The organism is Pseudomonas sp. NBRC 111130 (assembly GCF_001320485.1).
GTDB classification, from domain to species: Bacteria; Pseudomonadota; Gammaproteobacteria; order Pseudomonadales; family Pseudomonadaceae; genus Aquipseudomonas; species Aquipseudomonas vlassakiae.
The window spans coordinates 1-41474 of record NZ_BCBG01000048.1 but is presented as its reverse complement, the minus strand read 5'-3'; the positions used below and the strand labels follow the sequence as shown (position 1 = coordinate 41474).

Below are 41474 nucleotides of genomic sequence, written 5' to 3'. Positions count from 1 at the left end.
GCGACTAGGCGCGGAGGGGGGGCTTATGATAATCCGATTATTCTTCCTTCGGACGCTGAAGAATACCTCCGATCGCGCTGGCCAAAGTCCAAGCGACAAGCGTTGAAGCAGAAGTGGTCATTCAGCGAAATGATCAAGCAGCTTGATCAATGGGTAAAGCCGCATTTCAAAATTGACATCTTTTCCAATTTTATTCACTCCTACGGGATCAGCAGCCACCTTATCCACGCTGACGAATCGGGCATGGGTGTGGTTTCCAACCGCAAAGCCAAACCTGAAAACGAGCAGAGTATGATGGAGACCGCACACCTCAATAAGCTTCTAGACCTAGCCCTCACCTCCTCAATGCTGACCACGATTGGCTTGGCTGTCGTCACGAATAACCGCGTCGAAGAGGCAGTCGAATTGGTCAATAAATATGTAAGTTTACAGTCTCGTGAAGATCCTGCCGTGGTCGCATTGATGGAAAAATGGGCACTCAAGCGAGAGGAGCTGAACAGCCTGGATCGGGTCAATCTAGGAGTGCCGGAGCAGACATGAAATCTGCTGAACATTCAATTCCCATCATGCTGTGTCAGTTCAGGCTAGAAGCTACTGACCGGTGCGCACTCGAATCTAGTGTGGCAGCAACCCGCCTAATGACGGCTGCGTAGTGACATACTGGGTGGCGGGGGAGCCGATCAATTGTCCCATGCACTTTCCGCAAGTAGCGAACGCAATTTTTGCTGCTATTCATTATTGCCATTCAATGCTTATAGGACACCAGCGATGTCAGGAATGAAAGAATATCTCATGGACCTCTGCGAAGAGCGCGACAAAGTCCTATCCACAATCGGGGACGGCGAGTGTGACAGCTACTCTGAACTTTTTTTCGGATACGGCAGTTTGACTCCGCCGTCCGCCGAATTTGCCAAATATTTTCCCCACTGCGGCGACTATATCCTGCTAATAATCCAGCTTGACAATGTCATGACGGTCGCGAGACACAACGGCGACCACAACTTCAAGCGTATCGTTTGGAGTATGGCCTATTCGCACGCAGTCACGCTGCTAGAAGCTTTTATCAGCCAGTCGCTCGTTGCCTTGGCGAAGCAATACAACATATTTGTGACCCGGATTACCCAGCACTATGACCCCATCACCACCATCAAAAAAGAAGGCTGGAGGAAGGTCTTGGAATCACCGGGCGGGATACCTGGCCTCGTGATCGACGGACTGGCCAACGATGTATTTCACAATCTGAAAACAGTCAAGAACCTATTTTGGCTTATGTTTGACGACGCCGGCAAAGGTATTGATATCAGCCCATTGGAACCGGTGATTAACCGACGCCATGACATTGTCCATCGCAATGGAGCCTCCATGACAGGGGAAATCGTCAATATCGAATTTTCTCAACTTGACCAAGATGTTGCACTGATCAAGGCATTTGCAAACGACCTAAAAGAAAGGATGACCGCCGGCGTCGTGGCAGCTACTTTCCGAGGGTGAAGCGATGAGCTTCGGCGGATTGCATCAGAGGTCACCCCGTAAATCAGCCATCCAGTTGAAATAAGGTTTCGATTAGAGCATCACCGAAATCGGCTGTATGGCCCAACCTCATGTCAGTAGCCCGCGCCCGCCGAACATGTCTTTCAGCGGCTGCGGACCTGCGTAGCTCAATTGCCTGCCGTAGCCGAAATTACGGCCATCGCGTCTACCCACCAATGCCATGTCGATCACCTCATCTGCCGTTCTCCGATCCTCGCCCCACGTCATCCCGCCAAGAATGCTGAGTGTTATCAGGGATCAAGGCCCCTGCGACCTGTGGGGAATGTCCTCTACGCGGGACTAGCGGCTCCTTACAACCGGGAGCAAGGGCATCTCATGATCTGGCCTCCTTAACACCGTTACCGGTGGGCGGGTGGAGGCAGTGCTGGCTGACGAAACCAGCGCCTGAAGATCCTGAGCCGGGTGAACGCAGCAATGCGATGATCGGGGCATGCCTGACTGTCAGTCAGGTGCAGTCCATTCCTTGGTCTGCGGCACCATCATCTGCATGGCTGTTGCTGGTGACATCGGCGTTTGTCACGCCGATTGTCACGAGGGGGAATGCCGCAAAGCCTTGTGCGATCAGGGCTGCAGCAGTGGTAGAAGTGCCCGTCTCTTTCCAGAAGAAAGAGACGGGCACAGGTTGGCGCAATATTTCGGCCAAGCGGATAGGTTGCTGCAGGGCAGCGAGGTACGGTGTATCTGGCGCACGAGCGCTATGTGTGTAAGAGCATCCATCACATGGGTAGTGACCGGGCGAGCTGCCGGATGCGAATCGCCCTTGGGGAGAACCTCCGCCAGAGCGGCGTGACCTTTAAGGTTCGGGTCACCTGGGGTGCTGTCATCGACAGCGCTTGCAACTCCCGGTCTACGCCTGTGGACAATGTTCGTCAAGTAGAGCAATTTCAGGGATTTGGCGCTTGTGGATAAAACTATCCCCCGGTGGACATCAGTGGTTTTCCACAGACGTACGCTGTGCCAGCAGTTTTTTCTTAGGTATGGTCCTTTCAAACGGGGCGGCTTTGCAGCCCCGTTTGAAAGGACCCGCGCGGAGGAGCTTCATGCGGTGCTGTGGGTAACTTCCACAGCGAGTTGAGGTGGTGGTGCGGCGGGTTACTCGGTCCTCTTGGCACTGCGAAGGCGCGTGACGTTCTCGCCCGTCTGCTTGGCAAACTCATGCGGCGTTACATGGTCCTCGCGGTTAGCCTCCAGAAACCGGCTCCACCAGGTCATGATCATCCGGCGTTCTTCGAGGAACTCGGCCTTGTGGGTATAAGCGGCCCGTACGTTGTTGCGTTCCTTGTGACTCATCTGCCGCTCGATAGCCGTCTCCGACCACAACCCGGACTCGACCAGCGCACTGCACGCCATGGCCCGGAACCCGTGGCCGCAGATATCCACCTTGGTGTCGTAGCCCATCGTCCTGAGCGCGGCATTCACCGTGTTCTCGGACATCGGTTTCCACGGCTTGGCATCCCCCGCGAACACCAGCTCGAACTTGCCGGTGATCGCGTGGATCTGCTCAAGCAAGGCCACTGCCTGCGGCGATAAGGGTACAACGTGAATATCCCCGGCCATCTTCGTACCTCTTGTGGAAAACGGCACTCCGTCCAGCGCCGAGCGGGTGTCGGGGATCTCCCAGATTCCGCGCTTGAGGTCGAACTCATTCCAACGGGCGAAGCGCAGTTCACTGGAGCGTACGAATACATGCAACGACAGCATCACCGTGAGGCGCGTGAGCGGGCGACCTCTGTAATCCTCAATGCATGCCAGTAACTCTGGCAGCCGCGATAAGGGTAGTGCGGGTCTGTGAGTTACCCGTGGTGTCTTGATCGAGCCATCGAGGTCGTGAGCCGGGTTCGCTGTGATCAGCCGCAGCCGTTTGGCTTCACGCATGATGCTTTGCAGGTAGTTCTTGATCCTGAGCGCCACGTCGATGGTGCCGCGCTTCGTCACGGCTTCCAGTGGCTGCATGAGGTCGTGGGTGTCCAACTCAACGATTGCTCTGGCACCGATCAAAGGGAATACGTGAGTTTTCAATCGGCTGAGCACTGTCTTGGCGTGGCCGGGCGCCCACTTGGGCACCATGCTGGCGTGCCAGTCGAGCGCAACGCTTTCGAAGGTCCGGCCGTTGATCACGGCCTGAGTCTTGGTTTGTTGTTTGTACTGGATGGGATCTATGCCGTTAGCGAGCTGCTGCTTGATCTCGAAGCGCTTGCGGCGTGCATCGCCTAGCCCGACCACCGGATAGCTGCCGAGGGCGGTCAGGCCTTCGCGGCCATCCGGTTTCACGTACCTGAGCCGCCAGCCTTTGCGGCCGTTGGGTTGCACAAGCAGGTAAAGACCGTCGCCGTCGAAGAGCTTGTACTCGCGCTCTCTGGGCTTTGCCGTGCGACAGGTGGTGTCTGTAAGCGGGGCAGTGGTGCGGGCCATAAGGGTAGTCTCCGATATCGAAACGGACCTCTATCCTTAAAACTACCCTTATTAGCGCTGGCTACCCCCGGAATCCGACGGAACGCCAAAACGAAAAAACCCGCCAGAAGGCGGGTTTTTCGGGGGTTCCAGAGATTTTGAAAGCTTTCTGTGGAACCTTGAATGGTGCCGGCACCAGGAATCGAACCCGGGACCTACTGATTACAAGTCAGTTGCTCTACCATCTGAGCTATACCGGCAATGGGGCGTCATTATAACGATCGGTTGGCGCCTGTAAACCACTTCCTTGCGAAAGCGTAAAAATAGCCTAAGTCACCGGCCGTGAAGGATATTTTCTTACCAGCCGCGGTGGAGGGTGGTGACGCTTGGCTCGGTCTTGCCCGGATTGAAGAACAGCTTGTCGTTGTCGCAACCACGCTTGCGGCAGGGGCTCTCGGCGCGCAAGGGCAGGCCGTTATCACCGCCTAGCTGCATGCCGGGGGTGTTCCAGTCCAGGCCATTGTGCTCCGCAGGCTGGTGGCCACTCATGCAGCCGGTAAGCGTCACCGTCAAACTCACAAGGGCGAAGAGGGAGGTGGTGATGTGGGACACGTTTGAGGAATCCATTCTTGATTTCATAAAGCAGTTTTAAAAGGGATGAGCGCCACGCAACGACGCGCTCATCCGTGTCAGGTATCGTTGTGTTCCAACAAATCGCCCGGTTGGCAGGCGAGCGCTCGACAGAGCCTGTCCAAGGTTTCCAGCTTGATGCCTTTGACCTTGCCGTTCTTCAGCAGCGACAGGTTAGCCTCGGTAATGCCAATGATTTCCGCCAGATCTTTGGAACGGATCTTGTTCCTGGCCATGACAACATCCAGGCGGATAACTATCGGCATATGCAGTGATTCATGTGGGGCGTCCAGTGCTCACTATCCGGTACAGGGCACTTGTAAGGGTGCTCTGGTTTGGGGGTCAGATTTTTCGCAGGCGGATGCGGATGATACACCTATCCACGGGCGATGGACGCGTCGGTCGTCAAGCTTGCTTTGCTTACCAGTCACGATGCATGGCACGGCCATCGGGTTCGGGCCGGCCAGGGTCGAAGATCAGCCGATGGTTGTCACATCCCCTTCGTTTGCACGGCTTCCGATGCGCTGCCGGTTTTTGCCTGACCACTTCCACCCAGGGTTCCTCCCTTTCGGGATAGGACGGTGGCGTCGAGCAGGCACTGAGGGTAACGAGAAAAACGCAGCCGGCGAATTCCTTGCATTTCATGGTGGTTCCCCCGGATCAATAGGCGTTCGTTACGCGTTCGACTTGACCGCCACAGCCAACGTAGCAGTCGTTGAAACCCTGTCTGCAGCTGGAGCCTTCGCTCATGAATGCGTCGCCCCCCCAAAACTGTGTGGGGGCCGGGCAGTAAAAGCGCGCGTCTTTCTTGGTTCTGCCTGCCCGGCAGTATTGATAGGCGCGATGCTCCGACTCATAGCGGGCTCGCTCGCTGCGCGCCTGCTCGGCAGACAGCTGTTTGCAGTGCTTGAGTTCGGTCGAGCATGCCCGCACGCAGGCCAGCCCGGCTTCGCTGGCGGGTGCAACGTAGCGGTACGAGTACCCAGGGCCACAGCCTGCGATCAAGACAAAAAAAAGCATGACCGTGCTGAGCCGGCCGGCAAGACGTGTCGGCTTTGCCCAGACTTGGCGCAGGGTTTCAGACATAACACTTGTTCTCGTCCTGGATGGACTTGGCATTGCGCATTACCGATGCGAAGGCGCACAACAGCAGCCCCATGGCGATCTGCGACAAAGCTGCGGAAGAGAGGTCCAGGCCCAGGTTGGCCCCGCCGTTACCGGATGGCAGGTCCCAGCTCAAGGCCAGACTCTGCAGCAAACCAGCCAGCGATTTGATCAGCGGCATGCACAGGCAGAGGATGCCGATGCTCCGCAGCCAGCGGATGTTCAGGTCGGTCCAGGCGTGGGAGGGCTGCAGGTTTTTGAACAGCAGGCCGGTGAAGAACAGTGGCGCTGCAGCAGTCAGGGCGATCAGACAATCGAGCCCGATTACTGTAACCATGACCAGTTTTGATGGCATGTAGTGGGTGACGCCAAGCATTGGCATGCTTGCAGCGTTATCGGCGAGAAGGGCGTCCAGCATGGCAGGGTACTCAAGGCCCCAAAGCAGCCCTGGGGTGGCAAGTTCGATAGCAGCTACCACCCAGGCAAGGGATATAGCGCAGATTGCTATCAAGGGGCGGGGAGTTTCGGATGGTTGAATGGTCGAAGTCATGTGGCGCGCGTCCGTGATTAGGTAGAGCGCGCATTTAACATCATTATCGTAATTAGATAATAAATTTCTGTGTTTCGGTTTTTTTCATGGGGCTCGTTTTTTGCTGTGCTTTATCCACTGCCGATGGGGCATCACGTCAGCCAGCAGGCTACACGCAGCCATCGGCGCGGCAGACCCAGGGGCCGCTCGTGCCTAGTCGAATTTTTGTTTATGCACAACAGGCATTTTTTCCTTGCGCGAAAGGCATGCCGCTTCCCCATACCGCCGGTCTTTGCGCAAACACCTGTTTTTGCTGGGCTTGAGGCAGATGCCGGAATAAGCCAGGCGCTTGAAATAGCGCCTGGCTGCATCCATTCATCACAAGCTTGTTCACAGACTTATCCACAGGTTGTGCTGCGGTTAAGGGGCGCGCTCGGCCAGCAGCAGCAGGTTGCGTGGGGTGAGCGGGTAATCGCAGAAAGTGCCCAAACGCACGTCGTAGCCCTGTTCTTCGAGGAACAGGGCGCGATCGAGCACCAGCCACAGTTCCAGCGGGCGGCGGAACAGGTTGCGCAGGCGTTCGAGGTTGCGCACCTCGGCCAGGCGCTGCCAGCCGGCGGCCTCCAGCGCGGCCCAGTCCGGCTTACCGCGTAACGCCACACCGCGCAGGTCGGCCAGCTCACGGCAATACTGCTCGAAAGGCTTGTCCAGCCAGGCGACTGGCAGGGAAGGGGTGGGCAGGTATTCATCGCACTGGCGCTGTTCGCGCTGCAGCAGGTCGAAGCCCAGGCGCCGGGCCATGGAGCAGTCGCGTTGATGGCGCACGCGGGCGCTGGCGGTTACGGCTTCGTTCAGCGGCAGGCCCAGGTCGATCATGCTCAGCTGTAGTGGGGATTTCTGCGCGGCTGTGGATAACGGCTGATAGTGCTCGCCGGGGATGCGGTTGTAGCAGCAAGGGGCAACGGCCAGGTGGCGGCAGCCGTACTGGCTGGCCTGGCGCAGCAGGTGCACGTGCAGTTCGCCACAGGCGTGCAGGGCGACCACGCTTTTCTCGTGGTTCAGGTGCTGGGTGCTGCTGGCAGCCATCACATCCTGGTGGACGTGGGTCGCGGGCAGGTGATGGTGGTCGCTCAGGGTCTGGCCGGCGGCCACCAGCTCGGGATTGTATTCCAGGCATGTCAGCTGCTGGCCGGGTTGCAGCAGGCGGCGGCCGAGGTGGCCTTTGCCGGAGCACCAGTCGAGCCAGTGACGGGTGTGTTCGCGAAAGCCCAAGCGGCGGCTGAAGGCTTCGATCTGCTGCCATTTACGGCCGGGGACGTTGACGTCCAGGCGGTGGCCGGCGGTGGGCAGGCCGGTGTCGGGGAGCTCGCCTAGGGCCGACAGTTGCTCGGCTTGCGCCGCCAGTTGCGGGAATGGGGCGGGCAGGCCTTGTGGGTTGGTGTCGGCTTCGGCGTCGGCCAGGGTGCACTGGCGCAGGTGGGCGGCGAGTTCGGGGTATTTGCTTTCCCAGTCCAGGTGCAGGGCGGTGAAGGGCCGGGGTTTCCACAGCGGTTGGTGCTCGGTCAGGAACTGGTCGAGGGCCTGGAAGCGGTCGTTCAGGTGGTGGCTGTGGAGGTAGGTGGACATGGGGCGGGGCTTGAGGTGTGTGGTGGTTTTGAGGGCCTCTTCGCGGGCACGCCCGCTCCCACAGGTATAGCGCCAACCTCAAGAATGGCGCAGTACCTGTGGGAGCGGGCGTGCCCGCGAAGACGGCAGTGAGAGTTTCAACGACCCTGGCAGGCGTCCACGCGCAACCAGCGCTCCAGCAGTTTGAAGCCTTGCACCAGCACGAACGAGATCACCAGGTAGAACACCCCGGCAGCGAAGAAGATCTCTACCGGCAGGTAGGTCCGGGCAATGATGGTACGGGCCATGCCGGTCAGTTCCAGCAGGGTCACGGTACTGGCCAGGGCACTGGCCTTGAGCATCAGGATCACTTCGTTGCTGTAGGCCGGCAGGCCGATGCGCGAGGCTCGTGGCAGCATGATGTAGAACAGCGTCTTGCCCCGCGACATGCCTAGTGCCCGTGCGGCTTCGATTTCACCCTTGGGGATCGACTGCAGCGCACCGCGCAGAATCTCGGCGATGTAGGCGGCGGTGTGCAGGGTCATGGTCAGCACCGTGCACCAGAACGGATCGCGCAGGTACGGCCACAGGCTGCTCGAGCGCACTGCGTCGAACTGCGCCAGGCCGTAGTACACCAGGAACAGCTGCACCAGCAGCGGCGTGCCGCGGAAGAAGAAGATGTAGCTGAACGGCACGGCGCGCACGTACCAGTGGCGCGAGGAGCGGGCGATGCCCAGCGGGATGGCCAGGATCAGCCCGGCAACCACGGCGATGGCCACCAGCTCCAGGGTCAGGGTCGCGCCCTGGGCCAGGCGCGGCAGCCACTTGATGATGACTTCCCAATTCATTATTCAGCCCTCGCAAAGCCGCGAGCGGCGCGTTTTTCCATGAAGTGCATGCCGGTCATGGCGATGATCGTGAGGCTCAGATAGATACAGGCGGCGACCATGTAGAAGGTGAACGGCTCCTTGGTCACGGTCACGCCGATCTGCGCGTGGCGCATGATTTCTTCCAGGCCGATCACCGACACCAGCGCGGTGTCCTTCATCAGGATCATGAACAGGTTGCCCAGGCCCGGCAGGGCGATGCGCCACATCTGTGGCAGGATGATCCGCGACAGGATACGGCCCTTGGACAGGCCCAGTGCCAGGCCGGCCTCACGGTGGCCCTTGGGAATCGCCAGGATCGCGCCGCGAAACACTTCGGTGGCATAGGCGCCGAAGCACAGGCCCAGGGCGATGACACCGGCGGCGAACGCGCTCAGCTCGAGGCCTGGCATGTTCAGGGCTTCGCCGAGGCTGTTCATCAGGCCGACGGTGCCGAAGTAGATGAGCAGAACCCAGAGCAACTCGGGCACGCCGCGCACCAGGGTCGAGTAGAAACCGCCAAGCCATTGGAGCGGCTTGATCGTGGAAGTCTTGGCCAGGGCGCCGAGCAGGCCCAGGACCAGCCCCAGCAACAGGGCGCAGAGCGCCAGTTTTACGGTCATCAGGGTGCCAGCCATCATGGCCGGACCGAATCCGTGCAGGTCGATATTCATGGGCAGGTCATTCTAGGGACCTGCGCGCCCCGGGGCGCGCAGGTCGGAGCGGATCATTCGATGCTGAATGGGAAGTACTTGTCGTTGATCTTCTTGTACGTACCGTCAGCCTTGATTTCTGCCAGGGCTTTGTTCAGATCGTCGCGCAGCTTGGTATCACCCTTGCGCACGGCAATGCCGATCTTGTCGCTGTCCATCACCGGTTCGCCCTTGAACTCGTAGTCCATGCCGTCCTTGCTTTGCAGCCACTCGTACTGCACGTACTTGTCGGCAAGGATGCCATCGATACGGCCGGAAACCAGGTCGAGGTAGGCGTTTTCCTGGGTGTCGTAGAGCTTGACGTTGACATCCGGGAAGTTGTCTTCAAGGTAGGTGCCTGCCAGCGTGGCGCGCTGGGTGCCGATGGTCTTGCCCTTGAGCGAAGCCTTGTCGGTCTTGAAGTCGGCTTTCTTCGGCGCGATGAACTGCAGCTTGTTGGAGTAGTACGGGTCGGTGAAGTCGACGGCCTGCTTGCGCTCGTCGGTGATCGACAGCGACGACACCAGGAAGTCGAACTTCTTGGCGTTCAGGGCCGGGATGATGCCGTCCCAGTCGGAGGTGACCACCGAGCACTCGACCTTCATCTTGGCGCACAGGGCGTCGCCGATTTCCTTGTCGAAGCCGACGACGTTACCGCTGGCATCCTTGTTGTTGAACGGTGGGTAGGCGGCTTCGATACCCATGCGCAGTTTTTCCGCGGCCATGGCGTTTGCCGACATCACCAGGGTGGCAGCGGCTGCCAGGAGGAACTTCTTGTAAATGTGCATGTATTGCTCCGTTAGCGGTGGCTGGACATGAATTGCTTGCAACGCGCCGAGGTCGGGTTCTCGAAGACCTGCTGCGGCGATCCTTGCTCTTCAACCAGGCCCTGGTGCAGGAAGACGACTTCACTGGACACCTGGCGGGCAAAGTTCATCTCGTGCGTCACCAGCAGCATGGTACGGCCTTCTTCGGCCAGTGCGCGGATAACGTTAAGCACTTCCTGGACCATTTCCGGATCGAGCGCCGAGGTCGGCTCGTCGAACAGGATGACCTTGGGCTTCATGGCCAGGGTGCGGGCGATGGCAGCGCGTTGTTGCTGGCCACCGGAAAGTTGGGCGGGGTAGCTGTGGCGCTTGTCGTGGATGCCGACCTTGTTCAACAGCGCTTCGGCGGCTTCGATGGCTTCGGCCTTGCTCTGGCCGAGCACGCGACGCGGCGCTTCGATGATGTTGTCGAGGATCGACATGTGCGGCCACAGGTTGAAGTTCTGGAAGACGAAGCCGATCTCGCTGCGCAGGCGGTTGATCTGGCGATTGTCGGCGGCGATCAGGTCACCGTTCTTTGCGGCCTTGAGCTTGAGGCTCTCGCCGGCGACGAGGATTTCACCCTGGTGGGGGTTTTCCAACAGGTTGATGCAGCGCAGCAGGGTGGACTTGCCGGAGCCGGACGACCCCAGGATGGAGATCACGTCACCGTCGCGCGCGGTCAGCGAAATGCCCTTGAGAATTTCCTGCTCGCCGTAGCGTTTGTGCAGATTGCGGATTTCCAGCGCGGGCGTGGCCTGGGCCATGTGCGGTCCTCATGTGATCGGGTGCGTTCCCAGCTGTTGGCGGCCTTCCTGGCGAGCGCCACGCTAGCATAGCGGCAATAGACGGCCAACAGGGTCGCAGGGGGCTCAAGGCGTTGCCGGGGCAGTTTGTCGCATCGTTGCAGTGCAACGTCGCGCAGATGTCCGCAAAGGGTCTCGCCCAGCGCCGTAGCCTTGATGAAAAAAGGCGCGATGGTGCCAGTTTTGGCCGGCACTGGGAAGCGCTTTTAGACCATTCGCGGGTCTGGCCCGTTGCTGCGGGTGCGACCGTAGCCTGTTGAAGTTGGTGGGGAGGGTTGTACCTTCTGGTTGCACTTTTGTGCATTGCACTGGTGCAAAGGTGTTACCGGGGAGCACCTTTGGTGCGATTGTAAGTGGGTATTTCCGTAATCCAGACTTGGCATGGAGATTTGGCGTCCTTTCGGTCAAAGATTGGCCGAATGCCCTGCAAGCCGCGTATTTGATAGGCTGGCACATCCACCTGACGAACGTTTTGCGCACATGGCGCGGTTATTGCCAGTAGGAAACCGCCGATTGCAGCGATGCCTAGGTCAACCCCAGGTACGCTCTGTTAACGCAATCGGAGTGGTCCACTCCTTACAAAGGTAGTTTCAATGAGCGGTAACAATTCCAATGACCTCGCTCAGGGGCTCAAACAACGGCATGTCACCATGCTGTCCATTGCTGGCGTTATCGGCGCCGGTCTGTTCGTGGGTTCCGGCCACGCTATCGCAGCGGCCGGCCCGGCCGTACTGCTGGCCTATGCCGCCGCGGGTACCTTGGTCGTACTGGTAATGCGCATGCTCGGTGAAATGGCGATTGCCTCGCCGGATACCGGTTCGTTCTCTACTTATGCCGACCGCGCCATTGGCCGCTGGGCCGGTTTCACCATCGGCTGGTTGTACTGGTGGTTCTGGGTGCTGGTGATTCCGCTGGAAGCCAACGCCGCTGCGGCCATTCTTCACGCCTGGTTCCCGTCGGTGGACCTGTGGGCCTTCTCGCTTCTTATTACCTTGGCGCTGACCCTGACCAACCTGTGCAGCGTGAAGAACTACGGTGAGTTCGAGTTCTGGTTCGCCCTGCTCAAGGTACTGGCGATCATCGGCTTCATCGTCGTTGGCTGCATCGCCATGTTTGGCTTCGTGCCAAGCAGCCAGGTGAGCGGCGCTTCGCACCTGTTCGATACCCAGGGCTTCATGCCTAACGGCCTGGGCGCGGTGCTGGCGGCCATGCTGACCACCATGTTCTCGTTCATGGGTACCGAAATCGTCACCATCGCTGCAGCCGAATCGAAAGACCCGGGCAAGCAGATCAGCCGCGCTACCAACTCGGTGATCTGGCGTATCTGCCTGTTCTACCTGGTGTCGATCTTCCTCGTTGTTGCGCTGGTACCGTGGAACGACCCGGCCCTGGCAGAAGTCGGTTCCTACCAGACCGTGCTGAGCCGCATCGGTGTGCCGAACGCCAAGCTGATCGTCGACATCGTCGTACTGGTCGCCGTGACCAGCTGCCTGAACTCGGCGCTGTACACCTCGTCGCGCATGCTGTTCTCGCTGAGCAAGCGTGGCGACGCCCCGGCCATCGCCCAGCGCACCACCAAGGCGGCTACCCCGCATGTGGCCGTGCTGCTGTCGACCGCTGCCGCGTTCCTCTGCGTGTTCGCCAACTACGTGGCCCCGGCCCAGGTGTTCGAGTTCCTGCTGGCCAGCTCTGGCGCCATCGCGCTGCTGGTGTACCTGGTGATTGCCGTGTCGCAACTGCGCATGCGCAGCCAGCGTGAGGCACGTGGCGAGAAGATTGCCTTCAAGATGTGGCTGTTCCCGGGCCTGACCTGGGCGACCATCGCCTTCATCGTTGCCGTGCTGGCGGTGATGGCGCTGCGTGAGGACCACCGTGCCGAGATCATCGCGACTGCGCTGTTGAGCATTGGCGTGGTGGCGGCGGGCTTGCTGGTGCACCGCAAGCGTGAAGCTGCCGGGCGGGTGGCGCTGGATAACTGATCCGCGCTGCTTGAAATGAAAAGGCCGCATCCTCTGCAGGGTGCGGCCTTTTTTATTGCCTGTACCGGCCCTTTCGCGGGCACGCCCGCTCACAGGTAATGCACCGCTTTCGAAACCTGTGGTGCTCCTGTGGGAGCGGGCGTGCCCGCGAAGAGGGGGAACAGGTTACCAAGCCCGATCAGCCAAACTGCTTCTGTTGTTGCTGCTGCTTGGCCACCAGTTCGGAAGCGGCGATATAGGCTTCCTGGAACTCGTCACTCTCCAGCCAGGCCATGGTGGTGTCTTCGTCGGCGCCGTCGAGCCAGGTGCGGTAGGCGTTGAACACCAGCACGATGTAGTCGGTGGCGTGCTCTTCCTTGTGGCCCTTGAGTACCAGGGCCAGCAGCGGGTCGACCAGGAACACCGAGATCATTGCTACCAGGCTGGTTTCCTGGGCGGCTTTCATCTTCGCGAACAGCTCTTTGTAGCTGTCGGTCTCCATGGCCTTGTTGAACACCTGCTCGATGCTCGCGCTGTCACCGGCACTGGCCTTGACCGCCTGGCCGCTGCGCACCATGCGGTTCTGCTTGGCTTTGCTGGCGGCGCGCTTGGCGCGTTTCTGTTGCTTGGTTGGGGTGGCCATGGGTGAATCCTTGGGTGTCCGGAAATTGCGCGTATTGAAGCGCAGCGGCCGGGGTGATTCAACTGGTGGGCGCTGTCGGCTCGTCTCCCTCGAAACCGCGCGATGCGCGGCCGACCAACAGCTCATCGGGCGCATGAGCCACGCGGTGATCCTTCCCCGGATAATCCAGCGAATGCAGGAAGTGCCGGATACAGTTGATCCGTGCGCGTTTCTTGTCGTCCGACTTGATCACCGTCCACGGTGCATCGGCGGTATCGGTATGGAAGAACATCGCCTCCTTGGCTGCGGTGTAGTCTTCCCACTTGTCCAGCGACTTGATGTCGATGGGCGACAGCTTCCAGTGCTTGAGCGGGTCGTCCCGGCGCGAGATGAAGCGACGCAGCTGCTCTTCGCGGTTCACCGAGAACCAGTACTTGAACAGCAGGATGCCGCTGTTGCACAGCATTCGCTCCAGGTCCGGCGCCTGGCGCATGAACTCCAGATACTGCACCGGCGAGCAGAAGCCCATTACCTTCTCGACCCCGGCGCGGTTGTACCAGGAGCGGTCGAAGAAGACCATTTCACCCGCCGTGGGCAGGTGCTGGATGTAACGCTGGAAGTACCACTGCCCCAGTTCCTGCTCGGAAGGCTTCTCCAGCGCGACGATCCGGGCGCCTCGCGGGTTGAGGTGCTCCATGAAGCGTTTGATCGTGCCACCTTTGCCCGCTGCGTCACGCCCCTCGAACAGAATGACCACGCGCTGGCCGGTTTCCTTGACCCAGCTCTGGACCTTCAGTAGTTCGATCTGCAGCGCATGCTTGGCCTTCTCGTATTCCTGGCGGCGCAGGCGCGTGCGGTACGGATAGCTGGCTGGCAGCCGCACCGAGGTGCTGTCTTCATCGCTGCCCTTCGGTGCGCTGGCCACTTCCAGCGCGGCCGGGGCCTGGCTGACCTTCGTTATGGAGGGTTCAGGTTTACGTTGGCGAGGGCGGCGCGTGCGAGGTGCGGCAGGGGCGGGGGAAGAGGATTCGCCGGGGGCGGGGAGCAGGTGGGTAGCTTCTTCGCTCATGGAGGTCCTTGCGAGGTCGGGTCGAATGTCCGCCTGACATGCTAAGGGGGAGCGATGGATTGTCTTTTGATACTGGTCAAATGAGGTGGTCAGAATGAGCTGTGGGGGAGTGAAGGCGGATGAGGGGGAGGATAAGGAGGAATTGCCAAAGACAGTTAAGGTGTGCGGCTGCCCAGATTTTGAAGTGGCCGCGTGGTTCAAGCACACCAGCGGCCAGGAGTGGGGATCTCACGCAGATTTGGAGGCAGCCTCGAGCATCACTGCTTTCTGGCGTTTTGTAGCCTCGACGAGCACGGTGTTATACACGCGTTTCTTCTCGTCGGACTTGGCATTGCGAATGAATTCCGCGAAGGGGCTTTTTACCTTCTCGGGTGTGGACTTCAAGAGGCTCATGCTTCACTCCTTTGGGGGTTTTCAAGCGTCGCCTTCAGTTGCTCGCGGGTGTAACGCTCGGGAATGTGATAGTCAATTTTGTCAACGCCTGCCTTGTAAAGGCGGTTTGAGTTATCGATATGCTTCAACAGTAAGTCAACGTGGACGTCTTTGCCATACTCTAGCTTAAGGGTATTCACTACGTCACGAGCAGCGAAATACTGTTCGACGAAATGGTCGACCAAAATCCGTCGCCCTTCGGCTTGCTCTCGCGCTCTCACGAACTCCCACGCAAGCTGGGGGTTCTGGTAGACATATAGGATCTGAACGTAGCGCCCTTTCTGAAGTGAGCGATCAATGTTGCGCCGCGCTACGTCGAGGTTGGCCAGCGTCCCATCAAGCAAGAACGACTGATGCTGTTTCAGGGCGAAATCAAGGATCTTGTCTACGACGATGGACACCGCACCCTGAAACAGATAGGCGTTTCCTCCTTGGTAGTCGGCAAACTCATTACGTAGCTCGTCAGGATCAATCCGCAGGATTGGCTGATCCGAGAAAAGGTTAAGAAGCTCAATGGATGCTTCCGTCTTGCCTGCGCCGGGGGAGCCAGACATGAAAACCGATACAGGCTCCTGCTCTGCTGGGTAGCGATCTTTGCAGGTCAGCCTTCTGGCTATCGCTTTCTTGTTGGCTTTGGCAAACCCTATCGCACTGTCCCTTATGGCCAGCTCTTCTGCTGTGAAAACCATTTGGCTCTCCATCCCGAGCAATCCGCTTGGGTGAGAAGTCTTGGCCTGAGCAGTGGTGGAGTCCAGCGCCATGTCATAACGACATGTTGCGGCTTGGTCGTGCTCGGGTGGATAGGTATGGTGGGGTGAAAAATTTCAGGCAACAAAAAACCCGCACTAGGCGGGTTTCTTGTGTCGCTTCGGGTAACTTTGCAACCACCAGAAGCTTGAAGGTGGTGCCCAGAGACGGAGTCGAACCGCCGACACGAGGATTTTCAATCCTCTGCTCTACCGACTGAGCTATCTGGGCGACGAGGTGAATTAAATAGATTTTCTGACGGCCCGTCAACGACTTTTTGAAAAAATTTTAAATTAATTCCGTCGCTTACGTTTCATGGGGTCATTCGGAGGGTGGAACGTAGCCTTCCGCCTGGGCGTATTCCTCGCCAGCGAAGAACTTGTCCATCTCGCCCTGGAGGAACTTGCGGTCCTCGCCGTTCATCATGTTCAGGCGCTTTTCGTTGATCAGCATGGTCTGGTGTTTCTTCCAGTCTTCCCAGGCTTTCTCCGAGATGTGGTCGAAGATGTCCTGGCCCTTGGCACCGGGGTAGGGCGGGCGGGCCAGGCCTGGGAGTTCTTCTTTGTACTTGCGGCACATCACGGTGCGGGTCATCGGGCTTCTCCTGCTATCAGTTCGTCGGCCGCGCGTTTGAGCAGCTTCTTGACCGGGGCGGCGAGGCCCAGGCGCGGCGGGGTGGCGAGGTTATACCAGAGCCAGTCGGCCTCGACCACGTGCTGGCCGACCGGGTCGACACGTACCAGCCACGGCTCGATCGCCAGCTGGAAGTGGCTGAAGGTATGGGTCAGGCCGTCCAGTGCGCGGCTTTCGGCCAGGCGCAGACCGTGCTGGTAGGCAAGGTCGTCGAGCTGGGCGAGATCGTCCAGCTCCGGCAGGCTCCACAAGCCACCCCACAGGCCGCTGGATGGGCGGCGGTAAAGCAGAATGGCGCCTTCGTGGTTGGCCAGCAGCGGCATCAGCGTGCGCCGTTGCGGCAGTGCCTTGCGTGGCTTGGGCTCGGGGTAGCGGGTTTCTTCACCGTGCAGGTGCGCTTCGCAGCCGCGCTGCAACGGGCAGATCAGGCAGCTGGGCTTGCTGCGCGTGCACAGCGTCGCGCCCATGTCCATCATCGCCTGGGTGTAGTGGTTGGCGCGCTGCTGCGGCGTGAAGCGCTCGGCTGTGGCCCACAGCTGGTTGGCCACCTTGGGCTCGCCGGGGTAGCCGGCCTGGGCGGTGTAGCGGGCCAGCACACGCTTGACGTTGCCATCGAGAATCGGCGCGCGAATGCCCATGCTGATGCTGGCGATGGCACCGGCAGTGGAGCGGCCGATGCCGGGCAGCGCGGTAAGCTGCTCGACGCTACGCGGAAATTCGCCGCCATGCTGTTCGACCACGATCTTCGCGGCCTTCTGCAGGTTGCGCGCGCGCGTGTAGTAGCCAAGGCCGGTCCACAGGTGCAGCACTTCGTCCTCGGGCGCTGCAGCCAGGGCCTGCACGGTTGGCAGGGCCTGCATGAAGCGGTCGAAATAGTTGAGCACGGTGCTCACCTGGGTCTGCTGCAGCATGATTTCCGACACCCACACGCGGTATGGGTTGATGCCCTGTTGCCAGGGCAGGTCGTGGCGACCGTGCTGGTCGTACCAGTCCAGCACGGCGTTGGAGAACTGCGTGGGGGTCATCGCTTGAACAGCCCCTTGAGCGCGTCTTTCAGTTCTGGGCTCACTTTATCTCCGAGTTTTTCATCGATCTTGTCTTGCAGGCGGTTGCCGGCCAGCTTGGCCGCGACCTTGCCCAGGCCGTCCTGGTCCAGGCGGCAAGCCTTGGCGCCGATTTCCAGCGGGCCGCGGCAGCGCAGCGGCACTTCCACGCCCACGAAGCGTTCGTTGACCTGGCAGGCCGGGTCGGGCATGGCGCGCTGATCGCCTTCGACGATCACCCCGACGTTGTAGTCCATGCCCAGCACGCGCAGGTCGAGGTCGCCATGGCCGTTGACGGTCAGGCCAGGGATGCGTGCCTTGAGGTCCGGGTTGCTGGCCACGCCATTGCGAATCACCAGGCTGCCGCGTAGCTCTTCGAACGGAGTGTCCTTGCCACGTGGTTCGCCGCTCAACGTCTTGCGGTTAAGGGTGGCGATGGCCTGGCATAGTTGCTGTTCAAGGTTGGCATTGACCAGCACGCCATCGTTGATGGTGAAGTTTGCGCTGCCATTGAGGGTGTCGACCAGTGCCTTCTGGCTGTTACCGGTGGCCGTCAGATCACTGGTCAGGGTCAGCAGGCCTTTGACCGGCGGCGTCTGTTCCTTGCCTTCAGCTTTGATGAAGTGCTCGACCGGCACCCGGTTGATCCTGGTGTTGATGCCGAGCTGCGGCACGGCAGGGCGCACGTCGACGTTGCCCTTGGCTTCGAAGCTGCCGTTGTAGAGGCCGCCTCGCAGGGTTTGCAAGGTCAGCAGCCCGCCCTGGGCGGTGGCCTGCAACTGAGCGTCGCTGATTGGCAGCTTGTCCAGGGTCAGCGCACCGAAGGCCAGGTCAGCTTGCAGGTCGAGCACGCGCAGGCGGTCTACCGGCAACAGCTTGTCGTCGCTCCAGGCTACCTGGGTCGGGGCATTGGGCAGTGGCGAGCTGCCGGCACCGGCTACTGCGCTGGCTTCCTGCTGCTGGACCTCCGCCTGGCGTGCTGCAGTGGCGCCTTTGGCTTGCTCGCTCTTGGCCAGCAGGTAGCGATCGGCATCGAACCTGTCGCCTTTGAGCTGCAGGCGCAGGGCCTGCTTGGCGAAGTCATCGATGGCCACGCGGCCAGTGAAGGTGGTGTCGTCCAGTTTCACAGCCAGGTCGGCCAGGGTCAGGCTGGACGGCGTGCCTTGCAGGCGGGTCACCAGCTCCAGCTTGCCGAAGGCTGCCGGGTCGTTGGTGGCCGGCAGCGGATGGCCGATGCCGTCGAGGAAGGTGCGCAGGTTGAACTGGGCGATGGACAGGCCGCCGCTCAGTTGCGGGGCCTTGTCCAGGTCGCGCAGGTTCAGTTCGCCGAGGGCGCGCAGCTGGTTCGCCGAGACTTTCAGGCCGCTCCAGGAGGCCACGTTGGCACCCATGTCGACCAACAGCTGGCCCTGGGCGCCAAAGGTAACGGTCTTGCCAGCGGTAGGTTCGCCGGAGGTTTCGCCGGTCAGGCGCAGGTCTTCGAAGTTGTAGCGCTTGAGCTTGCGATCGAAGCGCAGCTCGCCGGCAAGCTCGGTGCGGGCCTTGATGGCCGGCTGGCTGGCGCCGAGGAAGGCGCTGGCTTTAAGGGCGATATTGGTGCCCTCGTGGACCGGGCCGGTGCTCAGCTGGATGCTTTCGGCGCTGTAGCTCTGGCCGCTCTTGGCATCGGTGTAGTAAACCCGGGCGTTGTTCACGGTCAGGCTGTCGATGTCGAGCTTCACCGCGCGCTCACTGCTGCTTTCAGCAGGCTTCGCCGGTTGCTCGGCAGGTGCCGGGGCCGGCGCACTGGCAGTGCCATCGGTGGTGGCCGGTAGCGGCTTGCCGATGTCCTCCCAGTTGCCGTGGCCGTTTTCGTCGCGTACCAAGGTCAGGTTGAGACCCTCGACGCGTACATCGCTCATCTGCACTTCGCGGCGCAGCAGTGGCAGCACGCGCACGGAGAGGCCGAGCATCTGCAGGTCGGCGAACGGCTCCTTGGGGTTGGCCAGCGTCGCGATACTGGCTTCGTGCAGCTCCAGGCCCAGCCAGGGGAACAGGCTCCAGCCGATGTCGCCGTTGAGGGTCAGCTCGACGTGCGCCTTGTCCCGCGCCAGTTGGCGGATCTCGTCTTTGTAGTCGTTGGGATCGAAGAGGTGGGTCAGGGCGAAGCCCAGCGCCACGATGATCAGCAGCAACCCGAGAAGCCCCAGTCCCAGGATTTTGCCGAACGCTTTCATGGGCGAGTCCTTGTAGTCCGTAGTGTGAATTCCGAACGGCTGAGTATAGCGCCGCAGGGGTGGGCTCTGCGTATTCGACTAGCGATGCAGGGCGAATCTGATGATTTTGGGGTTCGACAGTTGTGGTTTCGGCAGTTCCTTCTGTGCTGGATTCTTCGCGGGTTTGCCCGCTCCCACAGGTTCATCACAGGTTTTGAGACCTGTGCAGTACCTGTGGCAGCGGGCGAGCCCGCGAAGAGGCCGGTGCAGATAGCGCCGAAATACCGATTCAGCCGCGAGAAAAATAACGATATCAGATTGCTTTCATGTCATCTGCGAACTGGTACCCTTGTGCCGCTTCGCGGAACGGCCGCGACCCATTGTCGCGGGCCGTTACCCCCGGAAAGGCCAGTTCGCCCTGCGTGCGAGAACAAGAGCTTGGGCAGCATCCGCCAGCACTGTCTACCTACAAAAGGATCGAATCCATGAGCAGTACCATCACGGCAGAGGGGCTGGCCAGCGCGCCGAGCTTCCTGTCGAAGGAGCGCATCATCGCCCGCCCGGGCTTCAACCGCTGGCTGGTCCCGCCAGCTGCCTTGGCTATCCATCTGTGCATCGGCATGGCCTACGGCTTCTCGGTGTTCTGGCTGCCGCTGTCGCAAGCCATCGGCATCACCGCGCCTGTTGCCTGTTCGGCGGACATGGGCTTCATCGCCCGCATGTTCAGCGCTGAATGCGACTGGCCGATCTCGATGCTGAGCTGGATCTACACTCTGTTCTTCGTCTTCCTCGGCTGTTCGGCAGCGGTGCTGGGCGGCTGGCTGGAACATGCCGGTCCGCGCAAGGCTGGCCTGGTATCGGCCCTGTGCTGGTGTGGCGGCATGCTGATCTCGGCGATCGGCGTAAAGACCCACCAGCTGTGGCTGATGTGGTTGGGGTCCGGTGTGATCGGTGGGATTGGCTTGGGGTTGGGCTACATTTCACCGGTCTCGACCCTGATCAAGTGGTTCCCGGATAAACGCGGCATGGCCACCGGCATGGCGATCATGGGCTTCGGTGGTGGCGCCATGGTGGGTGCACCGCTGGCTACCGCGCTGATGGGCCATTTTGGCAATGCGCATGAGGTGGGCGTATGGCAGAGCTTCGTCGCCATGGCTGCAATCTACTTCGTGTTCATGACGGCTGGCGCCCTGGCGTACCGCGTTCCGCCAACCGGCTGGAAGCCTGAAGGCTGGAGCGCACCGGCGAAGAAGGCCGGCAATGGCATGGTCACCGACCGCCACGTGCACGTCAGCGTCGCCTGGAAAACCCCGCAGTTCGCCCTGGTGTGGCTGGTGCTGTGCCTGAACGTTTCGGCCGGTATCGGCATCCTCGGCATGGCTTCGCCGCTGCTGCAGGAAGTGTTTGCCGGCAAATTGCTGGGCAACGAGCTGAGCTTCAGCGAGCTGAATGCCGCGCAGCTGGCGCAGATCGCCGCCATTGCCGCCGGCTTCACCGGTCTGCTGAGCCTGTTCAACATCGGTGGTCGCTTCTTCTGGGCATCGTTCTCCGACTACATCGGCCGCAAGAACACCTACTTCGCCTTCTTCGCCCTGGGCGTCGGCCTCTACAGCCTGGTGCCGAACATGGGCCACCTGGGCAACGTGGCGCTGTTCGTGGCGGCGTTCTGCATCATTCTGTCGATGTACGGCGGTGGCTTCTCCACCGTGCCGGCCTACCTGGCCGACCTGTTCGGCACGCAGATGGTGGGGGCCATTCATGGTCGCCTGCTGACTGCCTGGGCGGCAGCAGGCGTGTTGGGCCCGGTGCTGATCACCTACCTGCGCGAATACCAGTTGGCGGCGGGCGTAGAGCGTGCAGCGGCCTACGACATGACCCTGTACATCCTCGCCGGCCTGCTGGTGCTGGGCTTTATCTGCAACATGCTGATCCGCCCGGTGGCCGACAAATACTTCATGACCGATGCCGAACTGGCCGCCGAGCGTGCGCTGAGCCACGACAAAGGTGCTGATGGTGCGCGTTCGCTGGAGTGGCATGCCTCGCCGGGTAGCTTGCCGCTGGTGCTGCTGGCCTGGGCTGTGGTGGTCGTGCCTTTGGCCTGGGGTGTGTGGATTACCCTGCAGAAGACCGCTGTACTGTTCCATTGATGTAACTGGCTGGGGGCGCTTTGCGCCCCTTTCGCGACACAAGGGTTTGCTGTCCCCTGTAGGAGTGGCCTTGTGTCGCGATGGGCTGCAAAGCAGCCCCAGTTACCCGGTTGTATAGACCTGTAGGGCCGTCCGGCCCCGCAATTGCTTGCCATGCCATATGTCATCCGCGTTTCAAGCGGGCGCGTTCTGGGCCTATAATGGAGCCCTTTTCGCCCAATGATTTTGCGGAGCTGGTGATGGTCGAACGTAAGGCTTCCGTCGAGCGCAATACCCTGGAAACCCAGGTCAAGTGCTCGATCAACCTCGATGGCAGTGGCAAGGCCCGATTCGATATCGGTGTGCCTTTCCTTGAACACATGCTGGACCAGATCGCCCGCCATGGGCTGATCGATCTGGATATCGAGTGCAAGGGTGACCTGCATATCGACGATCACCATACCGTCGAAGACGTCGGTATCACCCTGGGCATGGCATTCGCCCAGGCCATTGGCGACAAGAAAGGCATCTTCCGCTACGGCCATGCCTACGTGCCGCTGGACGAAGCGCTGTCGCGCGTGGTCATCGACTTCTCCGGCCGCCCAGGCCTGCAGATGCATGTGCCTTACACCCGTGCCACCGTTGGCGGCTTCGATGTCGACCTGTTCCAGGAGTTCTTCCAGGGCTTCGTCAACCACGCCCTGGTGACCCTGCACATCGACAACCTGCGGGGCCACAACACCCACCACCAGATCGAAACCGTATTCAAGGCTTTCGGCCGCGCCCTGCGCATGGCCGTGACCCTCGACGAGCGCATGGCTGGGCAGATGCCGTCCACCAAAGGGTGCCTGTAAATGCAGACGGTAGCCGTAATCGACTATGGCATGGGCAACCTGCACTCGGTGGCCAAGGCGCTTGAACACGTCGGCGCCGGCAAGGTGCTGGTCACCAGCGACGCTGCGGTGATCCGCGAGGCTGACCGCGTGGTGTTCCCGGGCGTGGGCGCGATCCGTGACTGCATGGCCGAAATCCGCCGCCTGGGCTTCGACAGCCTGGTCCGCGAAGTCAGCCAGGACCGCCCGTTCCTCGGCATCTGCGTCGGCATGCAGGCGCTGCTCGAGCATAGCGAAGAGAACGACGGTGTCGACTGCATCGGCCTGTTCCCTGGCCAGGTGCGCTTCTTTGGCAAGGATCTCAAAGAAGACGGCGAGCACCTGAAGGTGCCGCACATGGGTTGGAACGAAGTCAGCCAGTCGATCGACCACCCGCTGTGGCACGACATTCCCGACCGTGCGCGTTTCTACTTCGTGCACAGCTACTACATCAATGCCGGCAAGCCGGGCCAGGTGGTCGGCCGCGGCCACTATGGCGTCGACTTCGCCGCCGCGCTGGCAGACGGCTCGCGCTTTGCCGTGCAGTTCCACCCGGAAAAAAGCCATACCCATGGCCTGCAGCTGCTGCAGAACTTCGTCGCCTGGGACGGGCGCTGGTAAATGAGCCGTTCGAAGACCAAGGCCCCGATCATCACCCTGGCCCCCGAAGAGGAACGCGAGGCGCTCGACACGCTCAAGCGCTTTCTCGAAGACCGCTTCGAGCTGCAGCTCGGGTCGTTCGAGGTGGCCGAGGTCCTCGAGCTGTTCAGCAAAGAAATTGCACCCCATTACTACAACAGGGCGATTGCCGATGTTCAGCTGCACCTCAAGGAGCGGTTCGAGAGTATCGAAAGCGATCTGTGGGCACTCGAAAAGCCCTGAAACCCTAAGAAAAGACAGGTTCCCAAGATGCTGATTATCCCCGCTATCGATCTGAAGGACGGTGCCTGCGTGCGCCTGCGCCAGGGCCGCATGGAAGATTCCACGGTATTTTCCGACGACCCGGTGAGCATGGCTGCCAAGTGGGTCGAAGGTGGCTGCCGCCGCCTGCACCTGGTCGACCTCAACGGTGCCTTCGAAGGCCAGCCGGTCAACGGTGAAGTGGTCACCGCCATTGCCAAACGCTACCCGAACCTGCCGATCCAGATCGGCGGCGGCATCCGCTCGCTGGAAACCATCGAGCACTACGTCAAGGCCGGCGTCAGCTACGTCATCATCGGCACCAAGGCGGTCAAGCAGCCTGAGTTCGTCGCCGAAGCGTGCAAGGCCTTCCCGGGCAAGGTCATCGTTGGCCTGGATGCAAAGGACGGCTTCGTTGCCACCGACGGCTGGGCGGAAGTCAGCTCGGTACAGGTCATCGACCTGGCCAAGCGTTTCGAGGCCGATGGCGTCTCGGCGATCGTCTACACCGACATCGCCAAGGACGGCATGATGCAGGGCTGCAACGTGCCGTTCACCAAGGCACTGGCCGAAGCCACTTCGATCCCGGTGATCGCCTCGGGCGGTATCCACAACCTGGGTGACATCAAGGCCCTGCTGGACGCCAAGGCCCCGGGCATCATCGGCGCCATCACCGGCCGTGCCATCTACGAAGGCACCCTCGATGTCGCCGAGGCCCAGGCTTTTTGCGACAACTACCAAGGCTGAGGACTGAACCATGGCACTGGCCAAGCGCATCATCCCTTGCCTGGACGTGGACAACGGCCGGGTGGTCAAGGGCGTCAAGTTCGAGAACATCCGTGATGCCGGCGACCCGGTGGAAATCGCCCGCCGCTACAACGAGCAGGGTGCCGATGAAATCACCTTCCTCGACATCACGGCCAGCGTTGATGGCCGCGACACCACCCTGCATACCGTCGAGCGCATGGCCAGCCAGGTGTTCATCCCGCTGACCGTAGGCGGTGGCGTGCGTACCGTGCAGGACATCCGCAACCTGCTCAATGCCGGCGCCGACAAGGTTTCGATCAACACCGCCGCGGTGTTCAACCCGGAGTTCGTCGGCGAGGCAGCGGACCGTTTTGGTTCGCAGTGCATCGTCGTCGCCATCGACGCCAAGAAGGTGTCCGGGCCAGGTGAAGCGCCACGCTGGGAGATCTTTACCCACGGCGGGCGCAAGCCAACCGGGCTGGACGCGGTTGAATGGGCAAAGAAAATGGAAGGTCTGGGGGCCGGCGAGATCCTGCTGACCAGCATGGACCAGGACGGCATGAAGAATGGTTTCGACCTGGGTGTAACCCGCGCCATAAGCGATGCGCTGGGGATTCCGGTGATTGCTTCGGGTGGTGTGGGTAACCTGCAGCACCTGGCAGACGGGATTCTGGAAGGGCACGCCAGCGCGGTGCTGGCGGCCAGCATCTTCCACTTTGGCGAGTACACGGTGCCAGAGGCCAAGGCCTACATGGCTTCGCGCGGGATTGTCGTTCGCTGACAGTATGCTGGGAGGGCTTTGCCCTCCTTTCGCGACACAAGGCCGCTCCTACAGGGATACGCGTTCCCGTGTAGGAGCGGCCTTGTGTCGCGAAAGGGCCGCAACGCGGCCCCAATTGCTTCAACCGTGATTCTTGCCAAGCAAGGCGTGATAGAGCTCGGTATCCCCAAGAATCCCCACCACCTTGTCATTCTCCTGCAGCACCAGCTTGTTCCCGGTCTGGTAACGAATCTGCAGCGCCTCACGCATCCCGATATCGGCATGCACCAAGGTCGGCTTGCGGCCCAGCCCTTCCACAGCCTGCCCCGGCACCCAGTTCTGCATGTCCAGCCCGTTCTGCCCCTGGCGTGCACGCTTGATCGAGTTCCCTTCGCCCAGGTCCAGCCACGAATCGCCACCCGGGTCCAGGCACACCGAGCCGTTGACCCGCTTGCAGTTGTCCAGGCTGCGCATCAGGCTGCGGCCGCACAGTACATTCAGCGGGTTGGTGTGGGCGACGAAGGTACGCACGTATTCGTCGGCCGGGTTCAGCACGATCTCTTCCGGCTTGCTGTACTGGATGATTCGCCCGTCCTTCATGATGGCGATGCGGCTGCCCAGCTTCAGCGCCTCGTCGAGGTCGTGGCTGACGAACACGATGGTCTTGCTCAGCTTGGCCTGCAGGCCCAGCAATTCGTCTTGCAGGCCTTGGCGGATCAGCGGGTCGAGGGCCGAGAACGGTTCGTCCATCAACAGGATGTCGGCATCCATCGCCAGCGCCCGGGCCAGGCCCACACGCTGCTGCATGCCGCCGGAGAGTTCGTCTGGCTTCTTGTTGCGCCACTGGGTCAGGCCGACCAGTTCGAGTTTCTCGTCGACCAGCTTGCGCCGTTCCTTTTCCGGGCGGCCCTGCATTTCCAGGCCGAAGCTGATGTTCTCGCGCACCGTCAGCCATGGCATCAGGGCGAATTTCTGGAACACCATGGCGATGCGCTTGGTGCGCATCATCTTCAGCTCTGCCGGGGTGCAGTGGGCAATATCGATGTGCTTGCCTTCATGTTCGACGAACAGCTTGCCGCGGCTCACGGTGTTGAGGCCGTTGATGCACCGCAGCAGGCTCGACTTGCCTGAGCCGGACAGGCCCATCAGCACGCAGATCTCGCCTTTGTTGATATCGAGGTTGGCCTTTTCCACACCGACCACCAGCCCGGTCTGCTTGAGGATCTGCTCGCGGGTCTGGCCTTTGTCCAGCAGCGCCAGCGCTTCGCGCGGCTTGTTGGAGAAGATGACGTCTACGTCTTCGAATCGAATGATGCTCATGCCTCACCCCTTACCGGCAGTTCCGGTTGCTTGCAGATACGGTCGAGCATGATCGCCAGCAGCACGATCGCCAGGCCTGCCTCGAAGCCCAGGGAGATATCGGCGGTGTTCAGTGCGTTGACCACAGGTTTGCCCAGGCCATCGGCACCCACCAGGGCGGCGATCACCACCATCGACAGTGACAGCATGATGCACTGGGTGACGCCAGCGGCGATGCTCGGCATCGCGTGCGGCAGTTCGATACGGGTGAGTAGCTGGCGGCGCGAACAGCCAAAAGCCTTGCCAGCGTCCATCAGCTCCTGAGGCACGTCGCAGATGCCCAGGTAGGTCAGGCGGATCGGTGCGGCGATGGCGAACACCACTGTCGAGATCAGCCCCGGCACCACGCCCAGGCCGAACAGGGTCAGGGTCGGGATCAGGTAGACGAAGGTTGGCACGGTCTGCATCAGGTCGAGCACCGGGCGCATTGCGGTGTAGAACATCGGCTTGTGCGCGGCGACGATGCCCAGCGGCACGCCAATGGCCACGCAGACCACGGTGGCGAAGGTCACCTGGGCCAGGGTTTCCATGGTTTCCTGCCAGTACCCCAGGTTGAGGATCAGCAGGAAGGAAAGGGCGACGAATGCGGTGAGCGCCCACTTGCGCTGGATGAAATGCGCCAGGGCGGCGAACAGGGCGATGAGCACGAACGGGTTGAAGAAAGTCAGGGTACTGGTGACGCCATGGATCATGAACTCCAGGCCTCGGGCAATGGCATCGAAATAGTTCGCGCCATTCTGGGTCAGCCATTCGACGAACGCCGCGATGTACTGACCCAAAGGTATTTTCTGATCGATAAGCATGATAGCGAGCTTCCACCTGCGAAGATTGAAAACAGTCCGGGGCGGGCACGGTCCCGCCCCGAGGTAGCGCTACGACGTATTGCGTTATTGAGTAAGTTTCGCCTTGGCCGCCTCAAGGCCGGGTTTGCCATCCACGGTGGTGACGCCCGCCAGCCAGTTGTCCAGCTTGCCGGGGTTGTCCTTGAGCCACTTTCTGGCGGCCGCCTCGGGCTTCATCTTGTCGTCCAGGACGTAGCCCATCATGGTGCTTTCATCCTTGAGTTCGAACGACAGGTTCTTCAGCAGTTGGCCGACGTTGCTGCATTCCTGCACATAGCCCTTGCGGGTGTTGGTCAGCACGGTGGCCTTGCCGAATTCGGGGCCGAAGAACTCGTCACCGCCGGTGAGGTACTGCATCTTGAAGCGGGTGTTCATCGGGTGTGGTTCCCAGCCCAGGAACACCACCGCTTCGCCACGCTTCTGTGCGCGATCGACCTGCGACAGCATGCCGGCCTCGCTCGACTGCACGATCTTGAAACCGGCGTCCTTCAGGCCGAAGGCGTTCTTGTCGATCATGCTCTGGATGGTGCGGTTGCCATCGTTGCCCGGCTCGATGCCGTAGATCTTGCCGTCCAGCTCCTTCTTGAACTTGGGAATGTCGCTGAAGTCCTTCAGCCCCTTGTCATACAGTGCCTGGGGCACGGCCAGGGTGTACTTGGCGTTTTCCAGGTTGGCGCGCACGGTTTCTACAGTGCCGGCATCGCGGTACTGCTTGATGTCGTTCTCCATGGTCGGCATCCAGTTGCCGAGAAACACGTCCAGGTCCTTGCCGGTGGCCAGCGACTTGTAGGTCACCGGTACCGAGATCATGGTGGTGTGGGTCTTGTAACCCAGTGCTTCGAGCACAACGCTGGTGGTCGCAGTGGTGACGGTGATGTCGGTCCAGCCGACATCGGAGAAGCGTACCGTCTGGCACTGCTCGGGCTCGGCGGCCTGGGCCAGCAGAGGCGCGGACAGCATCGCAACCAGCAACAGCGAGGGTGAACCTTTCATGGATGGACTCCTGTGATTTTGTCTTCGGGTTCGCGTGGGTCGCCGGGCTTTCTCAGGGTCCGGTCGACCAGGCCTGCAGAGGGCAGGATGCGTGGCCGTGCTTTACGAGTCGCTTTCGATAATCCTCCAGCGCCGGGCAATCGCCTACTGGTGGCGTCGTAACCAGTACGGAACGGGTCGCATCCAGTACGGGCGATGTCGTTTATGAGTTTTTCCACCCCTGTAGCCGCATTTTTGCGTCACCCGGTCGCTTGAAAGCGGCGACAAGGTGGCCGAAAAGGCTACGGCGCTGCTGGACAAAATTACGTCGGTTGCAGACGGCGAGGGGGTAGGCAAAAGCCCGATGATGCGTGCATTCGTGGCGGCTCGCAGCTTCAGCCTAGCAGTTGCCCCGCCCTGCGCATGGCGCGCAGAGACAAGCCCAGCAAGAGGTGATTCGACAATGGCCATCAGCGTGTTCGACCTGTTCAAGATTGGTGTCGGGCCCTCAAGCTCCCACACCGTCGGCCCCATGCGTGCCGGTGCCCTGTTCGTCCAGGGCCTGCGTGAACGCGGCGAGCTGGAACAGGTGCGCAGGATCGAAGTGCGGCTGTACGGTTCGCTGTCGGCCACTGGCATCGGCCATGGCACCGACAACGCCACCATCATGGGCCTGATGGGCGAGTGGCCGGACGCCATCGACCCGACCCAGATCGTCCCGCGGATCGCCGACCTGCGCGAAACCAACACCCTGAAACTGGATAACCGCCTGCCCATCGAGTTCGTCTGGGCCCGCGACATGCTGCTGCTGGACGAGAACCTGCCGTACCACCCCAACGCCATGACCCTGATCGCCGAAGGTGCCCAGGGCGAGCTGCATCGCGACACCTATTACTCGGTCGGTGGCGGCTTCGTGGTCGACGCCGCCCAGGCCGCCAGCGGCGTGCTGGATGCCGACCAGACGGTGCTGCCGTACGATTTCAACAGCGCCGCCGAACTGCTGCGCCTGTGCAAGCAAAACGACCTCAGCGTGTCGCAATTGATGATGGCCAATGAGAAGGTCTGGCGCAGCGAGGAAGAAATCCGCGCCGGCCTGCACAAGCTCTGGGAAGCCATGCAGGAATGCGTCAACAACGGCCTGAAGTACGAAGGCACGCTGCCCGGCGGGCTCAACGTGCGCCGCCGCGCCGCCAAGCTGCACCGCAGCCTGCAGGAAATCGGCAAGCCCAACGTGATCGGCTCGACCATGAGCGCCATGGAGTGGGTCAACTTGTTCGCCTTGGCCGTCAACGAAGAAAACGCCGCTGGCGGGCGCATGGTCACTGCGCCTACCAACGGCGCGGCGGGCATCATCCCGGCGGTGCTGCACTACTACATGCGCTTCAGTGATGCGGTAGACGAGTCGAGCGTGGTCGACTTCTTCCTCGGCGCCGCCGCCGTGGGCATCCTGTGCAAGAAGAACGCGTCGATTTCCGGTGCAGAAGTTGGCTGCCAGGGCGAGGTCGGTTCGGCCTGTGCCATGGCTGCTGCCGGCCTCGCCGAAGTGCTGGGGGCGACCCCGGCGCAGGTAGAGAACGCTGCCGAAATCGCTCTGGAACACAACCTCGGCCTGACCTGCGACCCGGTCGGCGGCCTGGTGCAGGTGCCGTGCATCGAGCGCAACGCGATAGCCGCAGTGAAGGCGATCAATGCCGTGCAGATGGCGTTGCGCGGCGATGGCGAGCACTTCATCTCCCTCGACCAGGTGATCCGCACCATGCGCGACACCGGGGCCGACATGCACGACAAATATAAAGAGACCTCGCGCGGTGGCCTGGCGGTCAGCGCCATTGAATGCTGAGATTTTAGGCAGGCCTCAGGGGCCTCTTCGCGGGCACGCCCGCTCCCACAGGGGCGCAATCCTGTGGGAGCGGGCGTGCCCGCGAAGGGGCCCTTGAATGTTTGTGGTGCACCGCGCCCCATTGCAGTGCGTACCGATCGTCGGCTGTCGCTATCAGTGCGGGCATTGTCGGTGACACTCAAGAGTGTCGTTTCTGGGCAACCAAGGCTGCGCGTGTCACCAAATTGCTCAGTTGTTACATGCAAGGCGCTAGCACGGCGCTTTGCGAAGAATTGCCAACTCGATCGAAGTCCCTGAATTGCCGAATGAAGGCGTCGTTTTCAGGTTTTTTCGGATGGTCGTTCAATTTCAGGCACGACCCTTGCGTTTAGATTGGCAGCAAGCCCCTGCACATGAACCTGGGGCCATAACAAGAAAATCAGTGCCCGCCTGAGGCACACCCTGCATTTGTGTGAGGAGAAATCGCGATGACGTCGTACACCTCCGGGAACCCAACCCAGAACCGCACAGCCCCCCAGTCCATCGGGTTTCTCCTTCTGGACAATTTCACCCTGATATCCCTGGCATCGGCCGTGGAGCCGCTGCGCATGGCCAACCAGCTTTCTGGTCGCGAGCTGTACCGCTGGCACACCCTGACCGTCGATGGCGGCCAGGTATGGGCCAGTGATGGCCTGCAGATCACTCCCGATGCCGCCATGCACAGCGCACCGCCGATCGACACCGTGATCGTCTGCGGCGGTGTTGGCATCCAGCGCACGGTCACCCGTGAGCATGTCACGTGGCTGCAGGCCCAGGCTCGCCAGTCGCGCCGCCTCGGTGCGGTGTGCACCGGCAGCTGGGCGCTGGCCTGTGCCGGCCTGCTCGATGGTTTCGATTGCAGCGTGCATTGGGAATGCCTGGCGGCCATGCAGGAGGCCTTCCCGCGGGTCAACATGAGCACCCGCCTGTTCACCCTCGACCGCAACCGCTTCACCAGCTCCGGCGGCACCGCGCCGCTGGACATGATGCTGCACCTGATCAGCCGCGATCACGGCCGTGAGCTGTCGGCGGCGATCTCCGAGATGTTCGTCTACGAGCGCATCCGCAACGAGCAGGACCACCAGCGCGTGCCGCTCAAGCACATGCTCGGCACCAACCAGCCGAAGTTGCAGGAGATCGTTGCGCTGATGGAGGCCAACCTCGAAGAGCCGATCGACCTGGATGAACTGGCCGTGTACGTGTCGGTGTCGCGCCGTCAGCTCGAACGGCTGTTCCAGAAGTACCTGCATTGCTCGCCGTCGCGCTACTACCTCAAGCTGCGCCTGATCCGCGCCCGGCAGTTGCTCAAGCAGACACCGATGTCGATCATCGAAGTTGCCTCGGTGTGCGGCTTCGTCTCTACCCCGCACTTCTCCAAGTGCTACCGCGAGTACTTCGGCATTCCGCCGCGTGACGAGCGCGTGGGCTCCAACACCGCGCAGCAGGTGGCAATGATGCCGATTCCGCAGGCCATGACCCTGTCGCCGCACAGCGGGCCGATGGCGGCCTTGAGCCAGGCGCGCAACGAGTCGACCTTTGCCAGCGTAAGGCTCTGAAACGGCACCGGCCCCTTCGCGGGCCAGCCCGCTCCCACAGGTGTTGCACCGAGTTCAAAAACGGTGCCGTCCCTGTGGGAGCGGGCTGGCCCGCGAAGAGGCCGGGGCAGGAAAAGCCAGTCAGGCGCGTTTGTTGAACTGGGCCAGCGCGGGCAACAGCTGCTTGTCGATGGCCTGGCGCACCGCCGGCAGAATGGTTGCGCTACCGGTATACATCTGCTCGACCATCCCTTTCAGCGCCCGCGCATTCGGCTCGGTCAGCCCGCGCACCACCGCTTCGCAGGCCTGTTCGGCACTGGCTCCGGCGGGAATGTCGAACCCGCGCGCGCGCAGGTGGCCTGCCAGGTCGTCCTGGTCTATCAAATCCGCATGCATCATGGCTGTTGTCCCTTTTATCGCGAAGAGAGTGCTGCTGTGATTTACGACCGATTCTGTGTCTGCTGCGACAGGCCCGCAAGGGCAGAATGTCGCAATGGCTGGTTTGGCTAAGAACAGGTCGCTCCCGGCTAATTGCAGGGGCCGGGAAGCCAGCAGACTGCATGCATTCACGGCTCCCGAGGGTTTGGTCACCCTCACTCATGCACAGTGGATGTTGCTCGCTCTTGGCCCCGGATGCTCACGGCTTTCCGGGGTTATTTTTTTGAGCGCTCAGCGGGGTAGTTGCAGGACGCGGCCGACGAATTGCGCAGCAGGCAGGTCGCGTTGGCTATCCACCAGGCTTTGCAGCAAGGCCGCACTTTGCTCACTGAAAGGCGCCGACTTCGGCCCAGCCAGGTCCACATGCAACAGCATCTGCTCGCTCGCAGCCAGCACCTCGTCGAACCCGGCCCGGTGCAGGCTGTGGTAGACGTGCAGGCGCTTGTGATCGAAGCCGATGATCTGCGTTTGCACCCATACCTCGGTCCCTAGCTTCACCTCGTGCAGGTAGTTGATGTGCGCTTCCAGGGTGAACAGTGAGTTCCCACTCTGCCCGCGGCTGTCAGCGTCCAGGCCGATGCGCTCCATCAGCCTATCGGTGGCGTAGCTGAAGATCAGCAGGTAAAAGGCATCGCGCAGGTGCCCGTTGTAGTCGACCCAGTCCTCCTGGACTGGGGTGCGGTAGGTGATCAGTGCGGGCATTGTCTGCTCCTCAATCGCCAAAGGCCATGCCGTGGCTGGCTTTGCTGGTCTTCACCGCTTCCAGTACGGCCAGCAGCGTGTCATCACGATAGCGCTCCAGCGCGGCGATGCTGCGCTCGCCCAGTTGTTCCGAGGTGCCTTCGACCACATCGTCGATCAGCTTGTCGGTCAGCTCCGGTGCTGGCAGGTAGGTCCAGGGCAGCTTCAGCGCCGGGCCGAACTGGGCCATGAAGTGGCGCATGCCGGCATCACCGCCTGCCAGGGTGTAGGTGAGGAAGGTACCCATGAACGACCAGCGCAGGCCGGCGCCGAAGCGGATCGCATCGTCGATTTCGCCAGTGCTGGCCACGCCATCGTTGACCAGGTGCAGGGCCTCGCGCCACAGCGCTTCGAGCAGGCGGTCGGCGATGAAACCGGGGACTTCCTTGCGTACATGCAGCGGGCGCATGCCGAGGGCGGTGTAGATGGTCTTGGCGGCTTCGATGGCTTCAGGTGCCGTGCGACTACCGCCGACGATCTCCACCAGCGGCAGGAGGTACACCGGGTTGAACGGGTGGCCGACCACGCAACGCTCAGGGTGCGTGGACGACTCGTAGAACTCGCTGGGCAGCAGCCCCGACGTGCTGGAGCCGATGATTGCATTGGGCTTGGCGGCAGCGCTGATCTTCGCATGCAGATCGAGCTTGAGGTCCAGACGCTCGGGTGCGCTTTCCTGGATGAAATCGGCGTCGCGTACGCATTCCTCGATGGTGGCCACGAATTTCAGCCGGTCCTGCGATGCCCCCTCTGCCAGGCCTTGTTTCTCCAGTGCCGGCCAGGCGTTGGCGATGCGCTTGCGCAGGGCTTGCTCGGCGCCGGGGGCCGGGTCCCAGGCGACCACGTCCAGGCCATGGGCCAGGGCGCGGGCGACCCAGCCGCTGCCGATCACGCCGCTACCCAGGGCAGCGAAGGTCTTGATCTCGGTGATGAAGGTCATATCGGGTCCTCAGGATGGACAGAACTATTGGGATGAGCGCCGAACCTTGTGGGAGCGGGCTTGCCCGCGAACACCGGCGCAGCCGGTGCCATCCACCGTGTTGTCTGTTTCGCGGGCAAGCCCGCTCCCACAGGGTTTTGCGGCGTGATTGCAATCGTTGAAGGAATCAGCGGCGCTTGAGGTTCATTTTTTCCCGGCCTTCTGCCGGGCTGAGCACGCGGCCACCCATGCGGGTGATGATTTCAGCGGCGCGTTCCACCAGCTGGCCGTTGCTGGCCAGTACGCCACGGTCCAGGTACAGGTTGTCTTCCAGGCCCACCCGCACGTTGCCACCCAGAAGCACGGCCTGGGCCGCCATCGGCATCTGCATGCGGCCGATGCCGAAGCCTGCCCAGGTAACATTGGCCGGCAGGTTGTCGACCATGGCCTTCATGGTGGTGGTGTCGGCCGGTGCGCCCCACGGGATGCCCAGGCACAGCTGGAACAGCGGGTCCTCGAGCAAGCCTTCTTTCATCATCTGTTTGGCGAACCACAGGTGGCCGGTGTCGAAGATTTCCAGCTCGGCCTTCACCCCCAGTTCGGTGATGCGCTTGGCCCCGGCGCGCAGCTGCGCGGGGGTGGAGACGTAGATGGCGTTGCCGTCGCCGAAATTGAGGGTGCCGCAGTCGAGGGTGCAGATTTCCGGCAGCAGCGCTTCGACGTGGGCCAGGCGCTCCAGCGGGCCGATCAGGTCGGTGCCGGGGCCGAACTCCATGGGCGATTCGCCCGGGCCGATTTCCAGGTCACCGCCCATGCCGGCGGTGAGGTTGACGATGATGTCGACGTCGGCCTCGCGGATGCGCTCCATGACTTCGCGGTACAGCGCCACGTCGCGGCTGAAACGGCCGGTTTGCGGGTCACGGACGTGGCAGTGGACCACGGTGGCGCCGGCCTTGGCGGCTTCCACGGCGGATTCGGCGATCTGTTTGGGGGTGACGGGGACCAGGTGGCTCTTGGCGACCGTGTCGCCAGCGCCGGTGAGGGCACAGGTGATGATGACGTCGTGGTTCATGGCGGTTCCTTGTGGTGTCTGTGCTGGCCTATTCGCGGGCACGCCCGCTCCCACAGGATCAATGTGACCCTGAACTTTGCGCTGTACCTGTGGGAGCGGGCGAGCCCGCGAAAGGGCCCTGTCAGTTGGCGGTGAGCTTGAGGTTGTCCGCAGCCGGCTTGCCATCGAAGGTGGTCACCCCCTCAAGCCAGCGGGCCTTGTCCCCGGGGTGATCCTTGAGCCACTGACGGGCCGATTCCAGCGCGTCCTTGTGGTCGAGCAGCGGCTGCATCATGCGGCTCTCGTCCTCTGCGCTGAAGTTCAGGTTGGCCAGCAGGCGGTGGGCGTTGGGGCAGCGTTCGGCGTAGTCCGGCGCGGTCACCGTCCACACCGTGGCACGGCCTTCGTCCGGGCCCAGGGCGTCCTGGCTGTCGCCGAGGTAGGCCATGTCGATATTCACGTTCATCGGGTGTGGCGCCCAGCCGAAGAACACTACCGCTTCCTTGCGCCGCACGGCGCGGTCGACGGCGGCGAGCATGCCGGCTTCGCTGGACTCGACCAGCTGGAACTTGCCCAGCTCGAACTGGTTCTTGCTGATCATGGCCTTGATCTGGGTGTTGGCACCGGAGCCGGGTTCTATACCGTAGATCTTGCCGCCCAGCTCTTTCTCGAACTTGTGAATGTCGGCGAAGGTTTTCAGGCCCTTGTCATACAGGTATTTCGGCACGGCGAGGGTGGCCCGGGCGTCTTCCAGGCTGGGTTTTTCAAGGACCTTGACCTGGTTGGCGTCGACGAACGGGGTGATGGTCTGGGTCATGATCGGGTTCCAGTAACCCAGGAACATGTCCAGGCGCTTGTCGCGGATACCGGCAAAGATGATCTGCTGCGAGGCGCTGGTCTGCTTGGTCTGGTAACCCAGGCCGTCGAGCAGCACCTGGGCCATGGCGCTGGTGGCGATGACGTCGGTCCAGTTGACCACGCCAAGGCGCACGTTCTTGCAGGCCGCGGGCTCGGCGGCATAAAGCGGGGTGGCGGCGATGCTGCTCAGGGCAAGGGACAACAGGCTGCGGCGGATCAAGCGATGCATGGTGGCTCTCCATCGGCAGGACATTTTTTATAGGGGCCGGCCTCTCTGGGCCGTGTGAACACGCTACGCTGCTGCCAGGGGCGAAAATCGCACCCTGGCGACCAAGATTTGCACGGAGGCGACCACCTTCAGCCGTGGAGCATGCAATGCCGCAACTGATTCATTTCCTGTTGTTGCCGGGGTTCTCGGCGATGGGCTTCATCAGCGCACTGGAACCCCTGCGCGTGGCCAACCGCTTCAAGGGGCCGTCGTACCGCTGGCGCGTGCTGAGCCTGGATGGCGGGGCGGTGCAGGCGAGCAACGGCATGTCGGTGAATGCCGATGGCGCGTTGGGGGAGGGTGAGGCGGGCGGCGTGCTGCTGATCGTCGCCGGCTTCGAGCCGCTGGCTTGTTATGGTCCGAAGCTGCAGCAGGCGCTGCGTCGGCTCGATCATGATGGGGTGATCCTTGGCGGAATCGACACCGGCCCGGTGGTGCTGGCCGAGGCCGGCTTGCTCGATGGCTACCGCGCAACCTTGCACTGGGAGGCGCTGGACGCGTTCAAGGAACGCTATCCACGTTTGCAGGTGACCCAGGAGCTGTTCGAGATCGACCGGCGTCGTATCACCTGTGCCGGAGGCACCGCATCGATCGACCTGATGCTGGACCTGATCGCCCAGGCCCATGGCAGCGAGCTGGCGGTGCAGGTGTCCGAACAGTTCGTGCTCGGGCGCATCCGCCCGCGCCAGGACCACCAGCGCATGCAGATCGCCAGCCGCTACGGCATCAACAACAAGAAGCTGGTCAAGGTGATCGGCGAGATGGAGCGCAATATCGAGCAGCCGCTCAATACCCAGGTGCTGGCCGATGCGGTGCAGGTGACCCGGCGGCAGCTGGAGCGGCTGTTCCGCTTGCACCTGGACGACACACCCAGCGGCTTCTATCTGCGCTTGCGGCTGGACAAGGCACGGCAGCTGTTGCGCCAGACCGACATGAGCGTGCTGGAAGTGGCGGTGGCGTGCGGGTTCGAGTCGGCTTCCTACTTTACCCGCTGCTACCGGGGGCGGTTCGAGCAGTGTCCGCGGGAGGACCGGTTGGCCCGGGTAGTCTGATGCTCTCCAGTGCCGGCCCTTTCGCGGGTAAACCCGCTCCCACAGGGGCACCATTGTCCTTGAGACTTGCGCAGTCAGGGTGGGAGCGGGTTTACCCGCGAAGAGGCCGGAGCAGGATTATTGCTGGCCGATGGACTGCAGGTACTCCGAGCGGTCATCGCTGCGCTGCGCCACACAGGTATCCCAGGCCGCCTGGAACGCCTTGCTGCCGGGTTTCTCGGCATAGGTCTCGACCTTGCAGTCGGCATCCCGCAGCTGCGCCCACAGTTTCTCGGCGGCGTCCATGCGCCCGACCAGGGCGGTGGCCTTGTCGCCTTCGTCGGCATACTGGTCGCGAATGCGCTGGATCAGGTCGTCATAGGCCGCTTTCAGTTCGCGCTCGGCGGTCTGCTTGTTGAATGTCGCGCAAGCAAAGGTCTGCTGGTCGCTTTCGACGTTGTCGCACGGGGTGCTTTCTTCCTCGCCGGCGTGGGCGCCCGAGACGACCGCCAGCAGTACCAGCCATGCCATTGATTTCATCCGTTTTCTCCTTAACAGGCTGACGAATCGGCTGGATTCTCGCTCAGCCGCAGACAAGACGATAGCTCCCTGACGAAATGTTCATGAAGTGGCGTGAGATGTCGTTATCGAGACTGTCTCTCATCGCCAGGCGGCGCGCCAGAGGGCGCGATGTCGCGCATTGACGCTTTCGGCAAACCCCCTGTCGTTTTTGCACCGGGGCGTCGCAGGGCACAGGCATATGCTGGCCCCAAAGCGCCGACAGAAGATTTGGCGCGGCCCATATCAACAAAGGGGACAGCCTGATGAGCCCAGCCGAACTTCACGCCGACAGCATCGTCATTGACGGCCTGATCATTGCCAAATGGAACCGCGAGCTGTTCGAGGACATGCGCAAAGGCGGGCTGACTGCGGCCAACTGCACGGTGTCGGTCTGGGAAGGCTTCAAGGCGACTGTCGACAACATCGCCGCCAGCCAGAAGCTGATCCGCGACAACAGCGACCTGGTGATGCCGGTGCGCACCACCGCCGACATCCGCAAGGCCAAGGAACTGGGCAAGACCGGCATCCTCTTCGGCTTCCAGAACGCCCATGCGTTCGAAGACCAGATCGCCTACGTCGACGTGTTCAAGCAGCTGGGCGTGGGTATCGTGCAGATGTGCTACAACACCCAGAACCTGGTCGGCACCGGTTGCTACGAGCGTGACGGCGGCCTGTCGGGCTTCGGTCGCGAGATCGTCGCCGAGATGAACCGCGTCGGCATCATGTGCGACCTGTCCCACGTCGGTTCCAAGACCTCCGAGGAAGTGATTCTCGAATCGAAGAAGCCGGTCTGCTACTCCCACTGCCTGCCTTCGGGCCTGAAGGAACACCCGCGCAACAAGTCTGACGCCGAGCTGAAGTTCATCGCCGATCACGGCGGCTTCGTTGGCGTGACCATGTTCGCGCCGTTCCTGGCCAAGGGCATCGACTCGACCATCGACGACTACGCCGAGGCCATCGAGTACACCATGAACATCGTCGGTGAAGACGCCATCGGTATCGGTACCGACTTCACCCAGGGCCACGGCCAGGACTTCTTCGAGTACCTGACCCACGACAAGGGCTACGCCCGTCGCCTGACCAACTTCGGCAAGATCATCAACCCGCTGGGCATTCGCACTGTCGGCGAATTCCCCAACCTCACCGAGACCTTGCTCAAGCGCGGCCATTCCGAGCGCGTGGTGCGCAAGATCATGGGCGAGAACTGGGTCAACGTCCTCAAGGACGTCTGGGGCGAGTAAGCCGCTCTCCAAGCCTGATAGCCCCTGCCAGCAACGCCGGGGCACCCACATAAAAATTTTATGGAGTTGAGTTTCCATGGCCAAGATCGCCCCGCAATTGCCAATCGAAGTCGACAGCGAGACCGGTGTCTGGACCAGCGACGCCCTGCCGATGCTGTATGTGCCGCGCCATTTCTTCGTCAACAACCACATGGGCATCGAGGAAGTGCTGGGCGCTGACGCCTACGCCGAGATCCTCTACAAGGCCGGCTACAAGTCGGCCTGGCACTGGTGCGAGAAAGAGGCCGAATGCCATGGCCTGGAAGGCGTGGCGGTGTTCGAGCACTACATGAAGCGCCTGAGCCAGCGTGGCTGGGGCCTGTTCGAGATCCAGGACATCGACCTGGACAAGGGCACCTGCAGCGTCAAGCTCAAGCATTCCGCATTCGTGTACGTCTATGGCAAGTGCGGCCGCAAGGTCGACTACATGTTCACCGGCTGGTTCGCCGGCGCCATGGACCAGATTCTCGCTGCCCGCGGCAGCTCGATCCGCACCGTGGCCGAGCAGGTCTACGGCGGTTCGGAAGAAGGCCACGAAGATGGCCTGTTCGTCGTCAAGCCGTTGTAAGCCGGAGAAAGCGTCATGGCATTCGAAGCAATGTTCCAGCCGATCCAGATCGGCAAACTGACCATCCGCAACCGCGTGCTCAGCACCGCGCATGCCGAGGTCTACGCCACTGACGGCGGCATGACCACCGACCGCTACGTGAAGTACTACGAAGAGAAGGCCAAGGGCGGCATCGGCCTGGCGATCTGCGGCGGCTCGTCCGTGGTGGCCATCGACAGCCCGCAGGAATGGTGGTCGTCGGTCAACCTGTCGACCGACCGCATCATCCCGCACTTCCAGAACCTCGCTGACGCCATGCACAAGCATGGCGCCAAGATCATGATCCAGATTACCCACATGGGCCGTCGCTCGCGCTGGGACGGCTTCAACTGGCCTACCCTGATGTCGCCATCGGGCATCCGTGAACCCGTGCACCGCGCCACCTGCAAAACCATCGAGGTGGAAGAGATCTGGCGGGTCATCGGCAACTATGCGCAGGCTGCGCGTCGTGCCAAAGAGGGCGGCCTGGATGGCGTGGAACTGTCGGCCGTGCACCAGCACATGATCGACCAGTTCTGGAGCCCGCGGGTCAACAAGCGTACCGACGAATGGGGCGGTACCTTCGAAGGCCGCATGAAGTTCGGCCTGGAAGTGCTCAAGGCGGTGCGGGCCGAAGTCGGCGACGACTTCTGCGTGGGCATGCGTATCTGCGGTGACGAGTTCCACCCCGATGGCCTCAGCCACGAGGACATGAAGCAGATCGCCGCCTACTACGATGCCACCGGCATGATCGACTTCATCGGCGTGGTCGGTTCGGGTTGCGATACCCACAACACCCTGGCCAACGTCATCCCCAACATGAGCTACCCGCCAGAGCCGTTCCTGCACCTGGCCGCCGGCATCAAGGAAGTGGTCAAGGTTCCGGTGCTGCACGCGCAGAACATCAAGGACCCGAACCAGGCCACACGTATCCTCGAAGGCGGCTACGTCGACATGGTCGGCATGACCCGCGCGCACATTGCCGACCCGCATCTGATCGCCAAGATCAAGATGGGCCAGATCGACCAGATCAAGCAGTGCGTCGGTGCCAACTACTGCATCGACCGCCAGTACCAGGGCCTGGATGTGCTGTGCATCCAGAACGCCGCGACCTCCCGTGAATACATGGGCGTGCCGCACATCATCGAGAAGACCACCGGGCCGAAACGCAAGGTGGTCATCGTCGGCGCCGGCCCTGCCGGCATGGAGGCGGCCCGCGTGGCGGCCGAGCGCGGCCACGACGTCACCGTGTTCGAGAAGAAGGACCAGATCGGCGGGCAGATCACCATCGCCGCCAAGGCACCGCAGCGCGACCAGATCGCTGGCATCACCCGCTGGTACCAGCTGGAGTTCGCCCGCCTGAAGATCGACCTGCGCCTGGGTACCGCCGCTGACGTGGCGACCATCCAGGACCTGCGCCCGGATATCATCGTGCTCGCGGTTGGCGGCCATTCGTTCCTTGAGCAGAACGAACACTGGGGCGCTGCCGAAGGGCTGGTGGTCAGTAGCTGGGACGTGCTCGACGGCAAGGTTGCGCCGGGCAAGAACGTGCTGGTGTACGACACCATCTGCGAATTCACCGGCATGTCGGTGGCCGACTTCATCGCCGACAAGGGCAGCCAGGTCGAGATCGTCACCGACGACATCAAACCGGGCGTGGCCATGGGCGGTACGACCTTCCCGACCTACTACCGCAGCATGTACCCGAAAGAAGTGATCATGACCGGCGACATGATGCTGGAAAAGGTCTACCGCGAAGGCGACAAGCTGGTGGCGGTGCTGGAGAACGAATACACCGGTGCCAAGGAAGAACGTGTCGTCGACCAGGTGGTAGTGGAAAACGGCGTGCGTCCTGACGAGCAGCTGTACTACGCGCTGAAGGAAGGGTCGCGCAACAAGGGCCAGATCGACGTGGAGGCGCTGTTCGCCATCAAGCCGCAGCCGATCCTCAGCCAGCCGGGCGAGGGCTACCTGCTGTACCGCATCGGCGACTGCGTGGCCCAGCGCAACGTGCATGCGGCGATCTACGACGCCTTGCGCCTGTGCAAGGACTTCTGATCGCACTGTCGGCACACACCGGCCCCTGTGGGAGCC

41 protein-coding genes, 2 tRNA genes and 1 pseudogene are annotated in these 41474 nt (G+C 61.7%); 15 read left to right on the top strand and 29 right to left on the bottom strand.

What is annotated here, in order from left to right; genetic code table 11:
- A partial coding sequence (locus APH33_RS19460) for a hypothetical protein (RefSeq protein WP_218187134.1) occupies positions 1-540 on the top strand: 540 nt, incomplete at its 5' end.
- A 237-nt stretch (positions 541-777) separates the two neighbouring features.
- The gene (locus tag APH33_RS19455; RefSeq protein WP_156351996.1) at positions 778-1491 is read left to right on the top strand and encodes a hypothetical protein; all 714 of its coding nucleotides are present in this window, start codon (positions 778-780) and stop codon (positions 1489-1491) included.
- Between the two features lie 126 nt (positions 1492-1617).
- On the opposite strand, the pseudogene APH33_RS27765 reads toward APH33_RS19455, so the two are convergent.
- The 12 genes and pseudogenes from APH33_RS27765 to APH33_RS19400 all read right to left on the bottom strand — a co-directional run.
- Positions 1618-1713 (bottom strand): annotated as a pseudogene (locus APH33_RS27765) (integrase); the annotation flags it as partial.
- 930 nt (positions 1714-2643) lie between these two features.
- Positions 2644-3963, bottom strand: coding sequence for an integrase arm-type DNA-binding domain-containing protein (locus APH33_RS19450; RefSeq protein ID WP_054886722.1), 1320 nt, complete (start codon positions 3961-3963; stop codon positions 2644-2646).
- Positions 3964-4126: 163 nt separating this feature from the next.
- Positions 4127-4202: transfer RNA gene (locus tag APH33_RS19445), tRNA-Thr, on the bottom strand.
- Positions 4203-4299: 97 nt separating this feature from the next.
- Positions 4300-4491, bottom strand: coding sequence for a hypothetical protein (locus APH33_RS19440; protein WP_249342260.1), 192 nt, complete (start codon positions 4489-4491; stop codon positions 4300-4302).
- Positions 4492-4631: 140 nt separating this feature from the next.
- The gene (locus tag APH33_RS19435) at positions 4632-4838 is read right to left on the bottom strand and encodes a helix-turn-helix transcriptional regulator (protein WP_054886720.1); all 207 of its coding nucleotides are present in this window, start codon (positions 4836-4838) and stop codon (positions 4632-4634) included.
- 394 nt (positions 4839-5232) lie between these two features.
- Positions 5233-5658, bottom strand: a complete 426-nt coding sequence (locus APH33_RS19430; protein ID WP_054886719.1) for a hypothetical protein — start codon at positions 5656-5658, stop codon at positions 5233-5235.
- Entirely contained in the window at positions 5651-6094 is a 444-nt protein-coding gene (locus tag APH33_RS19425) for a DUF2975 domain-containing protein (protein ID WP_054886718.1), read from the bottom strand. Before APH33_RS19425 ends, APH33_RS19430 begins: the two co-directional genes overlap by 8 nt.
- Positions 6095-6625: 531 nt before the next feature.
- Positions 6626-7831, bottom strand: coding sequence for a methyltransferase (locus tag APH33_RS19420; RefSeq protein WP_054886717.1), 1206 nt, complete (start codon positions 7829-7831; stop codon positions 6626-6628).
- A gap of 137 nt (positions 7832-7968) precedes the next feature.
- On the bottom strand, positions 7969-8658 hold the full coding sequence (locus APH33_RS19415) for an ABC transporter permease (RefSeq protein WP_054886716.1): 690 nt from the start codon (positions 8656-8658) through the stop codon (positions 7969-7971).
- A complete protein-coding gene (locus tag APH33_RS19410; RefSeq protein ID WP_054886715.1) occupies positions 8658-9350 on the bottom strand; it encodes an ABC transporter permease in 693 nt (230 codons plus the stop codon). The genes APH33_RS19415 and APH33_RS19410 overlap by 1 nt, the downstream gene beginning before the upstream one ends.
- A gap of 53 nt (positions 9351-9403) precedes the next feature.
- Entirely contained in the window at positions 9404-10156 is a 753-nt protein-coding gene (locus APH33_RS19405; RefSeq protein ID WP_054886714.1) for an ABC transporter substrate-binding protein, read from the bottom strand.
- Between the two features lie 11 nt (positions 10157-10167).
- Entirely contained in the window at positions 10168-10941 is a 774-nt protein-coding gene (locus tag APH33_RS19400; RefSeq protein ID WP_054886713.1) for an ABC transporter ATP-binding protein, read from the bottom strand.
- Positions 10942-11573: 632 nt separating this feature from the next.
- Here APH33_RS19400 and gabP point away from each other — a divergent pair.
- Positions 11574-12959, top strand: a complete 1386-nt coding sequence (gene gabP, locus APH33_RS19395) for a GABA permease (protein ID WP_054886712.1) — start codon at positions 11574-11576, stop codon at positions 12957-12959.
- 178 nt (positions 12960-13137) lie between these two features.
- On the opposite strand, the gene APH33_RS19390 is transcribed toward gabP, so the two are convergent.
- From APH33_RS19390 to APH33_RS19360, 8 genes are all read right to left on the bottom strand, one after another.
- Entirely contained in the window at positions 13138-13581 is a 444-nt protein-coding gene (locus tag APH33_RS19390) for a hypothetical protein (RefSeq protein ID WP_054886711.1), read from the bottom strand.
- A 58-nt stretch (positions 13582-13639) separates the two neighbouring features.
- A complete protein-coding gene (ppk2, locus tag APH33_RS19385; RefSeq protein ID WP_054886710.1) occupies positions 13640-14629 on the bottom strand; it encodes a polyphosphate kinase 2 in 990 nt (329 codons plus the stop codon).
- A 228-nt stretch (positions 14630-14857) separates the two neighbouring features.
- On the bottom strand, positions 14858-15022 hold the full coding sequence (locus tag APH33_RS27475; protein WP_177332426.1) for a hypothetical protein: 165 nt from the start codon (positions 15020-15022) through the stop codon (positions 14858-14860).
- The gene (locus tag APH33_RS19380; protein ID WP_054886709.1) at positions 15019-15750 is read right to left on the bottom strand and encodes a zeta toxin family protein; all 732 of its coding nucleotides are present in this window, start codon (positions 15748-15750) and stop codon (positions 15019-15021) included. Before APH33_RS19380 ends, APH33_RS27475 begins: the two co-directional genes overlap by 4 nt.
- A gap of 213 nt (positions 15751-15963) precedes the next feature.
- Positions 15964-16039 (bottom strand) — tRNA-Phe (locus tag APH33_RS19375).
- 90 nt (positions 16040-16129) lie between these two features.
- On the bottom strand, positions 16130-16402 hold the full coding sequence (locus APH33_RS19370; protein WP_027917574.1) for an oxidative damage protection protein: 273 nt from the start codon (positions 16400-16402) through the stop codon (positions 16130-16132).
- The gene (mutY, locus tag APH33_RS19365; RefSeq protein WP_054886708.1) at positions 16399-17466 is read right to left on the bottom strand and encodes an A/G-specific adenine glycosylase; all 1068 of its coding nucleotides are present in this window, start codon (positions 17464-17466) and stop codon (positions 16399-16401) included. The genes APH33_RS19370 and mutY overlap by 4 nt, the downstream gene beginning before the upstream one ends.
- Positions 17463-19700, bottom strand: a complete 2238-nt coding sequence (locus tag APH33_RS19360; RefSeq protein ID WP_054886707.1) for an AsmA family protein — start codon at positions 19698-19700, stop codon at positions 17463-17465. The genes mutY and APH33_RS19360 overlap by 4 nt, the downstream gene beginning before the upstream one ends.
- A 464-nt stretch (positions 19701-20164) precedes the next feature.
- On the opposite strand from APH33_RS19360, the gene APH33_RS19355 reads away from it, so the two are divergent.
- From APH33_RS19355 to hisF, 6 genes are all read left to right on the top strand, one after another.
- Entirely contained in the window at positions 20165-21826 is a 1662-nt protein-coding gene (locus APH33_RS19355) for an OFA family MFS transporter (protein ID WP_054886706.1), read from the top strand.
- A gap of 239 nt (positions 21827-22065) precedes the next feature.
- On the top strand, positions 22066-22659 hold the full coding sequence (gene hisB, locus APH33_RS19350; RefSeq protein WP_027917570.1) for an imidazoleglycerol-phosphate dehydratase HisB: 594 nt from the start codon (positions 22066-22068) through the stop codon (positions 22657-22659).
- On the top strand, positions 22660-23298 hold the full coding sequence (hisH, locus tag APH33_RS19345; RefSeq protein WP_054886705.1) for an imidazole glycerol phosphate synthase subunit HisH: 639 nt from the start codon (positions 22660-22662) through the stop codon (positions 23296-23298). It abuts the gene before it with no gap.
- Positions 23299-23559, top strand: coding sequence for a DUF2164 domain-containing protein (locus APH33_RS19340; RefSeq protein ID WP_027917568.1), 261 nt, complete (start codon positions 23299-23301; stop codon positions 23557-23559).
- A gap of 27 nt (positions 23560-23586) precedes the next feature.
- Entirely contained in the window at positions 23587-24324 is a 738-nt protein-coding gene (gene hisA / locus APH33_RS19335; protein ID WP_023382794.1) for a 1-(5-phosphoribosyl)-5-[(5-phosphoribosylamino)methylideneamino]imidazole-4-carboxamide isomerase, read from the top strand.
- A 10-nt stretch (positions 24325-24334) separates the two neighbouring features.
- Positions 24335-25105, top strand: coding sequence for an imidazole glycerol phosphate synthase subunit HisF (hisF, locus tag APH33_RS19330; protein ID WP_011536177.1), 771 nt, complete (start codon positions 24335-24337; stop codon positions 25103-25105).
- Between the two features lie 120 nt (positions 25106-25225).
- Here hisF and choV read toward each other — a convergent pair whose 3' ends face one another.
- From choV to APH33_RS19315, 3 genes are all read right to left on the bottom strand, one after another.
- A complete protein-coding gene (choV, locus tag APH33_RS19325) occupies positions 25226-26404 on the bottom strand; it encodes a choline ABC transporter ATP-binding protein (protein WP_054886704.1) in 1179 nt (392 codons plus the stop codon).
- The gene (gene choW, locus APH33_RS19320; RefSeq protein ID WP_176509202.1) at positions 26401-27249 is read right to left on the bottom strand and encodes a choline ABC transporter permease subunit; all 849 of its coding nucleotides are present in this window, start codon (positions 27247-27249) and stop codon (positions 26401-26403) included. Before choW ends, choV begins: the two co-directional genes overlap by 4 nt.
- Before the next feature lie 81 nt (positions 27250-27330).
- Positions 27331-28278 carry a choline ABC transporter substrate-binding protein gene (locus APH33_RS19315; protein ID WP_054886702.1) on the bottom strand — a complete coding sequence of 316 codons (948 nt, stop codon included), beginning with the start codon at positions 28276-28278 and terminating at the stop codon, positions 27331-27333.
- A 442-nt stretch (positions 28279-28720) separates the two neighbouring features.
- Here APH33_RS19315 and APH33_RS19310 point away from each other — a divergent pair, with 442 nt between their 5' ends.
- Positions 28721-30097, top strand: a complete 1377-nt coding sequence (locus APH33_RS19310) for an L-serine ammonia-lyase (RefSeq protein ID WP_054886701.1) — start codon at positions 28721-28723, stop codon at positions 30095-30097.
- A gap of 467 nt (positions 30098-30564) precedes the next feature.
- Entirely contained in the window at positions 30565-31671 is a 1107-nt protein-coding gene (locus APH33_RS19305; protein ID WP_054886700.1) for a GlxA family transcriptional regulator, read from the top strand.
- 120 nt (positions 31672-31791) lie between these two features.
- Here APH33_RS19305 and APH33_RS19300 read toward each other — a convergent pair whose 3' ends face one another.
- The 5 genes from APH33_RS19300 to choX form a co-directional block, all read right to left on the bottom strand.
- Entirely contained in the window at positions 31792-32049 is a 258-nt protein-coding gene (locus tag APH33_RS19300) for a hypothetical protein (RefSeq protein WP_003255717.1), read from the bottom strand.
- Between the two features lie 270 nt (positions 32050-32319).
- Complete coding sequence (locus APH33_RS19295) at positions 32320-32790, bottom strand: thioesterase family protein (protein ID WP_054886699.1); 471 nt, start codon at positions 32788-32790, stop codon at positions 32320-32322.
- A gap of 10 nt (positions 32791-32800) precedes the next feature.
- On the bottom strand, positions 32801-33766 hold the full coding sequence (locus APH33_RS19290; protein ID WP_054886698.1) for an L-carnitine dehydrogenase: 966 nt from the start codon (positions 33764-33766) through the stop codon (positions 32801-32803).
- A gap of 166 nt (positions 33767-33932) precedes the next feature.
- Positions 33933-34817 carry a 3-keto-5-aminohexanoate cleavage protein gene (locus APH33_RS19285; protein ID WP_054886697.1) on the bottom strand — a complete coding sequence of 295 codons (885 nt, stop codon included), beginning with the start codon at positions 34815-34817 and terminating at the stop codon, positions 33933-33935.
- 121 nt (positions 34818-34938) lie between these two features.
- On the bottom strand, positions 34939-35883 hold the full coding sequence (choX, locus tag APH33_RS19280; protein WP_054886696.1) for a choline ABC transporter substrate-binding protein: 945 nt from the start codon (positions 35881-35883) through the stop codon (positions 34939-34941).
- A 146-nt stretch (positions 35884-36029) separates the two neighbouring features.
- Here choX and APH33_RS19275 point away from each other — a divergent pair, with 146 nt between their 5' ends.
- Entirely contained in the window at positions 36030-36974 is a 945-nt protein-coding gene (locus APH33_RS19275; protein WP_054886695.1) for a GlxA family transcriptional regulator, read from the top strand.
- Positions 36975-37091: 117 nt separating this feature from the next.
- On the opposite strand, the gene APH33_RS19270 is transcribed toward APH33_RS19275, so the two are convergent.
- Positions 37092-37493, bottom strand: a complete 402-nt coding sequence (locus APH33_RS19270) for a lysozyme inhibitor LprI family protein (protein WP_054886694.1) — start codon at positions 37491-37493, stop codon at positions 37092-37094.
- A 284-nt stretch (positions 37494-37777) separates the two neighbouring features.
- Here APH33_RS19270 and APH33_RS19265 point away from each other — a divergent pair, with 284 nt between their 5' ends.
- The 3 genes from APH33_RS19265 to dgcA all read left to right on the top strand — a co-directional run bounded on the left by APH33_RS19265 (position 37778) and on the right by dgcA (position 41438).
- Positions 37778-38755: a dipeptidase gene (locus APH33_RS19265; protein ID WP_016392223.1), complete on the top strand. Its 978-nt coding sequence runs from the start codon at positions 37778-37780 to the stop codon at positions 38753-38755.
- Between the two features lie 76 nt (positions 38756-38831).
- Positions 38832-39362, top strand: coding sequence for a DUF5943 domain-containing protein (locus APH33_RS19260; protein WP_054886693.1), 531 nt, complete (start codon positions 38832-38834; stop codon positions 39360-39362).
- A 15-nt stretch (positions 39363-39377) separates the two neighbouring features.
- Positions 39378-41438, top strand: coding sequence for a dimethylglycine demethylation protein DgcA (gene dgcA, locus APH33_RS19255; RefSeq protein ID WP_054886692.1), 2061 nt, complete (start codon positions 39378-39380; stop codon positions 41436-41438).
- Positions 41439-41474 lie beyond the last annotated feature (36 nt).

What these genes read in the sequence shown, in the direction of transcription:
- APH33_RS19270 (WP_054886694.1), bottom strand. Translation starts at nt 37,493, where the DNA reads ATGAAATCAATGGCATGGCTGGTACTGCTGGCGGTCGTCTCGGGCGCC.
- APH33_RS19295 (WP_054886699.1), bottom strand. Translation starts at nt 32,790, where the DNA reads ATGCCCGCACTGATCACCTACCGCACCCCAGTCCAGGAGGACTGGGTC.
- APH33_RS19275 (WP_054886695.1), top strand. Translation starts at nt 36,030, where the DNA reads ATGCCGCAACTGATTCATTTCCTGTTGTTGCCGGGGTTCTCGGCGATG.
- APH33_RS19315 (WP_054886702.1), bottom strand. Translation starts at nt 28,278, where the DNA reads ATGAAAGGTTCACCCTCGCTGTTGCTGGTTGCGATGCTGTCCGCGCCT.
- APH33_RS19370 (WP_027917574.1), bottom strand. Translation starts at nt 16,402, where the DNA reads ATGACCCGCACCGTGATGTGCCGCAAGTACAAAGAAGAACTCCCAGGC.
- APH33_RS19355 (WP_054886706.1), top strand. Translation starts at nt 20,165, where the DNA reads ATGAGCAGTACCATCACGGCAGAGGGGCTGGCCAGCGCGCCGAGCTTC.
- APH33_RS19290 (WP_054886698.1), bottom strand. Translation starts at nt 33,766, where the DNA reads ATGACCTTCATCACCGAGATCAAGACCTTCGCTGCCCTGGGTAGCGGC.
- APH33_RS19405 (WP_054886714.1), bottom strand. Translation starts at nt 10,156, where the DNA reads ATGCACATTTACAAGAAGTTCCTCCTGGCAGCCGCTGCCACCCTGGTG.
- gabP (WP_054886712.1), top strand. Translation starts at nt 11,574, where the DNA reads ATGAGCGGTAACAATTCCAATGACCTCGCTCAGGGGCTCAAACAACGG.
- APH33_RS19360 (WP_054886707.1), bottom strand. Translation starts at nt 19,700, where the DNA reads ATGAAAGCGTTCGGCAAAATCCTGGGACTGGGGCTTCTCGGGTTGCTG.
- ppk2 (WP_054886710.1), bottom strand. Translation starts at nt 14,629, where the DNA reads ATGAGCGAAGAAGCTACCCACCTGCTCCCCGCCCCCGGCGAATCCTCT.
- APH33_RS19380 (WP_054886709.1), bottom strand. Translation starts at nt 15,750, where the DNA reads ATGGTTTTCACAGCAGAAGAGCTGGCCATAAGGGACAGTGCGATAGGG.
- APH33_RS19455 (WP_156351996.1), top strand. Translation starts at nt 778, where the DNA reads ATGAAAGAATATCTCATGGACCTCTGCGAAGAGCGCGACAAAGTCCTA.
- APH33_RS19410 (WP_054886715.1), bottom strand. Translation starts at nt 9,350, where the DNA reads ATGAATATCGACCTGCACGGATTCGGTCCGGCCATGATGGCTGGCACC.
- APH33_RS19300 (WP_003255717.1), bottom strand. Translation starts at nt 32,049, where the DNA reads ATGATGCATGCGGATTTGATAGACCAGGACGACCTGGCAGGCCACCTG.
- choV (WP_054886704.1), bottom strand. Translation starts at nt 26,404, where the DNA reads ATGAGCATCATTCGATTCGAAGACGTAGACGTCATCTTCTCCAACAAG.
- APH33_RS19400 (WP_054886713.1), bottom strand. Translation starts at nt 10,941, where the DNA reads ATGGCCCAGGCCACGCCCGCGCTGGAAATCCGCAATCTGCACAAACGC.
- APH33_RS19285 (WP_054886697.1), bottom strand. Translation starts at nt 34,817, where the DNA reads ATGAACCACGACGTCATCATCACCTGTGCCCTCACCGGCGCTGGCGAC.
- APH33_RS19340 (WP_027917568.1), top strand. Translation starts at nt 23,299, where the DNA reads ATGAGCCGTTCGAAGACCAAGGCCCCGATCATCACCCTGGCCCCCGAA.
- hisF (WP_011536177.1), top strand. Translation starts at nt 24,335, where the DNA reads ATGGCACTGGCCAAGCGCATCATCCCTTGCCTGGACGTGGACAACGGC.
- mutY (WP_054886708.1), bottom strand. Translation starts at nt 17,466, where the DNA reads ATGACCCCCACGCAGTTCTCCAACGCCGTGCTGGACTGGTACGACCAG.
- APH33_RS19265 (WP_016392223.1), top strand. Translation starts at nt 37,778, where the DNA reads ATGAGCCCAGCCGAACTTCACGCCGACAGCATCGTCATTGACGGCCTG.
- APH33_RS19260 (WP_054886693.1), top strand. Translation starts at nt 38,832, where the DNA reads ATGGCCAAGATCGCCCCGCAATTGCCAATCGAAGTCGACAGCGAGACC.
- APH33_RS19440 (WP_249342260.1), bottom strand. Translation starts at nt 4,491, where the DNA reads ATGAGTGGCCACCAGCCTGCGGAGCACAATGGCCTGGACTGGAACACC.
- APH33_RS19450 (WP_054886722.1), bottom strand. Translation starts at nt 3,963, where the DNA reads ATGGCCCGCACCACTGCCCCGCTTACAGACACCACCTGTCGCACGGCA.
- APH33_RS19430 (WP_054886719.1), bottom strand. Translation starts at nt 5,658, where the DNA reads ATGTCTGAAACCCTGCGCCAAGTCTGGGCAAAGCCGACACGTCTTGCC.
- APH33_RS19425 (WP_054886718.1), bottom strand. Translation starts at nt 6,094, where the DNA reads ATGCTGGACGCCCTTCTCGCCGATAACGCTGCAAGCATGCCAATGCTT.
- APH33_RS19390 (WP_054886711.1), bottom strand. Translation starts at nt 13,581, where the DNA reads ATGGCCACCCCAACCAAGCAACAGAAACGCGCCAAGCGCGCCGCCAGC.
- choX (WP_054886696.1), bottom strand. Translation starts at nt 35,883, where the DNA reads ATGCATCGCTTGATCCGCCGCAGCCTGTTGTCCCTTGCCCTGAGCAGC.
- hisB (WP_027917570.1), top strand. Translation starts at nt 22,066, where the DNA reads ATGGTCGAACGTAAGGCTTCCGTCGAGCGCAATACCCTGGAAACCCAG.
- APH33_RS19435 (WP_054886720.1), bottom strand. Translation starts at nt 4,838, where the DNA reads ATGCCGATAGTTATCCGCCTGGATGTTGTCATGGCCAGGAACAAGATC.
- APH33_RS19305 (WP_054886700.1), top strand. Translation starts at nt 30,565, where the DNA reads ATGACGTCGTACACCTCCGGGAACCCAACCCAGAACCGCACAGCCCCC.
- APH33_RS19420 (WP_054886717.1), bottom strand. Translation starts at nt 7,831, where the DNA reads ATGTCCACCTACCTCCACAGCCACCACCTGAACGACCGCTTCCAGGCC.
- APH33_RS27475 (WP_177332426.1), bottom strand. Translation starts at nt 15,022, where the DNA reads ATGAGCCTCTTGAAGTCCACACCCGAGAAGGTAAAAAGCCCCTTCGCG.
- hisA (WP_023382794.1), top strand. Translation starts at nt 23,587, where the DNA reads ATGCTGATTATCCCCGCTATCGATCTGAAGGACGGTGCCTGCGTGCGC.
- hisH (WP_054886705.1), top strand. Translation starts at nt 22,660, where the DNA reads ATGCAGACGGTAGCCGTAATCGACTATGGCATGGGCAACCTGCACTCG.
- dgcA (WP_054886692.1), top strand. Translation starts at nt 39,378, where the DNA reads ATGGCATTCGAAGCAATGTTCCAGCCGATCCAGATCGGCAAACTGACC.
- APH33_RS19415 (WP_054886716.1), bottom strand. Translation starts at nt 8,658, where the DNA reads ATGAATTGGGAAGTCATCATCAAGTGGCTGCCGCGCCTGGCCCAGGGC.
- APH33_RS19310 (WP_054886701.1), top strand. Translation starts at nt 28,721, where the DNA reads ATGGCCATCAGCGTGTTCGACCTGTTCAAGATTGGTGTCGGGCCCTCA.